The sequence below is a fragment of the Trichocoleus sp. DQ-A1 genome (assembly GCF_039961955.1).
In the GTDB taxonomy this organism is placed as follows: Bacteria; Cyanobacteriota; Cyanobacteriia; order Cyanobacteriales; family FACHB-T130; genus FACHB-T130.
The window spans coordinates 57,672-115,342 of record NZ_JAMPKE010000012.1; the positions used below are offsets into that span (position 1 = coordinate 57,672).

The window sequence follows — 57,671 nt, forward strand, 5'->3', positions numbered from 1 at the left end:
TTTTAGTAAAAACGGAATAAACTAGGCAAGCAATAATATTTTCTGAATAAAAAATTAACCAAGCCTTAATCAAAGCTTTGCCGAAGGTTGATGAACGCCAATTAAGCTGTTCAACGCATAAACGCGGAGAACACCATGTCTTTATCACGGCGGCAATTCTTCACCCTGGCAGGCGCGAGTGCTGCGGGTGCTGTATTAATGTCCCCTCTAGAAGCGCTCTATACCAAAGCAGCCAGGGGTCAATTAGTAAATGGGGGAGGTTATGGCCCACTGATTCCAGATCCCAATGGTTTATTGGATTTACCACGCGGATTTCAATATCGCGCTATCTCTCGGACTGGAGACATGATGAACGATGGCAATCCAGTACCGGGTGGTCACGATGGGATGGGTGCTTTTCCCGGTCCTAATAACACAACTATCTTAATTCGCAATCACGAGTTAAGCCCGAATTCTACCACGCAAGTTGTCGGACTCAAATACGATAATCTCTGTAAAGGTGGCACAACAACTCTAATTGTAGGGGCGAATCGCCAAATACAAAGTCATTTTGCTTCCCTAGCAGGAACCTACCGCAACTGTGCAGGTGGCACGACTCCTTGGGGTTCGTGGATTAGCTCTGAAGAAAATACATCAACTCCCGCTACAAACGATCCAGTTAATATTACGGGAAATGTCAACCAACGTCACGGTTATAACTTTGAAGTTCCGGCGAATGCAAAAACAACTGTGACTCCCGTGCCTTTGAAAGCAATGGGGCGTTTTAACCACGAAGCGGTTGCAATCGATCCAAAAACTGGAATTGTTTATGAAACTGAAGATAGAGGCAATGGTCTCTTCTATCGCTTCATTCCAAATCAACCGGGCAAACTTGTAGAAGGCGGTGTTTTGGAAGCTCTGAAAATTAAAGGAATGCCCCAAGCAATTACTAAAACTAACTTCCCGGTGCGTCAACCAATGCAAGTTGAATGGGTTCGCATCGACAATCCCGACCCGGATACAGATACTGTCCGCGTCGAAGGCTTTAGTAAGGGTGCAGCCCAATTTACACGTGGGGAAGGCATCTGGTACGGCAACGGTGAATTTTACTTTTGTTGCACAGATGGTGGCGCTGCCGGACTCGGTCAAGTTTGGCGCTACGTTCCTGGGAAAACAGCACAAGAAGGCGGCACTCTTGAACTTTTTGTTGAACCAAATGATGTAAATGTATTAGATAGTCCTGATAACATTGTTGTGGCTCCTTTTGGCGATTTGATCATCTGTGAAGATGGTGACGACGAGCAATTTGTAGTCGGCGTCACTCAAAAGGGCGAACTCTACCAATTTGCTCGGAATGCTATCAATGATAATGAGTTCGCTGGTGCTTGTTTTTCGCCCGATGGTCAGACCATGTTCGTGAATATCCAAACTCCTGGCATTACTTTTGCTATTTGGGGACCTTGGGCGAAAGGATAATAAGGGGTAATAGGTAATAGGTAATGGGTAATGGATAATGGGTGATTCTTGCAAAGATAGGAAATTTCGTATCTCTACAGTTACTCTTTCTGATTACCCATTATCTGCAAGGTAAACATTCGTGGTATAGGTTAAATACACATAGCCGCGCTCATTACAAGCGCTTGCATACAGTTCTTGCAAATCTGCCACCAGTTGCTCGTATGCCGATCCTTCTTTAGGGATGTACGATACACTATTTACCCTGCCAATTAGCCCCTCTAAATCTAACTGTTGCCAGTACTCAAAGGTATGGCAGTGGACATCAGGAAAATGCGGACTGGTTAGCAGTGGAGTAGCTGAAACCATCCGCTTTTCTGCTGGATGATTGTTTGATGCAATCTCAACTAAGCGGCTGTAATTTGCTGTGAATTGATCGTTTTGGTCGCGATCGTTCCATACTACCGCTAGTCGTCCCTTTGGCCTGAGAATGCGGCGAAATTCTAGCAATGTTGGTTCTGGATTAAACCAATGGAAAGATTGGAAGCAAGTCACTAAATCAACAGATGCGTTGGGTAAATTCGTGACTTCTGCTGTCCCATCGCGAAACTCTACCAAGGAATGCGGTGATGCAGCTTCTCTCATTGCGGCGTTTGGCTCGATAGCGATCGCATTCACTCCCCGTTGAGCTAACAAACGCGAGGAAATTCCCGTCCCTGCACCAATATCTGCGGCGACCAGTTGTGAAGGATTTCCTAATCCCTTCAGGATAATATCAATAGCGGCGTCTGGATAGTTCGGTCGATACTTGGCGTAATCCTCTGCTCGGTTGGAAAATCGGCTCAGTGGATTCATTGCGTGCAACGGCGTGTCTTTTGAGTTATTTTCTTTCACCAGCGTCACTCACTAATAAATTTTGACGATTTTCGGTATAAGGCTAGAAAAAAAGAATAAAAGTTTCTTTCTTTACCCTAGTTTATTTTTTTTCACGTAAAAGGTCTGATTGATAATAAAATTAGCATTTTTTTAGGAGTTTCAATTATAAAATAATGACTCTTTTACCTACACCTTTGTTGATTTTTCCCTAAATGTTTATTAGTGGAATGCAAACAAAGTTCTTTCTTCAAGATAAAGAGAAACTTTTTATCTTGAACTCTAGACTTTACTCAAGTTCTTATAATATTATAAATTTTGATAAGGAAGAACCATCCTTAAATATTTATTTAGGATATATTTCGATTATTCAAATAATAGCGCTAAGCCTAAGAATTTGTAGTAACTGCAATACGATTTCCTAAATTTCAGTTAAGAGCGATCGCGATAAACTCACGCGATCGCTCTTAACTGGTTTGGGAAATATCAGCGATCGCAAATGCAATAGCCGTTGAGATAAGCCCCAGGATGGGAGCCTGGGGCTTATATTTGCTTTAGACGATTAAAGCTCTCAGCGGGTTTTTTTTCCGGTTCGTCGCCGCAGCTTCTGTGCCAGCGACGAAGCTTCCCGTTCGGCTTTGTAGAGATCGATGGATCGAGCCGTCAGCACTAACGATCCATCAAGCTTTTGCCCGACGTAGGGGAGACTGGTTGCTTTATACTCGCAAATGTCAGCTTTACCCCGAAGGGATTTCAAGTCTGTATTAACTTGAGCTGAGATTGCCTTGAGTTCCTGTATTGCTGCCTCTAGCTCCGCTGAAAGCCGATTGACTTGGGTTGCTTGCGCCTCTAGGTGTTTTAACTTTTCATTCAGATGTTCCTGTAGCAGTTCCTGATAGGTTTTCACCCGTAGTGACGGAATTAACCTTCTGGAATCGCCTGTCTTTCGAGGTCGTCTTTCAGTATTGGCAATCGCTGGCGATGGAACGCGCTTGTGTTTGGCATCACCTTTTACGGGTTGGCGGTCTTCGCCACGTTTCATCTGGACTACTTTGAGGCTGGCTTGCAGTTTTGTCATGTCGATGGCTGGATGGCTACCTAACGACTTGGATGCGGACGCAATCAGTACAATTGTACTATAACGGGAGGCGATCGCTACTTACTCTGGTTTTTTTTTCAGTGGTAGAGCAATATAAGTGGGAGCGCAGTCTACCAAAACCTAAGGAGTGCATACAATGGTGCGAACCGCCTCAACCATGTTGGCGCTGGGCACTACAGCCCCAGATTTCCAGTTGCCGGATGTGGTATCTGGTCAAACCATTTCCCTTGCCACCTTTGCCGATAAGCAGGCATTGCTGGTCATGTTCATCTGCAAGCATTGCCCTTTTGTGAAACACATCCAGGGAGAACTGGTGCAGCTTGGCAAGGATTACGTCGGAGAAGAGATTGGAATTGTGGCAATTAGCGCCAACGATGCCAGCAACTATCCAGATGATGCCCCCAACTCACTCAAAGCAATGGCGAATGAGCTGGGATTCACCTTTCCGTTGTGCTACGACGAAACTCAAGAAACTGCTAAAGCTTATACCGCTGCTTGTACCCCAGACTTTTTCCTCTTTGATGCCAACCAAAGTTTGGTTTATCGCGGTCAATTAGATGACAGTCGCCCCGGTAACGATCGACCCGTCAACGGCAAGGATTTACGAGCCGCAATTGATGCAGTGTTAGCCGGTCAATCAATCCCCTCAGACCAGAAGCCTAGCATCGGCTGCAACATCAAGTGGAAGCCGGGGAATGAACCGACATATTTTCCTCATTAATCGCAGCAACAGGGACTTGTGGAAGGGTGCAGAATCAAGCTTGAAGGTTATAAAGATGATATGAAACCTTCCCGGCTCCCTCTTTCCAGCTGCCTCTTCCTGCTTGTCTTCATGAGCGGATGTCAAAATCAGAAACCAACGAATGCCGAGATGGAGGCGTGGAGAAATGAGGCAATGCAAAAAAACGCCGCAATGGTTGCCGCTCATACGAACAATCGACAGCGGCAACAGTGGAATCTAGAAATTCAGGGGAAAACGGCAGCGGGAAAATCCGTGCGGTTGACTATGCAAGAACTAGACGCGATCGCAACCACCCATATACGGACGCGATCGCCCCATAATACCAGCAACAACCCCGATCGGATTTTTGACTTTCGGGGTGTTGCTATCTCTAAACTGCTCGACAAGTTCGGCATCACTAATAGTAAGGAAGTAACGCTTGTCGCTTTCGATTCCTACCGTGCCACCGTCAGCATTGCAGACTTGCGTGCGTACCCGATTATCATTGCTTTAGAGCGCGATGGAATGCCCATTTCCCGCAGCGAAGGCGGCCCGCTTTCTCTGGTATTTCCTTACACCGAGTACCCGCAGCTTGAGCAAAAGTATCCCGACCGTTTTTGGGCATTTTACGTGACCAACCTGATTGTCGGTACCGAGCCAGTACAACTGCGCGTTGGCGAAACCCCGCTTGATGCCAAAACCATCAGCCAACTGCCACAAGTCACCATCGAAGAAGCTGTTGGCTACCCGATTGGGTGGCCTATTGGCAAAGTCAAGCTCACGGGCGTGCGCGTGCGGGACGTTCTTGCGGCTGCCGGTGTTACCCTGCCAGAAAACGGTATGGTTATCATTCGGGGAAAAGCGCCCGTCTCTCGCAATGCCCTGAATCCAATTCGTTTGGCAGCTAACGAGGTGCGAGACTGCGATATTTTGTTTGCCACGCACTGGGGTAACGAACGCAATCCGATTCCTGCCAAAATGGGTGGTCCGATAACGCTGGCTTTCCCCAGCAATTGTCAAGCGAGATCCGAGAATCAGCGCTGGCTCACTTTTGTGGAACAACTGGAGGTTAGTAAATAATGGCGAATGGTTAATCTGAGTTTTGAGTTTTGAGTTTTGAGTTTTGAGTTCCAAGAAAATTATTTTATTCAAAAGTTAAAACTTTTGAGAGTTTTGAGTTTCAAGAAGATTTTTTCGTTCAAAACTAAAAATTTAAAATTTCAAACTTTTTAGAAAATACCAAGTAACCATTACCAATTACCCCTGATGAAAGTTGCCGCGTTCCGTTCAATTCATACACGAATTATGACCGCCACGACACTCTTGATTGTGGCGATTGTTGGTTCTGTAGTGTGGCTGTGGGCAAAGAACGAGAGACAACTTTACCGCGAACAGAAACGGCGTGAAGTCCAGCAGCTAGCGATCGCCTTATCTAATACCTGGACTAACGAACTTGAAGACCAAAATTGGGGTCAGATTCGGCTCGGTTTCAATCTACTACTGAAGCGCAACCCAGATTTTGTTTACATTCTGATCTCCGATGTGCGATTGTCAAATCAAATCGTCGCCGCCAGCGAAAGCGAACTTCAGGAACAGTATGTTCCCGATATTGTGCCTGTGTGGGTAACGGACTCGGCGCTGGCAGTATATGACGATACCCGTGTTGTTGAGACATTCCTCCTACGCGACATTACTTTCAACCGCAAAGTGCGGGCACGCCAAGGTGAAACTGCCATCGAAGTTGCCGCCGCGATTCGCAACTCTTCGGGGCAAAAAATTGGGACGTTGCGGATTGGGATGTCACTGCGGCAGGTCAATCAAGCGGTCGCGATCGCTGTCGAAAAAGCGCTGTTTGTAGGTGTTTTTGCCCTCTCCTTGGGTCTTTTCGGTTCCTACCTGTTGGCAACAGAACTCAGTAGTCCTGTGCGGCGGTTGCAATTGAGTGCTGCCAAAATAGCCGCAGGCGATTTACACCATCGGGCTGAAATTTACCGCAAAGATGAAATCGGCGCTTTAGCGATCGCTTTCAATGATATGTCGGCGGCGCTACAAGGTTTATTTAGCCGACTACAAAAAACTATCGAGTCCTTTCATCGATTCGTCCCGGAGAAATTTCTCCTTGTAATTGCACCCGACGGCATCGAGAACATCCAAGTCGGCTTTGCCTCGACGCGCACGATTACCATCCTATTTGCCGATATTCGGGGCTACACGGCAATGTCAGAACAAATGACGCCTTTAGAAACCTTTTCATTTTTAAATGACTACCTCGCCTGCATGGGGCAAGTGATTGACAAGTCCGGCGGTTTCATAGACAAGTATATCGGCGACGCGATTATGGCGCTCTTCGATGATGAAGCGACGGACAACGCTCTGCACGCAGCGTTAGCAATGCGACAGCGACTTAAAATCTTGAATGAAGAGCGATCGCATCAAGGTTTGCCAACCATCGACATCGGTATTGGCATTCATCGAGGCGAGGTCGTCATGGGTACCGTTGGATTTAGCTCCCGTATCGAGTCTACAGTTGTTGGGGATGCCGTAAACGTAGCCGCTCGTGTCGAAAGCCTCACCAAAAACTACGACAGCACCATCCTCGTCACCAAGCCAATCGTCGAAGCGCTGCGCCACCCCGACACTTTCCCCCTGCGCTTAGTCGATAAGTTTGTTCGGGTGAAAGGCAAGGAAGAGCTAGTAGCGATTTACGAGCTTGATGCAGTGTAGGTTATTTACCGAGTCTATTTCCTCGATAAGCTCCTCTCTTCTCTTCCTCTGCGCTCTCTGCGTCCTCTGCGGTTCGTTTTTCCCAAATTAAAGAAGACTGTTATATATTCCAGGAAAGGCTGAAATTTTAAAAATTCTTAATGTCTCCGCTTCAAGGATTTTGAGGATTTTGACACGATAAGGCAGCGCTCAAGAATCTTCAACTAGACAAACTGATTAAGATTTTAAAAATGTATCAAATGCGCCAGTTTTTTTTACAGAATGGTGAATAATTTACTCATATAAATCTTACTAATTACTCAGTATTCTAGGAGAACCTCACCCCTTCTCTTGCGCCCCTCTGTATCTGAAGGAAAGCGACTGGGTGAAAATTTCAAATGATGCCTATTTAAACGGGTTTCCTTTCAGATGGATCCCTCCATAAGTTTTGCCTGTTAAAGCTTACAGCTATTTTGAATAATACCGAGAGAGAAAACGAAACCCTAGGAAATAGAGGTTACAAGCAGGTGTGGCTTGAAATTTAATCTTCAGTGCCCCAATAATATCCTGTTTGGCAAGTAATCATAAAGATAGACTTTTAAAATTAAAAATATTTCAAAAGAAAGGTTTCCTTGGCAATAGGCAGCTTCTGTAACAAAGTCTACCGTTTCAATTTTAAAGGTCGCCTAACTTAGCAGAAAAAGCAGTATTTAACAGCGAGAGCAATAGCTGTGCGGTTACACGTGCAATTGCGCCAGATACAGGTACGCAAGGAGGAACCGTGACAAACGTAACCACCCCTACAGAAGCAATAAAGGCAACCAAGCCTACGGAAAAACTAAATAAGATTGAAAAAGCCAAAGCTGCAAAACATCCCCTATTGCTGAAGCAAGAACTGGAGCATTTTGCACAAATTGGCTGGGAGGCGATGGACGAGTTTGAGCGGAACCAAGGGCTAAAGTGGTTGGGTTTTTTCCATCGCACGGTGACACCCGGCAAGTTCATGATGCGAATGCGGATACCCAACGGCATTTTGACCAGCACTCAGATGCGAGTATTGGCTGAAATCGTGCAACGCTACTGCACGGGTTCGGGATTTCAAAATCAGGGAAATGCCGACATTACCACCCGACAAAATTTCCAATTGCGAGGGATTCGGATTGAGGATATCCCAGAGATATTCAACCGTTTGTTAAAAGCCGGTCTGACTTGCATTCAATCGGGAATGGACAACGTTCGGAACATCACGGGTTCGCCAGTTGCAGGCATTGATGCGGCTGAATTAATTGATACGCGGGGGATCGTCCGCAGCCTTCAGGACATGATTACCAATAACGGTGAGGGCAATCCCGAACTCAGCAACCTACCCCGAAAATTTAACATTGCCGTTGCCGGGGGTCGGGATAACTCCGTTCATGCCGAAATCAACGACCTTGCCTTTATCCCCGCATACAAAAACCACACCATTGGATTTAACGTCATCGTCGGCGGCTACTTTGCGCCGAATCAGTATGTAGAAGCCATTCCTCTCGATGTTTGGATTCCTCCTGAAGAGGCTGTCTCTTTAAGTAAGGCAATGCTGGAGGTTTTCCGGGATAATGGTCCCCGCGAGAATCGGCTAAAGTCCCGGATTATGTACCTGATTGAGGGCTGGGGCGTTGAAAAGTTTCGGGCGGAAGTCGAAAAACAACTAGGGCATTCGCTGGAATTGGCGGCTGAAAAAGATGAAATTGACTGGGACAAGCGCGACCATATTGGCGTTTATCCTCAAAAGCAACCCGGACTGAACTACGTCGGTTTGCACGTCCCTGTCGGTCGCTTGTATGCCCATGAAATGTTTGAACTTGCGCGAATGGCGGAAGTTTATGGCGGCGGGGAGATTCGTCTGACTGTCGAACAAAATTTGATTATCCCCAATATCCCCGACACGCGCTTAAATCCCTTCTTAGAAGAACCACTGCTTCAAGAACGGTTGTCTATCGATCCAGCCATCTTGAACCGGGGGCTGGTTTCTTGCACAGGTAGCGAGTTCTGCGGCTTTGCGCTGATTGAAACGAAAAACCGGGCGCTTGCCTTGATTCAGGAACTGGAGGAAGAGTTAATTCAACCGCATCCGGTTCGCATTCACTGGACAGGTTGCCCAAATTCCTGCGGTCAACCGCAAGTTGCAGATATTGGCTTCATCGGTACGAAGACACGCAAAGATGGTCAAACCGTAGAGGCGGTGGATATTTGGATGGGTGGCAAGGTCGGGAAAGATGCACACCTGGGCAAAGAAATCATGAAAAAGGTTCCTTGCGAGGACCTCAAGTCAGTGGTGAAAGACTTGCTGATCGAACACTTTGGGGCAATTCCCAAGCAGCCACAAGAAAAGCTAGAAGCAGAGATTGCCGTTAGTCGTTAGTCATGCGTCATTAGTCACTTGCTAATTACGAATGACCCATGACCCCTGACTAATGACCCATGATCCATGACCCATGACCCATGACGAATGCCATGAGTGACTCAACAAAAACCCTCTGCCCTTACTGTGGCGTTGGCTGTGGCTTAGAAGTTTCGCCGCCAGCAGCTGCAAATCGGGAGACAAATCGAGATAGCCAAGGAAATCCGATCTGGAAAGTGCGGGGCGATCGCTCTCATCCCTCCAGTCAAGGTATGGTATGTGTCAAAGGAGCGACGGTTACAGAATCGATCGATCAAAACCGTCTCCTCTACCCGATGATGCGCGACTCTCTGGATGAACCCTTCCGTCGCGCTTCCTGGGAAGAAGCCTTAGATGCAATTGTCAGTCGCATGGGTTCCATCCTGAACTCCACTGGCCCAGATGCCCTATGTCTCTATGGTTCGGGTCAGTTCCTCACGGAAGACTACTACCTTGCCCAAAAGCTTTTTAAAGGAATATTAGGCACGAATAACTTTGATACTAACTCGCGCCTGTGTATGTCTTCCGCTACGGCAGCGTATTTTTACAGCCTGGGTTCGGATGGCCCGCCTTGTTGCTACGAAGATTTAGAACTCACCGACTGTGCGTTTATCATCGGTAGCAACACCGCAGAGTGTCACCCAATTATCTTCAATCGGCTGCGGAAACACCATAAACAGAACCATCACGTCAAAATGATTGTGGTCGATCCGCGTCGCACCACCACCGCCGAAGCCGCCGATTTGCATCTAGCCATTCGACCCGGTAGCGATATCGATTTACTCAATGGCATCGCTCATTTGCTTCTACGATGGGGCAAGATGAATGTGGATTTCATTGAGGATTGCACCGCAGGCTTTTCTACCTACGCTGAGGTGATTCAACACTATCCACCGGAAGTGGTCGCCGAACGCTGCGGCATTTCTGTGGATGACTTGATAACTGTTGCCAAAATGTGGGCTGATTCTAAGCGAGTCCTCTCCATGTGGACGATGGGTTTGAACCAATCTTCCGAAGGGACTGCCAAAGTATCCAGCTTGATCAACTTGCACCTGATGACGGGTCAAATTGGCAAACCCGGAAGCGGCCCTTTTTCTCTGACAGGTCAACCAAACGCGATGGGGGGGCGGGAAGTCGGGGGTTTAGCTCATTTGTTGCCCGGATATCGTTTAGTGAAGAATGACCAGCAGCGAACTGAAGTCGAGCAGTTTTGGAAGCTTCCCGCCGGAAAGATTTCGCCGGTTCCCGGTCGCAGCGCTTGGGAAATTATCACCGGACTAGAGACGGGAGAGGTAGAGTTTCTTTGGATTGCGGCGACGAACCCGGCGGTGAGTATGCCAGACTTGGAACGAACGAAAGCGGCGCTAAAGCGATCGCCTTTTACGGTCTATCAAGACGCCTACTATCCCACGGAAACTGCTGCCTTTGCTCACGTTCTACTCCCGGCGGCGCAGTGGGGCGAAAAAACTGGGACGATGACTAATTCGGAAAGAGTCGTCACTTTGTGTCCAGCTTTCCGCAAACCCCTAGGGGAGGCAAGGGCAGATTGGGAAATCTTTGCAGAAGTGGGTCGTCGCTTGGGATATCCCGAACAGTTTGCTTATACTCACTCATCAGAAATTTATGATGAATTTGTGCAGCTAACAAGCGATCGCCTCTGCGACCAAACCGGCATCAGTCACGAACGTCTGAAAAAAGAAGGCCCGATTCAATGGCCCGAACCGATTAAAAATGCAAAATTAAAAACTAAAAAGGAACCGGGAAAATCTTCCCTCGGCACCTCTAAAAGGCTTTACACCGACTTGCGCTTCTCGACACCGGATGGACGGGCGCGTTTTGTTGCTAAGCATTCGCGGGGACTCGCAGAACCCCCCGATTCAAACTTCCCCTTTGTCCTAACGACGGGCAGGCTGTATGGGCACTGGCACACGCAAACTCGTACCGGACGGATTGCAAAAATCTCCCAAATGCATCCGCAACCGTTCATTGAGATTCATCCCCGCGATGCTGCGAAGTTGGCGATTCAGGAGAATGACTGGGTGGAAGTGCGAAGTCGTCGCGGAACTTCTCGATTCCCAGCCAAAGTCACTCAGACCATTTCTCCCGGTACGGTTTTTGTCCCCATTCACTGGGGCGATCTTTGGGCGGATGATGCTGAAGCGAATAGCGTGACACAATCCGCATCCTGTCCCGACTCTCTGCAACCCGAACTAAAAGCTTGCGCCGTGCAACTGGTGCCGATTAATGCCCATCTAATCTCTGAGGAGTATGTGCTTCCAGAGACTCCCGAAACGGAGACTCAACCGAAAGCTTTGTCCTCACCGCTGCGTGTTTGAAGCGATCGCAAAAGCTTTGGTTTTCTATCCGCTTTCACGCCTAAATTTCTACCAAAAGTTTACTGTTCTGGGTTAACCCGAACGCTATCTGCTTTTTCTCCAAAAGCGCTCCACAAGCCTGCCTCTCCCAGCGCGATTGGTGTCTGGGATTGGAGTTTTGCAAACGTTGAACTATAAACAACCGGAATCAACCCGAAAATCATCGATACCACCGTAACCAAAAGCACCACCATCAATGGATTAGAGGGTTCTTCCTCCGCTATCAATACTTGGGGGCGTTCTTGCGTTTTCATTACTAAAACCTTTTGATTAATTTCTAAAAATTGTGCATATATTTAAATCTAGCAAAAATTCTGTAGCTGAATATACAAAAATCTTCTTTTACAAAAGTTTAAAATAGCCTGAACTCGATTTTCTCGGTAGTGATGAATTTCAGCGAATACTGCACCTATCAAAAGGAGGAAATCAGATTTAGCAAGTTTGCCGAACCCGCTGAGGGATGCAACCACCATCCGTGTCTAGAGAGGAGTCAATGTCAGGAAATGCTCACATAGGATTAATCTAATTTGGCTTGAGATTCTGAGCCTTCGACCAAATAACGCGATCGCATTCTGAAAATATAGAGACTTATCAATATTATTTAATTTTTTTAAGCCCTTACAATCTAATGGCTCCAAGACTATCTGCAAAACCTATTAATAAATGCTGACTTAGTAAGATGTGACAGATGTAAACAGATAGCTTCTAGAGGGCCTAACTAGAAAATAGCAGCAGAGAAATCGGTCTAAAAATCCAAGCTGAGGAAAGCAGCTTTAGTAAAAACTTCTCATAACTTCCCTTTGATCAAAGGGAAGTTATTTGCTTTAAAAAATCAAACGGTTATCGCTCAGGAAATACTCAAAAATAATCCCTCTATTACACATTTTGCATGAGTTGAATGCAAAATGTGCAATGGAGAAGAAAGAATACTTCACAATACAGATACAATACCTAACAAGATAGAGATTTCAAAAAAAATCTGTCTTTTGTAACAAATTCTACGAACTCAGATTATTCAGTTCATTACTCTAACAGAAGCGCTTATTGCTAAAAAAAACTAACGTTCGGCAGCTCGGCTCGATAAGGTGAGATTTTATGTTTGAAAACTTTCAAGCAAAAAATAGACCGAACCCCGTGGCAAGCGCCTAATTACGTAAATTTTTTACCTAGGATTTATATCCCCAATTGAATCTATAAAATTTACGCTAACCCAAGAACAGTTCCCGCTTTGATGCATACTTTACTTGAAAAGAAGAGGTTCTGAAATGTCCGGATTATGGTCATTTAGCGGTCGATACCGTATCTTACACCTGACCTGGTTTGCATTCTTTTTAACCTTTGTCGTTTGGTTCAACTTCGCCCCTTTTGCCACAGCGGTGAAAGCAGATTTAGGTTTAAATGAAGCCCAACTCAGAACTCTCGCTATTTGTAACGTTGCGCTCACCGTTCCGGCTCGAATTATTGTCGGCATGATTCTGGATCGCTACGGTCCTCGGATCACCTATTCATGCCTTTTAATTTATGCGGCGATTCCTTGCCTGATGTTTGCATTTGCACAGAATTTTTCCCAATTAGTATTAAGTCGCTTAGCGCTGAGCATCGTTGGGTGTGGATTTGTGATTGGCATTCGGATGGTGGCGGAATGGTTTCCCCCGAAAGAAATTGGCTTAGCAGAAGGCATTTATGGCGGCTGGGGCAACTTTGGCTCGGCAGGTGCAGCGTTTACCCTCCCGACAATTGCCACAGCAGCTGCCTTTTTAGGGGCAGGTCAAGTTAACTGGCGGTTTGCGATCGCGCTCACCGGAATTGTTACCGCTATCTACGGAATCGTTTACTACTTCAACGTTCAAGATACCCCTCCTGGTAAGGTTTACCAGCGTCCCCAAAGCAGCGCCGGAATAGAAGTGACTACCCAGAGAGACTTCTGGTTTCTGCTGGTATCGAACATTCCCTTAGTCGGCGTTTTGGGCGTCATTGCTTGGCGCTTAAATCAAGTCAAATTCCTTAACGTCACTCAACTATATATCACTTGGTTTTTGCTACTGTGCTTGTATGCATTCCAAGCTTATAACTGTTGGAAAGCAAATCACAGCTTGATGACTGGTAAAAAGCGCTACTCTGCTGAAGAGCGCTATCAATTTGGTCAAGTCGTTAATTTAGAAATCGCTTATCTTGCCTGTTTTGGCTCAGAGCTAGCTGTTGTTTCCATGCTCCCAACATTTTTTCAAAGAGGCTTTGGATTAACAGAGGCGTTAGCAGCAGGAGTTGCCGGAACTTATGCCTTTATGAACTTGGCGGCTCGTCCAGGAGGCGGCTTAATTTCTGACAAGATTGGCAGCCGGAAGTGGACGCTGGCGGCAACGCTTGCTGGCACGGGAATTGGGTATCTAGTGTTTAGCGGTTTGGGTACAAATATCCCCCTGTTCGGGGTAGTTATTGTGACCATGATTGCTTCCTTCTTTGTTATGGCAGCGGAAGGTGCGACCTTTGCAATCGTTCCTCTGATTAAGCGGCGCGTAACGGGTCAGATTGCTGGGAATGTAGGTGCTTATGGCAACGTCGGAGCGGTAATTTACCTCACTGTCTATAGCTTTTTACCTCAGGATGCTGCGGGCGATCGCATATTTTTCCAGATGCTAGGAATTGTTGGCTTAATTTCGGCTAGTCTTTGTGCGTTTCTTCTCAAAGAACCGGAAGGCTCTCATGAAGGTGAAAAAGTCGGAATAACATCCTCAAAAACTCCCGTTTTCTCGCACGAACGCGAACAAAATTAATTTTGGTAGAAGTCCTAATTGGGAATAGATGAGGTGTTAAAAGTTATACCAACTTAGGTTTAATAACTGCCTTTTTTTAAAACCAAGCGAGTAGGGGTGAGTTTCAATCTCACCCCAATATTTTTATGGCGTGTCGAGCGGGTTTAGAGATATGCTTGGCTACTCATGCTTCCTTACCAATTTAGATAGATTATTAATATTTTTTCTGGATAAAGTTGTTTTTAATACACCTAGACGGGTGATTTGGGATTAAGTTAACCTTGCTTTCCTACTCACACTGCTAGTGACTTTGAGGAGATTTTATGTCGTCTCCCGATCGAACAACTGCCAACAACGAGCATAACGTATATGCTGATACATTACCTAACGATTCCAACAGTGCAGGCGAACTAACTTATCAGCAAATTATTCTCTGTTCGGCAGTCATTGGAATTGCTGGAGGATTAGTTGCAACGGTTTATTATTACGCACTGGAATTAAGCCTGCATTTTGTTTGGCACACGCTACCAGAGGTGTTGAATCCTTACTTCCCTAGCGGATTTCCCGCCTGGAATTACGTGTGGATTGCTACCACAATTGGGGGATTTTTTGTCGGTCTCACACTGCACTTCATGGGACTTCCCGGTGAAGTTTCTCTAGTCGTTGATAAGGTACACGATCCAGGACGAATTTCTCTACGCCAAACTCCGGCAATGATTGTCGCTTCCCTGTTTTCGATTACAGCCGGTGGCAGTGCGGGACCTGAAGCCCCGCTAGTACAAATCAATGGCAGTTTTGGCGGCTGGCTGGGTCAAAAGCTCAATCTGAGCCTGACGACAACTCGCGTGCTGACTTTCTGCGGCATGAGTGCGGCACTGGGTGCCTTCTTTGGTGCGCCTCTTGGTGGCGCACTCTTCGCCCTAGAAATTCCCCATCGTCGGGGATTGGAATACTACGAAGCGCTCATTCCTGCCGTGCTTTCGGCAATTTTAAGCTTTTTTGTGTTTCGATTTAATACGGGGTTGACGATTGGGGGGATGTATCATTTTGTCGCACCTCCTAAGCTTTCCCTGGTGAATTTGGGTCAAGGCGCACTGCTGGGGGCGCTAGGGGCGCTGATTGCAATCATCTTTATTGTTCTGTTCCGGAGTATTGGGTACTTGACTCAATACATCGAACACCACACGATTGCGCTGGCTACTTTGGGAGGGTTCGCAATTGGGCTGATTGCTTTAGTGTTTCCTCAGACCCTATTTTTTGGTGAAAAGGAAATTCATACGATTGTCGAAACAGGTTCGACGTTTGGAGTGACGATGTTGCTCGCGATCGCGTTTGCGAAGATGCTAGCAGTTAGTTTCACTCTCCACTCCGGTTTCCGGGGAGGATTCATCTTTCCGCTGTTTTACATTGGTGCAGCAGTTGGCTTGGCGATTTCTCTGGCTTTTCCACAAATCCACCCGACAATCGGTATGATTTGCATGATGGCGGCAGTGAACGTGGCGGTGACAAAAACACCGATTAGTTCCACTGTAATTCTCAGCGTGCTTTCAGACACCGCAATGGTGCCGGTTCTGGTGATTGCCAGTTTTGTCAGTTTCCTGTTGACTACCCAAGTCTCCTTGATTCAAACGCAGCGATCGCGCACGCCGACCGGGTTGCAAAACCCCACCTCGCTGCCCCTATATACTGCTGCTAGTGACTTTCCACAAACCAGCCCTTGAATCCTGCCGATATTGAAAGCTTTTTACGATTGTGGTAATGCTCCTAGTAGTCGCAGTTTATGCCTTTAGGAGCTTTTTCTTTGAGAAGTTATTCATCAAAATTTTTGTTATTTTTAATGAATTAATTACCCAGAAAATGAATGAAGACTGACAAATCCACCAATAATTTTTTTCAGTTTGAAGCAGATTTTGTAGAGTCCTTGCGTTGCATTCCGATGCAGGTGCGGATGAAATTAGACACTTGCGGCGTCAAACTAAAATTGCCTCACTGGCACCAATTTAGTCAAGCGGAACGACAAACCCTGGTAGAGATGCCCTGTACCACAACAGATGAAGCTCAAGCCTACCGGAAATTACTGCACCAATTCGTTGTAGAACACACAGGCGTCTCTCCCAGCGACCTTCCGATAGAACCTCATCCAGATTGGATGGATGCTACAAAAATACCGGCTAACATTCAGGAAAAGGCAGCAGAATTTGGAGCAATACTGACACCCCAACAATGGGCAGAACTCACTCCCGCCCAACGCTTTGCTCTCATCAAACTCAGCCGCCCCAGTCACGAAAACCAAAACTTTTTACCCGCACTCCAAGAATTTCACTTAATCTGAGCTATCAAGAAATGTGAAAAAATTGCTACTTACCTTGCTGCGGCATAGTTATTAGGTTACAAACGATGCTGGCAGTGCTAGAGAAAGCGTTTGTGGTTTGTCCCATCACGCTCATTATTCATCTGCCGTCAACTTTACAGGACATCTTCAACATGCCTTTTACCGCTAGCGTTATTTCATGTCAGGAGTGGGGGGCCAGACCCCCCAAACAGTGGTCAGAGGAAACCACACCTAAATACGTGATCGTTCACCATACCGATACGCCCAATCCCCCCAGCCATATATCGAAAGGAACTGTGGATGGAGCGAAAAAATTTGCCAAAAGTGTTCAGAATACCCACATGGATGTTTTCGGCTGGTGGGATTCCGGTCATAATTTTTTGAATACAACGGACGGCGTTCTCCTAGAAGGAAGAAATGGCACTTTAGCAAAAATTAAACGAGGTTTGTGTATTCGCTCGTCTCATGCTGGCAGTGCTCTAGGCAATGAATCGCCGGGAATTGAAAATGAAGGCAGATTCATGACCCATCAGATGGGTGAAAAACAATGGAATAGTTTAGTCGATTTATGCGTTTCAATTTGCAGTTCCTGCAAAATTTCTCCTGATAATATCAAAGGGCATCGAGATTTTTCTGCCACTGATTGCCCTGGTGATTGGTTATACGCTCAACTACCCCGTTTGCGTCAAGCCGTTCGTCAAAAGTTGAGTGCAATCGGTGTTCCGACAGACGATGGTTCCTTAAGAGTTGGATCGCGAGGAGAAAAAGTCAAACAATTGCAGCAGTTTTTGAAGGACAAAGGTTTTAATCCTGGTCCCATTGATGGTAGTTTTGGTACGGGCACAGAAACGGCTGTGATTGCTTTTCAGAAATCCCAAGGGTTAAAGGCGGATGGAGTTGTGGGAACAACTACCTGGAATGCGCTCACCAACCCCACGCAAGTGCCTCCAGTTAATCTGGTGAATATGTGCAAATACTACCAAGGCTTGCCTCATCAAGATGATGCGCTGGAGTGGCTTCAGACGCAGATTCCGAAAGCAACCCTCGATGAGTTTGGGAAAAGATGGCGTAAAACAACTTAAAAATCGGGTAGAAAAGCCAGGAGTTAGGAAAACAAACGATTCAAAATCTTCTCTTCCTCCTAGCTTTTGTCAGCTTCGACAGCAATCCTTGCAGCAGTTGTCAAATTCTCTGTTCTCGTGGATCTTGCCGTGCGTCCTGGAGCAGCTTGTTTCTTCACAACTCAAAGAGGATTGCAATCGCAGTCCTCTTTCATTCATAAAATCTTGGATCTCTCTTCTTACCCTTTCTTTGCACTCTATAGCGCTAACGCGCATGACTTCGCTAGTGCGTCTTCGCGGTTGCTAAAAAAATTTACAACTTAAAGAGGACTGCTTATTCAAGAGTCAGGATTTGATAACATTTAAGGGATAAGTTGACGAACGGCTTACCGCTAGCTTCATCTGTTATTGCCTCTGGCTTGGTTGCTTGAGAATGACTTTTGGCTTGGCATAAGCGGATGAAAAGTCGATGCCCCCCTAATGAAGATTAAACGCGCTCGAAAACATAATCCCGAAAAAATTTGGTCGAAAGAATGGGATGACCTACTTCGGGGTGCCGCCGGTGGGTTTTTATTTGGAATTCCGCTACTGTACACGATGGAAGTCTGGTGGATTGGGTCGTTCACGGAACCGCCGGTGATGCTAGCTGCGATCGCTGCCACGTTTATCGTCGTTTTCTTGCTCAATCGCACCGAAGGCTTTCGCAAATATAAGGATATTCGACCGGGTGAAGCCGTAATGGATACCATTGAAGCGATCGCTATCGGCGTCGTCTGCGCGACAAGTATCCTAATTTTATTGCGCGAAATCACCTTCGATACCTCTTTGGGTGAAGCATTAGGAAAAATAATCTTCGAGAGTGTACCGTTTGCTTTGGGTGTGGCGCTAGCGCGTTCTTTTTTAAGTGGCGATCGCTATCAATCTCCTAACAGCGATGAAAATCCCCCACAACCAGACAAAACCCGTCTCAATGCGACCTTGGCAGATATTGGGGGTACTTTGATTGGTGCCACGATTATTGCCTTTAACATTGCGCCTACTGACGAAATTCCCATGCTAGTCGCTGCTTCTTCCCCTCCGTGGCTGATTGCGATTATTGTTGCCTCGCTGTTAATTTCTTATGGGATTGTCTTTCAGGCTGGCTTTACTAATCAACAACAACGGAAACAACAGCAAGGACTTTTTCAACGTCCCTTAAGCGAAACTGTTTGCTCCTATTTAGTGTCGCTTCTGGCAGCCACATTTATGTTGTGGTTCTTCCACCAGCTGAGCTTTGACGATCCGTGGCAAATGTGGTTGAGCTATACATTGTTACTAGGACTCCCAGCCACTGTAGGTGGCGCAGCAGGAAGGTTGCTAGCATGAGCCAAACGAATCAAGATAGCGATTCATCCCAACAGCAACGACCGCCGCGATCGCTTGCAGAATGGGTTTCCTTTGCGATCGCGACATCTATTGTGGCGCTACTCGTAGGACTGGTGCTGTATGACTGGGCAACCCAGAAAAATGAACCCCCGACTCTATCAGTCACCGCGAAGGAAAGAGAACTTCGTCAAACTCAAGAGCAATTCTACATCCCTTTTGAAGTGACGAATACTGGTGGAGAAACTGCTGAATCAGTCCAGATTATTGCCGAGTTGCGGGTTAATGGGAAAGTTGAAGAAACTGGCGAACAACAAATTGACTTTCTCTCCGGAGGCGAAAAGGAAGAAGGCGCATTTATCTTTAGCCGCAATCCCCGCGATGGCGAGTTAGTCGTGCGAGTCTCTAGCTACAAGTTACCTTAAGTTTTTTGATAACTGCTCATTTCCCGGTTCGCTGTAATTATTGGAAACGATGCAATGGTTAATAACAAGCTTGTCGCAGCGAATACTCAATTTGCCTTTAAATTATTTAGGGAACTTACAAAGCAGGAGCCTGACAAAAACATTTTTGTTTCTCCAGCAAGCATAGCGATCGCGCTCTCAATGACCTACAACGGCAGTGTGGGGCAGACACAAGCGGCAATGGCGATCGCGCTGGAATTGCAAGAAATGAGCTTGCAACAAGTCAACGAAGCTAACTTACAGTTGAAACAATCGCTAGAAAATCTGGATAACGAGGTGGAGTTAGCGATCGCTAATTCGCTTTGGGCGAATCAGAATGTGGAATTTAAACGGGATTTTTTGAAGCGAACCCAAGAGTTCTACGGTGCAAAAGTAACCAACCTGGACTTTAGCAGTTCCGCTGCTTTGGCAACTATTAACAACTGGGTAAGCGAAAACACCCACGGCAAAATCGAGACAATTCTCCAAAAGCTTGATCCTCAAACCGTTTTAATCCTAATTAACGCTATCTATTTTAAAGGTATTTGGGCAAGCCCTTTCGATAAAGAAAATACACACGATAGAGCCTTTACATTACTTGATGGGACGCAGAAACAGTACCCGATGATGTCTCAGCACAGAACCTACCGCTACTACCAAGGTAAGAACTTTCAGGCGGTTAATTTACCCTACGGTAGTGAACAGGTGAGTATGTACATCTTCCTTCCAGATCAAGACTCAAACTTGCAAGCATTCCACAAAAATCTGAACGCTGAAAACTGGAATCAATGGATTTACCAATTCTGGCGAGAGGAAGGAACACTTGTTTTACCCCGCTTTCAGCTAGAGTATGAAGTAGCACTCAATGATGCCCTGATTGCCTTGGGGATGGGAATGGCTTTTGAAGGAGGTTTCCAGCAGATGTCTGCCCAAGACATTGCCATTGCCAGCGTCATCCATAAAACCTTTCTCGAAGTCAACGAAGAAGGAACCGAAGCCGCCGCCGCAACTGGTATAGAAGCCTCATTCGGTCCCCCCGACCCTCCCTTTAGCATGGTGGTTGACCGCCCGTTTTTCTGCGCGATTCGGGATGATGATACTGGAAGTTTGCTGTTTATGGGTTCTATTATGGAGCCACAGACTGCAACATCCAAGCAATCAAACAGGAGTTAGGAAAATGGCGGAAAAAAAAATCTTGATGCTCGTCGGTGACTTTGTTGAAGACTACGAAGTAATGGTGCCTTTCCAGGCATTACAAATGGTTGGGCATACTGTCCATGCAATTTGTCCCGATAAGAAAGCTGGAGATAAGGTGCGAACCGCAGTCCATGACTTTGAAGGCGACCAAACTTATAGTGAAAAACCCGGTCACAACTTCACCTTAAATGCCACCTTTGATGAAGTGGAAGCGACAGAATACGACGCCTTAGTCGTTCCTGGTGGACGTGCGCCAGAATATATCCGTTTGAACCAGAAAGTATTAGAAATCACGCGCCACTTCGCCGAAGCAAATAAACCGATTGCCGCAATTTGTCACGGGTTGCAAGTTTTGGTGGCAGCGGGAGTGCTAGAAGGCAGAAGTTGCACCGCTTACCCCGCTTGCGGCCCGGATGTTAACCGGGCAGGTGGGCTTTACGTGCATATTCCACCAGACGAGGCAATGGTTGACGGTAACTTAGTAACGGCACCTGCATGGCCTGCTCATCCTAACTGGTTGGCAGAATTCTTGAAACTTTTGGGAACGAAAATCGAGCATCAAGAAATGGTTGCGGTTTAACGGTCTCAATCCTATCGGAGTTAGATAATTTACTTGTCTTAGCGCTACCTACACTTGCGATTCGGTCTTAGCTCCCCTTTTAAGGCTACGGTGTACGCACATCTTTGGTTAAGGGGCAAAAAGTTGATTGATCCCCTAAATCCCCCTTTTTAAGGGGAACTTTGACTTAATTCGCCACCTTTTTTAAGGGGGGTTGGGGGATCAAAACGGGACTTGCAAGTTAAAGAAGTCTTGTGCGTATACGGTAGCTTTAAAAGAGGGTTTGGGGGCTTTCTTTGCATGTAACATCACTAATCGAGAAGTATTGGATTAGCAACCCAGTTCCTCAATCACAACCGTCTCTTTTTTTCTGTTTTTAAAAAACTACTGGCTCGACTGTTCTCTTGTCTGGGTATCCAGCTTATCTACTCGATTACGCAAACGCTCCAACTCTAATCGATAGGTTTCTAATTGGCTTCTTGGAACCGTTAACCCTTCTTGATTAACTCGATTTCCAGCAGGATTATCAATGAGTTGTTCAACTTGATTTAAGCAGGCATTTAAACCGGCAGCAAATTCATACCGAGTTACAGGCCGATTGCCTTGAAAAGTTCCATCGCCATTTCCACTGAGACACCCATAACGCTCTGTTGGAGGTGGCATTCGAGAATTTGGATTATTGGGAATCGCTTCCTGTGCAACTGCACTGTTTGCTAACAGCAAGGCCATTCCCAAAACGGCTGGACTATATAAAAGTAGAGTCTTAAAAAATTTAGACATTTTAATTCTTTCCACTTAACTTGCGAAAAGGTAACTTGACTTCTGCTGAAAAAGAAACTTTTATATCTTATTGTAATGAAAATCAACTAGCTATGTGTTGATTGCTGCTGGGAAAAGTATCAGAGTTTACTTACTTCTAATTACAGATACCAGGTTCCGCCTTCAGACGTTATCCCAGTAATAGGTAAAGCGCTAGATATAAAAATTTATACTGTCTCAGGAGAACGCTGAATGAATTTACCAGGAACCTCCGTCTCTGTTTGGCTCGACACTACAGAAGGGACAAAATACCCGCAATTGACCAGTGATATTACCGTAGATGTTGCCATTGTAGGCGGCGGCATTACTGGCTTAACCGCTGCGTTGCTATTGAAACGCGCTGGATTAAGGGTTGCAGTAATCGAGGGATCGCAAATTGGCAGTGGTGTCACCGGCTATACGACTGCCCACCTCACCGAAGCTGCTGACGAACGCTACCAAGACCTGATTTCCTCCTTGGGCGACACGGATGCGAAGCTGGTAGCAGAATCCAGTCGTGCGGCGATTGAACGCATTGCTAAGTTTGTGGCAGAAGAGAAGATTGATTGTGATTTTCAGCGAGTGCCGGGATATCTTTACACTGAAAAATCCCAGGATGTGTCTGAAATTGAGTCAGAGGCGGAAGCGGTTAGCAAGTTAGTGATTCCGGCTGCTTTGACCAAGGATGTGCCACTGCCATTTCCGATAGAAGCGGCGGTGATGTTCCCCAATCAAGCGCAGTTTAACCCGATTCCCTATCTCCAAGGGCTTGCGAAGGCGATTGACGGTGGTGGCAGTTTTATTTTTGAGCAGTCATCTTTTGTCGATATCACCGGAGACAAGCCGAGTCGAGTTTCTACCGAACAGGGGACGGTAACGGCACTAGATGTGATTATTGCTACTCATACGCCGATTCATAATTTGAACAGCCTCCCAGACTTGTATGTAATGACCACGAAAATTGCCCCATATCGCTCTTACGTTATCGGGGTGAGATTGCGATCGCCATTACCGCCAGGACTGTTTTGGGATACCGAGGAGCCGTATCACTATACACGCAGCTACAAAGACCTGCTGATTATTGGCGGTGAAGACCACAAGACGGGTGAGGATGTGGATAATGAGGCGTGTTTCGAGCGCTTGGAAGTGTATGCGCGATCGCTCTATGATGTCGCCTCTATCGATTATCGCTGGTCAGCTCAATTGTACGAGCCGGTCGATGGTCTACCCTATATCGGGAAAACCGCAGCGAATTCTAATATCTACGTTGCTACCGGCTATTCTGGCAACGGCATGACCTTCGGCACCGTTGGCGGGATGCTAACAAGCGACTTGATTCTGGGACGGACGAATCCCTGGAGCGACCTTTACGACCCCAATCGCGCGAATATCCTAGCCAGCGCCCAGCGGTTTGTGACGGAGAATCTGGGCGTCGCCAAGCACTTTGTAGCGGATCGGCTTTTTAAATCAGAGGGCAACGAACCCTCGGACGTAGCACCAGGCGAAGGCAAAATTCTTGACATCAACGGGAAGAAATATGCCGTCTACCGCGACGAGACAGATTATCTCTGTTCGCTTTCTCCGGTGTGTACTCATGCTGGATGCATTGTTGACTGGAATAACGCCGAAAAAACTTGGGATTGCCCTTGCCACGGTGGACGTTTCAGCCCTACGGGTGAGGTACTCAATGGCCCACCGATTACGGATCTCGATCAAAAAGAATTGCCCAGTCAATTTACAACAAAAAGTTAACTACATTCACTTTTCTTTTCCCTCTCCAGATTGATTAAGTCAATCTGGAGGGTTGCTAGCGTGTTGGGTGAATAGAAACAAGAAATCTTCTCTGGATTTCATTTTTTTAGACACAGTTTAAGGACACACTAATGCCAGCAGAACAACAGCTACAACCACCCCAACATCAAGACCATCGACCGGGTACCGAATCAGAAATGACGCCTAGCCCCAAGGCAGACGATAGTAAATATCAAGGTAGTAACAAATTACGCGATAAAGTGGCGTTGATTACTGGCGGTGATAGCGGCATTGGTCGCGCAGTTTCTATCTTTTTTGCCAAAGAAGGCGCTGACGTGGCAATCATGTATCTGAACGAACACGATGATGCCCAAGAAACGAAACGGCTGGTAGAAGAACAAGGGCGCAAATGTATTACGATTCCTGGCGACATTGGTGACGAAAAATTCTGTCAGCAGGCTGTAGAAAATACGGTTGCGGAGCTTGGGAAACTCGATATTCTTGTTAACAACGCTGCCGAACAGCATCCTCAAGAAAGCATCGAAGACATCACTGCCGAACAGCTTGAGCGCACGTTCCGGACTAACATTTTCTCAATGTTTTTCTTGACGAAAGCTGCACTCAAGCACCTCAAAGAAGGCAGCGCGATTATCAACACCACTTCGGTGACAGCTTATAAAGGGAATCAGCAGCTGCTCGATTATTCGTCTACTAAAGGGGCCATTGTTGCCTTTACGCGATCGCTCTCAAAATCTCTGGTGGAAAAGGGAATTCGCGTGAATGGCGTCGCCCCAGGTCCCATCTGGACGCCGCTCATTCCCTCAACTTTCCCAGAGGAAAAAGTTGCCTCTTTTGGTAAACAAGTGCCGATGCAACGGGCTGGACAGCCAGAAGAAGTTGCACCTAGCTACGTCTTTTTGGCATCAGACGACTCTTCTTATATGTCCGGTCAGATTTTGCATCCCAACGGTGGCGATGTTGTCAATGCTTAACGCTGAGATGACTACCGATTTTTCTTGAAAGAATAGAAACCCGTTTTCTGGTTAGAGAACGGGTTTTTTGATAGATGTTAGAAGTTAGCGATGGGATGCATCCTAGGGTATACGCCTATACGTTGAAAGGTGGGTCTTGTGCGTACAAAAGCTGCTCCCCGTAGGCTGAAGAATTTTTAGTTGAGTCTGCGTAGGCAGGCTTTGTTTATGTACACCTACCCTTCTAGTGCGGGGGCGTGTACTTACCTAGTGAAACAAAAAAACTCCCACCACGTAAGTAGTGGGAGTGCAAACGTCAGTTAAGTTTAGAGAGGTATGGCTTTAGAGGTTGAGTGTGCTTCCGATTACTTCGTCGAAGCTGCCATTTCTTGCTGAATTTTGCTCTTGGCAGCTTTGAATTCGCTAGACATTTGCTCTTTTTGTTCGGTGCTGCAATTGTTGTCAATGGCTGCAAACATCGTGCTTTCTTCTTGACGAATATGATCGCCAACCGCATCCATCAACTGCTTAATTTTTGATTTGAATTCGTCTTTGGAAGAAGCAGGGTTGATCGCTTTAATTTCATCCAACATCCGCTTCATCTCGGCTTGCTCATCGTACAGCTCTTGAGTATTGTCGTCCCCGTAGAAAGAGCGAACTCTGGGATAAACGATTTCTTCTTCGGCTTGAGCGTGTGCCAATAAATCTTTGTAGAGCTGCCCAAAATACTCTTGGAGTTTTTGAGGATCGTCAGTAGCCCCAATTTCTGTAAAGATGGTGTTGGTCTTATTGTGATCCAGGCGGATGAGCGTCTGGATGTTCATATCTTGCTTATCGGTGTTTTGGGTGACGGCACTACCAAACACACCAGACAAGGCTGCAACAGCGTCTTGAACTCGTGCCCACAGTCCCTGATCTGCGTCTTTTCCAGTCAGTTCGCGGACACCCACGAGTTCTAGCAGTCCTTTGAGTTGTTCCTGGTGAGCGCGGTTCTCAAAGTTAACAGCATTTAAAGGTCCAATCGCCAGTTCAATATCAGCACCCACGACTTGAGCAGCTTTGTGAACTACGATACCGCTCATCGCCTGAGCGTGCTTCAGGAGTTCGTGTTGAACTAATTTCTGGTAGAGAGACAGCTTATCACCAGACATTAATTCTTGGGTCTTCTGAACAAATTCCTGAACTGTCTCGTGGGGTTCAGAGGGAACGCCGTACTGAACAATTACCGTTTCTAGAACGCCCAGGTTTTTCTGGTCGTCCTGGAGCATATTCTGCAAGCGATCGCGCACATCTTGATCGGGAGTGGAACCGAGCAGTGTTTGCTCGTTAGAGATGATTAAATTTTGCGTCGCTTTCATGTCTGCCAATTTTTGAGCGATCGCAATGCGCTTTGTATCGTCCAGTGTTGATACCATTTTTGTTCCTTCTTTGAAATATTATGATTTTTGAATCTTTATGAATAATCTCACAATCTCTTAAGGTAATTCATCTTTCCCGCGACTGAATCCAAAAGTATGGTTTATAGAGGAGATAAATACTTTTAACTTATAGATTTTTATTTGGAATTCAAATTATTAAAACTTCTACTTTTGATAGTTTGCAAAATTAGGGTTCTTGAGTATATTGGTTAATTCATCTAAACAAGTTTAAAGAATATATCGCTGTAAATGATTTGTGAACGTGAGTTCTTCGGCCTCTCTAAAAAGCTGGAGAGCTGAACCAATGGTATCTCATACCTAAAAGATGATAAATATACTTTATTCCTTCAATAGAAAACGTAAAGTTACGCGCTCAAGAAAAATTAACTCGTCAATAAAATAAATCTAGGAGGATAGCTTATAGACCCTCCTAGATTTAATTGCTTTCTTCCAGCGATGGCAGTTAGCGATCGCACTTATTAACTATAGGGAAACTACGTTCCAAACCTCCCTACAGAGTTAATTCTGTTCGCGCGCACTACTACTTGCTAGAAGCTGCCATCTGGTCTTGTAGCTTGCTCTTAACAGATTTGAACTCGGTTGCCATTTGTTGTTGCTGCTCGCTGCTGAAATTATCGCGCAGCTTAGCGAACATCTCGTTCTCTTCTTGATTAATGTGATGGTTGGTAGCGTCGCTTAGCTGACGAACTTTCGCTTTGAACTCAGAAGAAGAAGGACTCATCGCCTTAATTTCATCCAGCATCCGAGCTTGCTCAGCTTGCTCGTTATACAGATCCTGCGTGTCCTGATAATAGGAGCGCACTGCTGGATAAACAACTTGCTCTTCGGCTTTAGCGTGAGCCATCAAGTCTTTGTAAAGCTGACCGAAGTATTCTTGGATCTTTTGAGCGTCGTTGGAATTCTCAATTTCCATAAACAAGGTCTTCGCCTTGCTGTGATCCATGCGAAGAATTTCACCGATAGTCATATCAGAACGGTCGGAGGTTTGGGTGACAGCACTACCAAATACCCCTGATAATGCGGCAACGGCGTCTTGAACCCGTCCCCACAGTCCTTGATCGGCTTCTTGTCCGGTTAGTTCGCGAACACCCAGAATTTCCAGAATACCTTTCAGTTGCTCTTGGTGAGCGCGGTTCTCAAAGTTAACGGTATTCAAGGGAGTAATGGCAGCTTCAACATCAGCACCAACTACTTGAGCAGCTTTGTGAATCAGTAGACCCGTCATGGTTTGCTTATGCTTAAGCAATTCATGCTGAGATACTTTTTCAAACAAAGTCAGTTCAGAACTTTCCATTAGTTTCTGAGCTTCACCAATTATCTTGGTTGTGGATTCCTTGGGTTCGGCTTTGACACCGTACTGAATAATTACAGTATCGAGAACACCGAGGTTTTTCTGATCGTCATCAAGCATATCTTGTATGCGCTTGCGAAGATCATCATCGGCGAGCGCAGAGATGAACTTTTGCTCGTTAGCAATTAGCAAGTTTTGCAGCGCTTTCATATCTGCCAACTTCATGCCAATCGCTATGCGCTTGGTATCATCTAGTGTCGTTACCATTCTTTTGTTCTCCACTCAATAATCATAGGATCGGAATCTATCTCGAAGATAGTCATCTCTGTCGAGTAGATTCATCTCTCTTTTGAGAGATCCCCCTTATTTATCCTTTTTATAACGTCCAATTTTTATTAGCTCTATCCAAAGATAGAAAAGATTCAAAACCTTAGGACTTTTCTTTTTTTTGGTTGGATTAGTATATTCTTGTTTTGGTTATTCGGCATCTATCGTAAATCATATTTGAAAAGTTAAAATAGCCTGAACTTTGATGACGGAGATTTGACAAGCTAGTTATTATAAAAACAGTTTTGTGCCACTATCTTAAGAATGAAATATTGAGTTTAAATTTGTGTATAGCCGATCACTTTGTCACCATTCCACCATCAGGCAGATACACTTCTTAATACGGGTCGCTAGATTGACTCAATAACAGACTCAATTAAGACAAGGGCAGGAGACAGGGCGTGACGACGAATAAGGATGCTTCTCTGGGGCAGCAGGCACTTAACAAAGCAGCGGAAATAGGATTATCTAGCCAACTCGATGAAGTAGAAGAATTAGCGGTAGATATCCAGAGCGATCCACTGAAAATGGTTCAGGGACAGGTGGATTCAGTCACCGTTGAAGGTGAAGGTTTGGTGATGAACAAAGACCTCCGGATGGAGGAAATGAAAATGGAAATGCGTGGCATCTCCATCAATCCCCTCAGCGCTGCTTTTGGCAAAATTGAATTAACCAAACCTACTGATGCAACGACCCATGTTGTGTTGACGGAAGCAGACATCAACCGGGCATTCAACTCGGAATTTGTCGGTAGTAAGCTGCAAAGTATGCAGGTATCAGTCAATGGACAACCGATGACTATTGACACTAAAAAGGTAGATTTTCGCCTACCTGGTGAGAACAAAATTGCATTGAGTGCCGACGTGCTGCTACGCGAATCTGGAGAAACCACGCAAATTGCCTTTACAGCAGTGCCCCGAGTTGGTGCAAATGGGCAGAAGGTCAATCTGGAAGACGTTGAGTATACCGAAGGCAAGGAACTCTCCCCGGAACTGACGGCGGCGCTATTAGAAAAATCGAGCGAACTATTGAACCTGAGCAACTTCGATTTGCAAGGAATGTCGCTTCGCATCAAACAATTAAATCTAGAATCGGGAAAAATGACGCTTTTGGCGGAAGCGCGCGTGGAGCAAATTCCTTCAGGCTAGTGATGAACTGTTTGCGGTTCGCTGTTTGCCGTTAATCGAGGGGGTTAAGATCGGCAACCCAAAGCTAATAGCCAACAGCGATCGCTTGCTTTCACTCGTCTAACTCCTAGAATCCATAGAGAAGAACATGACACAAACTCCCAATATCCCGCCGCTGATTGAAAGTGATGAGACCGATTATCAAGATAGCGGGGTGACGAGCACAGTCGCGATCGCAGGACATCCCCTGCATCCACTGATCGTCACCTTTCCCATTGCTTTTTTGACCACGCCAGCAGCAGCGGATCTCGCCTACTGGTGGACAAAAGATCTCTTCTGGGCACAAGCCTCCTTTTGGCTAATCGGCATTGGCTTGGCAAGCGGGGTGCTTGCAGCCCTAAGCGGCATGATGGACTTTCTGAGAATTGAACGAGTTCGCAAGCGCAGTGCTGGCTGGGCACACATGGTACTGAATGTCGCCGCCCTAGGGCTGACAATTGCCAACTTTGCACTCCGTTGGGGCAATACCTCAGGAGCCATATTGCCTACAGGGCTTACAATCTCAATTATTGTGGCAACCCTTCTCGGTTTGTCGGGTTGGTACGGAGCCGAGCTAGTCTATCGGCATAAAGTTGCTGTGATCGGCTACGGGGATTCAAATAGATAGAAAAAATAAGCAGGCGACATCCACGTCGCCTGCCAATTAATTTAAAAATTTCCTCTACACTTGTTTAGCATCGCTAAAAGGTAGAAGCCGCAAAAGCTAAATTTTTCTGCGTTATATCAATCCTGGCCCTTGATGACGCTTGTCACCTTCCATCGTCAGCTTCCCTTCTTCATCGTCCTGTAATTCTGAGACAGTTTCAGCGCGTTCGGCAGCCTCGGCTTCTTCTTTGGCTTTTAAGTCTCCAGGTTCGTTCACATACATTTCGGGTTCGATGGCATAGTTATTTAAAAGACCCTCTTTGTCTACCGTGTAGCCATCTGTAGTATCGATACTTCCATCATTTGTTTGATCGTTAGTAGGGGATTTTTCCTCATCATCTTTTCCGGGAGTTGTTTTAAATGCATTCCCCTCTCTTTCTCTACGTGCTGCGGTTTCAGCAGGTACAATCCCCCGATCGTAGTTATCTTCACCAACTCGTTGACTGCTGTCTACGTTATCTGTTTGATTATTCATGACTATTATTCTCCCAACAATATTCAGCTTTAGAAACTAAGAATATAATTTTTGGTATACCTTTATACTCTACCTTGAGTATTAGATCGTCTAAGTATAAAAAATTTATATAAGATTGCGTAATCAATAACGACTAGGATATAAATTAATCTCCTACTTAAGAAGGAAATATTGAACTCTTCTGTGTGCTATGAAGCTCAGTTGGATGCAGAAGCCTGCTCGTTGGCGCGGCTTTAGTCTAAATGTATAGAACCCATTTGAGATCTATTCCTGAAACTAAAAGCCTTGCAGCTAGCTGGTTTTATCCCGGTTCTTGCAAAAAATAGTCGAGTTTAAGCAAGCTCTATCATTGATCGCAAAGTAACGGCTTACTTCAAAGCCTTGCACCCCAGCAAAAGATGTCAAATGGGTTCTATAGAATACAGAACTGAGAACTGCTTGGAAGTGTAGCCAATGCTTCGAGACGCCAAATATATCAAGCGGATTATCCTCTCGCTGCTGATTATTGTGCCCCTGGGATTGCTCTCCAAGAGATACACTGGGTTCGGTCGCGGCTGGGTCAACGATTTCTCAGGTGATATCTTATACGAAATATTTTGGTGTTTGTTCGGGTTTTTCCTGTTTCCGAGTCGCAAAGCAATCAACCAAATTCCAATTTGGGTATTCGGTATCACCTGTACGATCGAATTTCTGCAACTGTGGCACCAGCCTGTTTTAGACTCGATTCGCTCGACTTTTCTGGGCAAACTGTTGCTTGGAACCACCTTTTCTTGGTGGGATTTCCCCCATTATCTGCTCGGTTGCATCATCGGGTGGCTATGGTTACAGCAAATTGTTAGAGGTTACAAAGATAAAACCCCGATTCGCTCGGATAAATAGATAGGATGATTAGATGAGGGAGAATTTTCAGTAGTTTTTAGCCTGTGTTTGATGGCTAATCAGATGTAACTGAATTAACCCGAACCGGATGCCCTAACCTTGATTTAACTTTTGATCTTTCTCGCCAGCTTTTCAGCATCAAGCTGTTTTCTTTCAGCATCAAGCTTAGGGTGATTAGCTGTTCGGATAGTAATATCAGCTCTTGGCTCGTGGCGATTAGCTCCTGACTTACGCAGATAAGCTCAGACGATCTGCTGAGCAGATAGTCTGTTCTGGTTGTTATATTTTGCTGGGTTATCTCAGAATCTTGCTGTTTAGATTCTGCCAAATCTAAAGGATATGGGGGAACTTCAAAACAAGTTGATTTTTGCCACTTCCTGTTGCTCAGTTTGTGTTTTGTCATGCTCTGAATCCAGTTAACGGAGATGTTAGCAGGTATTGTAAAAGACAAAATTTGAACTTACTAGTAGATTTTAAAGGTGAAAGCGATCGCGTAGCACCTGCGTAGCAGGTGCTACGCGATCGCTCGAATTTTTGGACGGGTTGTAGTATCTACTTATCTATATATTAGTTGCTTGGATTGTACGAGCAGCTTTTTCCTTGTGGCGATTAGCGCTTCACTTGTAGCGATTAGCGCTTCACTTGTAGCGATTAGATCCTGACTTTCGCCGATCAGCCTAGATGATTTGCTGAGCAGATAATCTGTTTTAGTTATTATATTTGGCTGATATATTTCAGAATCTTGCTGTCCAGATTCAGCTAAATATAAATCATCTTGATGAATTTTACAGCAAGATAGTTTTTGCCACTTCCTATTGCTAACGTTATATTTTGTCATGTTAGGAATCCAGTTGATGAAGATGCTGGTGTGGTGTTGTAAAAGAGTGAAGTTGGTTCAGTGGATGCCAAAAATCGATCGCTCGTGTGGCAACCGCTACGCGGTTGCCACACGAGCATTTAAAATTTAGAATATCGTCGTACTATCTACTCATCTAGCAATTTTAGATCAATTTTTCTGGATGAATTTTTTTCGTCAAAACTTATTGACAATGGATTAAATTCGTAGATTTAGCTTTGCCCTTTCAAATAAAAGATATTAGAGACTAATCCAACTAAACTTCTATCTCCAGGCAGAAGTTAACACGAACGATATTTGTATATTACACTACACGAAAACCTGTGTTGAGCGATCGCTATGGTTATGAAATTTATCGTTAACTCGCATGATAGCTACAACCAGATTACCATCACCCCAGCCAGATGAAGAAGCAAGTAAAGGTTAAACCCAATTCAAAAAACTAAAGCATTGAGGAGGCTGAGGACGGTAGCCTCACGGTTCATTTAAAATCGCCACCTGTAGATGGTAAGGCAAATGAAGAGTTAATTCAAATACTCTCTAAAAAATTTAACATATCAAAATCAAGAATTTTTATCAAATCGGGTTTATCGTCAAGAAATAAGCTAGTCGAAATAGACGACGGTTGAACCTAACTAGAAAATCTAGCAATCTTATTGAAGTTGTGAGCCAGCCCTTCAGATACCTGACTGCTCTAAAAAAAGTCGGGTACCTGACCTTCCCGAACCATTCAGTAAGATTCTATAGCAGTTGCTCGGTAAAGGTGTTGTTCTGACTGCACGCGATCGCTATTTTCATTTTCCGTTTAAACTCATCCCCGTTAGCTTTAAATGGACAAAAGATTAATTTTAGAAACTATCTATTGGTAGATTTCAAAAGCTCAAAGTCAAAATCTAAAATTCAAAAGGGAATAACTCAACCTGGTACACTTGAACGAAGAGGTCAACTCAGCATGCCACACGTCTTACTGATCGATGATGAAGAGGCATTACGTGCCAGTCTCAGCTACGCCTTAATTAAAGAAGGCTATCAGGTGACAACCGCAGGGGATGGGCAGACTGCACTCAAGTTGTTCCACAAGCAAGTGCCGGACGTGATTATTTTGGACTTGATGCTACCGGGCATTGATGGGATGGAACTCTGCTGGCGCATCCGAGCATTTTCTAATATCCCGATTTTGATGCTGACAGCTAAAGACCAAGATATTGACAAAGTTTGGGGATTAGAAGCGGGTGCAGATGACTATATCACCAAACCCTTCAACACTCGCGAACTTCTCGCACGCATAAAAGCTGTTCTCCGGGGTCGCGCTGTGGGTCAACAGTCTCTACAGGGAGATTAAAAAAATTGAAGTTGCACCTTTGAAAAATTCAAGGAGCTGGTTAGCAATTCATATCAGATGGAATTCAATTTACCGGAAACTGTTAGTTACCTATTTAGCACTCACCGCATTAGGAACTTCTATTCTGGCAAGCTATATTCTGTTCTCTTTCCATGCCTATTTCATGAGGACGAGACAGGCTGATTTAGATTCCTGGACAACAGCCCTCAGCGAGAGCGTCGCTGACGCTTTAGAGGAAAATAATCTTGAGCGGGTAAGAGTGCTAGTGCAACGCTACGGTTCACCGGAAGCAGTCACCCTGCGCGTCTTTGCACCTGATGGTCGCCTGCTATTCACCTCCGCCCCCCAGCTAGATCGGCAAGTCCCTAACTGGTTAGCTGTTGTTGGCGTGAGAGAAGCGCTACAAAATCAGCCGACGCAAGGGGTAGCAAAAGGGATTCTATCCAACGATGACCGAGTGTATGCAGTGCGACCGATATTTCGGAAGGGTCGTCTGCTCGGTGCGCTGCGGATGTCGATCACTTTAGAACAGTTTCAGCGTCAGTTTCGCCGCGTCATTTTCACCGTTCTTGGAACGCTCTTCTTGACGCTCTTGCTTTGTGCGCTGATTAGCGAAAGCCTTGCCCGTAATATTGCCAGACCGATTCAGGCGATGTGCCACTTTGCAATTGAGGTGGGTGGGGGTCATTTAGGTGAGAAGCTGAACATTCATCAAGATGATGAAGTGGGTCAATTAGCCAGTGAATTGAATCGCATGAGCGAACGGCTGGCTTCCTTAGATAAAGAGCGGCGGGCATTCCTCGCAAATGTGTCCCACGAACTGCGGACTCCTGTTAGCAACGTCTATGTCACCCTAGAAGCACTCGCCAATGGAGCGGCTGAGGAGCCGGAGTTACGCGATCGCTTCATCCAGACTGCACAGGATGAAACCCTGCGCCTGTCCAGGCTAATTAAGGATCTGCTGGATTTAGGACGACTCGAAGCTGGCGTAACGCCACTAGAACAGCAACCGCTAAAGCTGCGAGACTTAATCGAACGGGCGGTGCGAGCAATGGAGTCCCGCATGATAGCCAAGGAAGTTGGCATCAGCGTGGAGGTTGCGGATGTTCAAATCCAAGGCGATCCAGAACGACTATTGCAAGCTTTTCTAAATATATTGGACAACGCGATTAAGTTCTCAGTACCAGAGTCTAAAGTGTCTGTCTCAAGCAATACAGAGGGTGCCCAGGTTTCAGTAAAAATTCGCGATCGGGGAACCGGAATCACAGAGAGCGATTTGCCCCGCATTTTTGAACAATTTTATACAGCAGATCCCTCGCGCAAAGGCAGCGGAACGGGTTTGGGGTTAGCGATCGCGCGACGGATTGTGGAAGCACACGGCGGCACGATTACGGCTACTAGCACTCCAGGTCAAGGCGCAACTTTCAGTATTCGCCTTCCCCTCGACACCGCCGCAGAGAAACGAAAGAGTTAAGATCCTGTCCGGCTTATCCCTTTATTTATAGTCGGCTTATCGTCGGTTGGAAATTGGGGCGTTGTTCTGTTGGACAAGGGCAACCTGATGCAGGAGGACACCTCATTCTGCTCCCCCTACAAATTGCACTGTCGTGGCGAGGGAGTCTCCTAGACTGGGACTTCCTCCGGAAACTCGATCCGCTTGACCAGCCGTATTGATTCAATGACGTTGAGCGTTATAGCCGATCGCGGGAATTGATAAAAAGCAGGTTGAATAGGCGTCGCGAGGCATAGCCAGCATCTTAAAAGGTGCTTCCCTCCAGCGCGAGTTTCCAAATCTGGCAGCTTCAATTCAAAAAATCTATCTATAAATACGAAAAGTCTATCGATAAACCGGGGATTACATCTTGTCTTCGGTGTTTGACTATGGCATTCTGTTAAAACAGTCGTATTCCGACCGATAAACCGGAGATTAAACTAGCTACTGCTCCAACATGATTTGCGTGAAACAAGTGGGGCAGTAGATTCAATGCGGGAATGGAGTCGTATGCATATCAAACTATTGTCTTTAAAGAGTGTTCTTTTTTCTCTGCTAGTTGTTTCCTTAACCTTTACCAGCGCTTGTAGTAACACTTCTGCAAATACTTCAGCAAATACTTCAGGTAGTTCCTCTGGCAAAAAGGTGATTCGGATTGCGATCGGTACCCAAGACCAAACCATTAACACCGTGACAGGTGGTGCAGTCATCCGAGAAGAAAAGCTACTGGAAAAGTATCTGCCAAAAACAGGAAAATACCAAAATGTTGAGTACAAAATTGAGTGGTCTAGCTCTACATCAGCTCCACCAATTACCAACAAAATGTTGGCGAATCAAATTGATATCGGCAACATGGCGGACTTTCCGGCAACAATTAACCTGACGACATTTCAGAAGAAAGGCAATGGCGTCAAGACTGTTTTGATCTCATCTCTTGCCTACAGCCCGATTGGAGCCGGAAATGCGGTTGTTGTCCCCACCGATACACCTTACAAAAAACTAGCAGACTTGAAGGGGAAAACCATTTCAGTTCCCTTCGGAACCTCGGCGCATGGGATGCTGCTGCGGGCGCTGAAGAATGAAGGCATTGATGCACAGAAAGACGTGACGTTAGTGAGTCAATCACCAGAAGTAGGTGGTAGCAGCCTGAGGAGCCGTCAGATCGATGCTCATGCAGATTTTGTGCCCTATGGTGAGTTGTTTCCCTTTAGAGGCTTTGCTCGCAAGATTTACGATGGTGCACAAACGGCAACTCCTACCTTTCATGGAGTTGTGGTGCGCTCGGACTTTGCGAAAGAAAATCCCGAAATTGTGGTGGCTTATCTAAGGGCAATGTTGGAGGCGAATCAGCGTTTCCGGGAACAACCAGAAGCCCTTAGTGCGAAGTTAGAGAAATGGACAGGGGTTGAGAAAGAAATCTTTTATATGTTCCTCGGTCCATCGGGTATTCAAAAGCTCGATCCGAGAATTCAACCATACCAAATTACTGCGCTCAAAAATAGCGTAACGACGTTGAAGCAGATTGGAAAATTAGATGCCAGCGTGAACCCAGATGATGTTGTAAGTTGGACGGACGATAGTTACCTGAAACAAGCGCTCAAAGAGAGCAACATTAGCGAACAGGATGTGGCTAAGTCGGCGGATAATTTGATTCGTGGCAATGATGCACTCACTCAAGAATCGATTCAAGATCCAAAACTAGCAGCTCAGATTTGGGTAGAAGGAGAAGATAAAGTTCTCAGTTTTACCTCAATCAAGAATATGCTGACAAAGCTGCAACAGCTCAAGTCTGAGGGCAAGACAGCGGCTGTAGCCTTCGTACACGATCGCGACAAAGGTTGGAAGTTATTCGCTCAAAATTCGTTCTATGTTCGGAATGGCGACCAGGTATCTGCGTTCTTACTAGAAAAAGATGCACAAGCATTTGCTGGTAAAGCTGGAGCAAAGGTTGCAAGCTTCCAGGAGTTGCAACAGCTTTATGCTAAAAATACGCAGTCAAAGGATTTAGCGGTTGCGCGATGAATGAAGGGGAGCGATCGCAACGATAGAACTATATTGATTCAAATGAGAGGTTTGTAATGGCTGTATCTCCAAAATCGGCACGAAAGACAAAAGGAGAGAAGTACAGTGTACTGAGTAGCAAATTTTTGAAGCAGCGCTCCTTGTCAAAATTAGCGCTTATAATTCTGGCACTGCTCAAAAGCCGCAATTTAAAGCGAGCAATTTCCATTGTTTTATTCTTTGGAATCTGGCAGCTTTTGTGCGTCACTCAGTTCAATTTCTTCATCAATTTCACCTTTTTACCCTCTCCAGTTGAAGTTTGGAATGCAACGGTTGAATTCTTTTCTGGCAATGCCGCTGTGCATATTACTGCCAGTCTTCAACGAGTTTTGCTGGGATTTGGAATTGCGGCTATTCTGGGCGTTAGCTTGGGCATTTTGATTGGCTGGTTTCGGCAGATTGAAGATTTAGTTTTTATTCCATTGGAGTTGCTCAGACCAATTCCCGCCGTCGCCTGGATACCGCTGGCAATTCTCATGTTTCCCAATGCAGAGTCAGGAATGGTGTACATCACATTTTTAGGCGCATTCTTCCCAATTTTGATTAGTACAATTCGGGGAGTAGAAAGTACGGATATAGTGCTGCTGCGAGTAGGACAGTGTTTGGGAGCTAAACAGTGGCACATTTTTAAAGATATTGTGGTGCCAGGAGCGATGCCCAACATTGCCAGCGGTTTGGTTATTGGTATGGGAAATGCCTGGTTTTGTTTGGTAACAGCTGAAATTTTGGCGGGTCGGTTTGGAGTGGGTTATCTAACTTGGGAGTCTTATGTTACATCGAATTATCCACCAATCGTGATGGGAATGCTGCTGATTGGTTTGATGGGTTTGATAAGCACGCTGATTGTCGATCTCTTAACGAAGTTGCTGATGCCTTGGCGAGTAATGAAAAAGCAGGGTGTGTAGTTCCCTGAAAATGAATATTCAAGTTGCCTATTTTTGGAGGTTTAGAGGCTGTGGCAACCCTAGCAAAAAAGCAGGTTAGCGCCTTGGCGAAAGGGTCAGTTGAAGTTAAAGATTTATCCGTTGCCTTTAAGCGACGAGACCAGTACGGGCCTTTGCTGGTTCTAGAATCAACAAACTTCAAAATTAATCCTGGTGAATTTGTCTGTTTGTTGGGACCATCGGGCTGCGGCAAGTCAACGATTCTAAACTTGATTGCTGGTTTTCTGAAGCCAACAAGGGGACAGGTATTAGTGGATGAGCAACCAGTTGAAAGACCGGGAGCCGATCGAGGATTTGTCTTTCAGCAATACTCGCTCCTACCCTGGAAGACCACCTTTGAGAACGTGGAATTTGGTTTAAAAATTCAGGGTATTTCCAGAGTAGAACGGACTGAATTGGTAAATAATTACCTAGACCGAGTCGGCTTGTATAAGCATCGTCATTCTTATCCTCATCAGCTATCAGGAGGAATGCAACAACGTGCAAGCATTGTGCGGGCACTTGTAAATTCACCCTCAGTATTGTTGATGGATGAACCGTTTGCAGCCTTGGATGCTCAGACTCGGCACATGATGCAGGAGTTGCTGCTGAACATTTGGAGCGATTTGAAATCCACGGTTATTTTTGTCACCCACGATATTGAAGAAGCCATCTTTTTGAGCGATCGCATTCTGGTTATGGGCGTTCGTCCAGGGCATATCAAAGAAATAGTTGTGGTGAATCTCGCTCGACCCCGCCATATAGATACGATGCTTTCACCGGATTTTGTGAATCTCAATCGGCAAGTCTTTGAATTGATTCGCGAAGAAACTCTCAAGAGTATGGAGTTGGGTTGATTAAAGCCAACCATATTTGTACTGCTCGTACAGCCCAAGTGTGTTGCTTTCGATAGCGGCTTGCCGTGTCCTTTGTTGTCCCTTTTACTAACTGCTTAAGTTCTGAGATTGATGGAGAAATTCGGTTTGAATCCAGCGATCGAGGTTAATTGTCTCTAGTCCTTCATTTCCGGGAACTAGACGCAGTTGGGCAATGTGTTGAGTAATCCAGTCGGGACGAATCATCATCTCGCAGAAAAAACGCCCAGGTTGATTCTGGTGATAGACATTGCTGAGAATTTGGGAGACGATTTCGGCATCCAGGTTTGTCCACTGGCTGATCAGAGAAAGCGCTGAGGGCGTAATGGTATACCAATATTGGGCAGCGCTTAAGGCTTTTAGGTAAGCGATTACAACTTCTGGATACTGTTCTGCTAACTCTGCACTCACCACTACACCATGAAAAGCCGGTAACACATTCAAATTGTCACCTGGCAAATAACGAAACTTGCCTTGACGATAGGCAATATCGTGAAAGGGAGCAAAATGAGCATACCCATCTGCCTGAATTGAATAACCAAAGGGCTGTGTAATGTTGGAGTTCTCTAGGGAAGCAAGCCTAACCTCGTTAAGTAAGTTTGCAGAATTGAGCGATCGCATCACCATCCCATGTGCAGAAGAACTGAAAGGAACCGCAATCACGCCTCCTCGCAAGTCTTCAATACTTTGCAGTTTGGACTTATTGGGAACAATTACGGCATTACAGGAACCATCGGGATTCGTCGAAACAAAGCTCACTAGTCGCGTCTGTCGAGTTTCACTACTGGAATTATTTTGCTGGATAGCACTCAGTAACAAGGGATAATCCCCTAAAACGCCAATATCTAGTTGTCCGGAGTGTAACCCCTGAATGATGGGTGCTCCTGTAGAAAAATCGCACCAGTGAATGCGGTATTGGGTAGAACTGTATCGCCCTTCTTTGGGTAAGAAGTGTTCTAGCAAGCCTAAGCGCTGAATCACTAAGCCCGCCGTTACTGTTGGAATCGTGCTGTTTTGAATCCCGATCGCTAAATCAATTGTCTCAGGATGTTGCAGGGAGTTGGAACGAATGATTAGGTTAGGCGATCGCAAACGCACTGGGGTTGCATGAGGACGAACAGAGGCTGGCTGTTGCTCTTGACGGTTCTCAACCAGAGCAACGAACTTTTGCATCGGGCTGGAGTTGCGCGATCGCCGATTTTGTGATGATGAGTCTGCGATCGCAGATTGGCTTAATCGTTTGGGTAACACTAGGAAAACATTACCGGATAAGGCAAATTCTTGCAGGGGAATTGCAACGAGCATTCCCGATTCACATTCAGCTTTAAATTCAAAGTTAGACGCAAATCCTAAATAATTCCCCTGCATCATGTAGGTTCGCATCAAACTCAGAGTATCAACAGTTTCAACTTGAGCAAAATCCGAAAAGTTTATCCCTAATTCAGTTAGCCGAGATTCAAAGACTAAACGACTAGGAGAGCCAGTATTTAGCATCACCCATCGCTCTTTTTGCAGCTCTTTCAAACTCAACCAGGTTTGATTCGCTACAGGATGATTTGCCGAAACAACTAAAGAATAGTGAATGGGAGCAATTGGGGTTGCTGATATTTCCGAGAACTCTGCAAAACTAATATCTGAAATTCCTATATCAATCTGACTGCTGGTAATGGCTCGATAGAGAAATTCAGCCGAGTCAAATACTACACACTGAGTCTGAATCCCAGGATACTGCTGACGGTACTGGAAGAGAATTTCAGGTAGCCATCCATTAGCGATCGCGGCTGTGCAGCCGATTTTGAGATTGCCAAATTTGCCTTTTTTGATTTCTTCGACTTTGGCAAACAATTGATTTTCAACCTCAATCAGTCTTGGCCCTTCCTCCAATAAAAACTGTCCCACCTCGGTTAGCTGAATCTTACGACCAAGACGATAAAACAGGTCAGTTCCTAGTTCAGTTTCCAAGGATTTTATTTTGGCGCTGACCGCAGGCTGAGTCAGATTTAGAGCATCAGCGGCTTCAGTAAAACTGAGGTGCCTAGCTACCTCCAGAAATACTTTAACTTGATAAACCTCCACGTTCTCTAACCCCCCAAATTGAAATTTTTATTTTACAGCTTAATGAATGAATAAAGCTAATTTATAAGATCATAAAAAACACGAATGAATAGATGGTATTTTTGGTTACAAAAAAGCTTGTGACTTTTAATTCTCTTCTCTAATATAAAAAAAGGTAAAAAAGCAGACTTAGTGAATTTATTCGTACAAAGTTATAAAAGTTTTTGCTAACTGAAGAGGAGTCAAGAGTGGATACTCAATGGATGAAGACCGATGTTCTTGTCATCGGTGGTGGTACTGCGGGAACGATGGCAGCCATCAAAGCAAAACAGGCAAATCCTGACGGAGAAGTGCTGATTTTAGAAAAAGCGAATATCCGTCGCAGTGGAGCGATCGCAATGGGTATGGATGGGGTCAATACAGCCGTCATTCCTGGTAATTCTACCCCAGAGCAATATGTTCGCGAAATTACGATTTCCAACGATGGCATCCTCAATCAAAAAGCCGTCTACCAAACTGGGAAACTGGGCTTTGAGGTCATTCAAGAACTAGAAAGTTGGGGCGTTAAATTCCAAAAAGATGCCCAAGGAGACTATGACTTAAAGCAAGTGCATCGCGTGGGGAAATATGTCCTCCCGATGCCCGAAGGAAAAGACCTCAAACAGATTTTGACCCGACAAGTTAAGCGCCACAAAGCCAAAGTCACAAATCGGGTGATGGCAACTCGCGTTCTAGTTAAAGACGGACGCGCCATAGGTGCAGTCGGGTTTGATGTGCGAAACGGCGATTTTGTGGTGATTCAAGCAAAAGCCGTCGTGTTGTGTACGGGAGCCTGCGGACGCTTAGGTTTACCCGCCTCCGGCTATCTCTACGGCACCTACGAAAACCCCACCAATGCGGGTGACGGCTACTCAATGGCGTATCACGCAGGCGCAGAACTCACCAATATTGAGTGTTTTCAAATTAACCCTCTGATGAAGGATTACAACGGTCCGGCGTGCGCCTATGTCGCCAGTCCGTTTGGCGCTTACACCGCCAATGCTGAAGGACACCGCTTTATCAGTTGCGACTACTGGAGCGGTCAGATGATGCTAGAAATCTGGAAGGAGTTGAACTCTGGTAAAGGCCCAGTTCAACTGAAGATGACTCACTTAGATGAAGACACCATTTCAGAAATTGAGTCTATTTTATGGGCGAATGAACGACCCAGCCGAGGCAGATTCCATGAAGGAAGAGGCGAAAACTACCGCACGAATGGCGTAGAGATGAATATCTCGGAAATCGGTCTGTGTAGCGGTCACAGCGCTTCTGGGGTCTGGGTGAATGAGAAAGCGGAGACGACGGTTCCGGGGTTATATGCAGCCGGAGATATGGCAAGCGTTCCCCACAACTACATGATTGGGGCGTTTGTCTTTGGTCGGTTGGCAGGTACGAATGCGGTGGATTATATCGAAGGGTTAGAGCATCTTGAACCCGATGCTGACGTTTTAGAGGCGGAAAGACAACGGATTTATGCCCCGTTGAACAACCCGAATGGCGTGCCGCATACGCAGGTGGAGTACAAATTACGGCGGTTGGTCAATGACTACCTACAGCCTCCCAAAGTAGACCACAAGATGGAAATTGGGCTGAGGAACTTTGTGCGCTATCACGAAACCCTAGAAATAATGGGTGCAAGCGACCCCCATGAACTGATGCGCTGCATGGAGGTTCACTTTATTCGCGATTGTGCTGAGATGGCAGCACGCGCCTCGCTGTATCGTCGGGAAAGCCGTTGGGGACTCTACCATTACCGCGTGGATTATCCCGATAAGAACAATGAAGAATGGTTCTGCCACGTCAATCTCAAGAAAGACGAATCAGGCGAGATGACTTTGTTCAAGCGTCCGGTTGAGCCTTATGTGGTGGACGTTGACATTGAACGAGAAGTTTATGATGTGGCGGTGCGTTAAGTTTGTTGGTTTTTAACAATTAGAGAGAGAGTTATGGCTTTAACAACGCAACGAGTTGACGTACCTGTAATCGTTGATGAATCGAAATGCTTAGAAAAGTGTACCGCTTGCATTGAAGTGTGTCCCCTCGATGTGTTAGCGAAGAACCCAGAAACGGGCAAAGCCTATATGAAATACGACGAGTGCTGGTTTTGCTTGCCTTGTGAAAAGGAGTGTCCCACCAACGCGATTACGGTTCAAATTCCCTTTTTGTTGCGATAGAGGAATAATGATGTCTGCTGATACTGAATTGAACCAAGGGTTGGAAATGCTGCGATCGCCCGACGCTAGCGATCGCCTAGTTGCCGTCAAAATGCTGCAACATTTGGGCGATGAGGATGCTCTGGAACCCTTGATTACAGCCCTGCAAGATGAGAGCATAGCTGTGCAAAAGCTTGCAGTGACGGCACTGTGGGAGTTAGCCAACCCCAAGGCAGTTCCGGCTTTAGTAGAATGTCTGGCTTCAAGCGATGAGGAGATTCGGGAAGAAGCGCTATCCGCATTGGGCGAATTAGTTTCCCCCGATCACCTGTTGCTGCTGCTAGATGCCCTGCATCGAGATGACGCAAATATGCAACTGAATGTGTTAATTCTGTTGCGGAAGATTCACGATGCTCAGTCTTTGCCCTACGTGCTGCCGTTCTTTGAGTCGGAAAATGCTCAGTTACGGGAAGCGGCAGTGACAACGCTACGCTATCTCAATCAAGTGGAACGCTGCCAACCTGCGATCGCCTTGATGTCTGACCCCGATGAGAATGTGCGGCGTTCAGCTGCCCTGACGTTAGGACATTTAGCAGATGCAGAAGTGGTTCCCAGTCTGTGTCAAGCACTCACTACCGATACCGATTGGCAAGTGCGACGCAATGCGGCAAAATCGTTGGCACTCCACGCCGATGTTGCGGCAGTTCCGGCTTTAGAAACGGCTTTGGCAGATGAGCATTGGCAGGTGCGGAAGTTTACACTTCAGGCTTTGCAAAAAACACCAACTGACCAAACCCTACCTGCGTTAGTGAAAGCGTTGGCAGATGAATACTCGGATGTGCGTCGAGATGCAGCGATCGCACTCGGTATCCTGAAGAACCCAACTGCCCTCAATGCACTCCAGCAATCCCTGGACGATCCAGACAAAGACGTGTGTATTTACGCACAACGAGCGATTCAGACGATCCAGGAGTCTACGCCAGAGACATCCAATGCCTAGCCATCAATCTCCCTTCAGCCAAACTCATTCAATAGAGGAAATTGCCACTCCTCCCGATCCGGTGACTGAATCTCGGCAACGAGAAGTTATCCAGTATCTCAAACAGGTGATTGAACCCATCCTCAAAAACGACATTGTTAGCTTAGGGATGGTGCGGAATCTGCGAGTTGTGGATGACTATATTTATCTACGCCTGTATGTGGGGAAACATCAGCATCACCTACAAGCCGAAATTCAATCGGCACTTTCACTCCTTACTTGGTGCAAGAAAATCTATATCCAACTGTGTACCATTCCTGGTGTCAGAACGACGTTGGCAATTTCCAGTGGCAAGGGGGGTGTAGGCAAGTCCACAACATCGGTTAATTTAGCCGCCGCTTTGAGTTTACAGGGGGCGAAGGTGGGTTTACTCGATGCTGATGTCTATGGCCCCAACGTCCCCCAAATGTTGGGACTGGGACAAGCAGATGTCAAGGTGATTGATACACCCAACGGTCAAAAGTTTATACCCCTAGAAGCTCACGGTATCAAAGTCATGTCCGTAGGACTGCTGGCAGAACCCGATCATCCCCTCGCTTGGCGCGGCCCCGTCCTGCACAAAATCGTGACTCAGTTTATTCAGGAGGTGGAATGGGGAGAATTGGATTACCTGCTGATTGATTTGCCTCCTGGTACAGGCGATGCTCAAATTACGATTGTGCAAGAAAGTCCGATTTGTGGAGTAATCCTAGTCACGACTCCCCAACAAGTCGCGGTTGCGGATGTGCGCCGCAGCGTCCATATGTTTCGTCGTGTCGGCATTCCCGTGCTTGGCATTATCGAAAATATGAGCTATTTAATCTGTGGTCATTGTGGCGATCGCACTCCGATTTTTGGGAGTGGTGGAGGGCAGCAGCTATCGACAGAACTCCATGCCCCTTTACTGGGGCAGGTTCCGATTGACCCTAGTATTTGTATGGGTGGGGATACAGGAACGCCCTTGACTCTAGCTCATCCAGGTTCCACAGTCGGGCAGGTATTTGTACAAATGGCTGGGGCGATCGAGATGACTTTTGGCCCTTGTGAAGTGCTGACTTGATAATTGATTAGGGCATTGCACAATCGAAGCATACAATGTCCACATTGTCAAGCAAAGCAAACCGTCAAGAACGAACGACGCAACCCTCAACAGAGCGATTGATGATGCAGTTGCGATCGCCAATTTTGCGAAACTTCCACGAAACGCTGACGACCCCGAAAAAGTTGAAGAACACGGCTTAAAACTCTATCGTTCTTCCATCATTATTCTCAGATGAAAAAATGTAACCCTTCCCACACAAGCATTTTAGTTTTACGCAATGATTATATCTAAAGTATTAGAAAATAAATCTAGAAACCCAATCTCAGTCTGGGTTAAAAAATTGCCTTCAATTTTTGTTTTTAGAGAGTGACAAAACAGGGAGAGCGGCGAGTAAGCTTAAGCTTAACTCAGTGCCATTCGAGTTAAGCTTGTGTTTCGTTTCTTAATTTTGATTTCTCTTGCCGAAGTAGAATTGCAAACAGCCAATCAATGTACATCCATCCTTCAGGTTTAAATGAACGGAATAATGTACATTGACCTAATAACTATTCTCTAGTTACCAAGAGCATCCTTGATGCTATCAACAGCCTTTTCAACAAGACCTTTTGTGTTGTCTACTGCTTCCTTAGTCCGAGCCGCATCTTCATCTGCTCTTTTCTCAATTCGCGCTGCATCTCTGTTGGCTTTACGCTCAATGAGATTCCCATGCCCATCCGTTCCTTCCTCGACTCGGTCGGCATTCTTATTGGCAGTTGCTTTTACCTTGTCTTTGACATCGTCAATGAAATTCTTGCTTCGGTTCAAATCTTCATTGGCTTTTCCTTTAACCTGGTCGCTCGTATCTACAGATGCGATTAGGTTTGCACTAGGAGCAGCCATTGCTGCGCTGGTCGAGAAAAAGGCACCCTGCCAAACAAACGCGATCGCTGACACGCAAAACAGCGTTGTAGCCAGCCAACGTCCTACAGTTGAAAGCCCTTTCGTAAAATAATTTGGTTGCATAGAACACAATCTCATTAGGTTTAGCAATCCTATATTTACTTCATTTGGCTTATCAGCTAAACCGCTCTCTAGACAGATGTTCCTTTATCACAAATTATCCAAAAAATTCACTCTTCCGATAGATTGAACAAATAACATCCAGCCTGCATACGTTTAAACTTAATAGAGTAACAACCTAATAATTCTATTTTTATTAGACTACAATACCCATACTGGTTAACTGACAAAACTCAAGAGATCGAACGACAATAGTTTACTGTAAAGTTTTATTACAAGTGGTGTTAATTCTGTTTTTTCAAGGCAACTGCATCCGGCAGGATTAGCTTATCCGTGTGCTTGAATTTATTTCAGTTGTGAGAAGAAGTACTGCCTTCTGCGGGTGGCATCGGCTTAGATGCTAATTCAGCAGTGCTATCATTTGCGGATGTAGTCGTTTCCGTGTCTTTTTTAGCTTGCCACAAAAGTGTTTTTATCTTCTGTAAATGTTCAAATGGTAAAACGGTACCCTTAGTAATCTTTAGTTTAGTAGTCCCGCTAGGACTTTCGGAGTGCTTTCGCACTTCCTCCACCAGCTCTTTAAAAATCTCAATCGCCTCGTCAACTTTAGGATTTACTCCTTGAATTTGATTCAAATGTTTGCTGACTTCCTCGAAGTCGCTGGGGTCTAAAGTAGCGTCTCTGGTAAACTTTAGCTCAGTCAATCCTCTGGGACTTTCTGAATGCTTTCTCACTTCTTGTACTAGCTTGTCAAAATCTTTAATCGCTTCATCGATTGGTTGCTGCGGTTTAATACTTCTTGCACTGACCTCGTTTATCCCAGTTTGAAGTACCGCGACTAATAACCGATCCTGTAGAGCGCGAAAGATCAAAGTACCTGCGGAACCAGCAACTGCGGAGGTTGCTAACAGGATAAAAGCCGTTTCTGGTCGGACAATCGCGATAGCTGGAGGTGCAGCAAGGGCACCAATGAGTAACCGTGCCACTACCCCTAAATCAATCACATTCGTAGAATGAGCATAGGCAAACTTTACTGCTAAATCATCATCGGTCGGCTTATGAGGTAACTCAATATTTCCCTGGAGATTGAGCAGTTCGTAGACTAACCCACCCAGGCTTCCAGCAGCGAGGATTACCCCAAGCATCATCCAAAATTTGCAGTCAGCTAAATTAGGAGTTTCTAAAATTTCTTTTACATTTATTTCCCAGCTGTTGGGTTTAATTTGATTAGAATTTGGAATAGGGCTGGATGTAAGAGGTAGAGTTGGATTTGGTGAAACGCTTTGACTGTAGGCTGCTGTAGCCGTCAGGCTCGTAGTTAGAAAAAAACCAGAAATAAGAATGTTTATGCGCTTCATTTTTTAGTTATTTGCTTCTACTTTGATATGGTTATAGTTAAAAAACTGCTATAGCAATCGTATTTGAATTGAGATATGCCAGCAGGTCAGAATCCCTCACCTCTTGCACGGATGGTTGAAACCGCACCTACACAAACGAAACCTGCCTACGCAAGTTACAAGACTAAATCTTGTCTATTGTTTTAGAAATTACGAGAGCAGTAGTATAAGCTGATTTTTGAGTTTCTGATCCACTAATGGGAGCTGGCTGAAGGTCTACAAACTTAATATTATAGTTGCTGTCAAAGTTTTGAACTGCTAATGCTGGATTTCCGCCACCAGTGGTCAAAACAAAATCTCCTGTATTTTGACTGTCTTTCCAAATATTTACCACGATTTTTGCTCGTCCCGCCCAAAAACACTGGACATTAATAGGACAGCGTGAATCTTCTGTGACGTCAGTAAATTTCACCCAAATATTTTCATCAGGTAAAATAGCGGTTTCGTTTAAATTTATCTGAAACTCACGATTTACTTGAGTAATAATTAACTTCCCGTTTTGTTGAGCGAGTAATTGGGAAGCAGGTGAAGTAATCGGTTCGGTGGCTAGGTGAGCATCTTTTTGTGCTAAAGATAAGGATTGAATACTGAAAACAATTGCACAAGCCAAGACGAGAAGGAATAATCTAATTTTGGGATTCTGCAATTTCATGATTGTTGTTCCTTTTCATCTTTTTTAAGAAAATAAAATATTTCGTCTTATTCGGAGTCAAAAAATTAGTGGCTCGCAGTGAAATAGGTGGATGAACTAGATGCGATCGCGTATTTCCTCCTATCCATTAATCTAGCTCAATATTAAGGATAGTATGCCTTAAAGATATAAGCGATCGCATCACAATAAAGCCTCTGTTGCCCATCGAAATCTAGCTGCTCATATATGACAAGATTGGGAAAGTAGTACACAACAGGTATTTTACTTTCAAGCGCTTGTCTTTCATAGTTTGAATCAGGCTGAGTGCAGAGGAATGATGCCTTGGTCGAAAATGCGGTTATCGGTGCCGATACCGCTAATGATTATTCTGTCTGCATATACATTAAGTGCCGCAAAACTCAATTGACTAGTAGAATGCGCCGTCCATTCTGAACGTTCCACCGGGCGGAGTCCTGCCCCTGCCCCACAGATGAGGTAGGTAGTACCATTGATGGGCTGAGTGCGCTCATAATGGTGGTCGTGACCGTTGATGTAAAGTTGCACTCCGTACTTTTTAAATAGTGGCGTCAAGGTTTGTATAAAGGGTTGATTAACCCCGTATGCACCCGATGAATAAATCTGGTGATGACCAACAACTACTTTCCAAGGGGCATTACTGCGAGTGAGTTCTTTTTCTAACCATTTTAGTTGAGTTTCCCAGTCAGCATTCTCATTAGTATCTAAAGCAAAAAATTGTACGGGGTTGCGGCGGAATGTGTAGTAGCGTCGTCCCTGCATATTAAAGCCTGGATAGCGCACTTGGGGTTCTCCGTTATCGGTGCGGATGTCGTGATTGCCAAGAACCGCCTGAAATTTTACTCCGCGCCGCAATAAAGCTTGATAGGGGCGCTCAAAGACATCGACAATTTTCTCGATTTCACCGTTGTTGTAAATATTGTCACCCGCAAGAATTGCTAAATCAAAGGGCTTTAGCGCGTGGTAACGAGCCATTGACGCTGCTACAGCGTACTGGCTTGCCGAACCAGTGCCGGTGTCAGCGACGGAGACAAAGCGCAGGAGAGGGGATTGTGATGAACTAACCGTTGTCGATTTGAAGCCTAAGTTGGAGGAAGGGGAGGTTTTGGAAGTCTCTCCTGGGTTGATATCTTGACTCTGAGCGATTTGGCTGCGGAATTTTCTGACCAAAAAAGCTAAGCCGAAGCCACTGAGGCTACTTAAAATTAGAAAGTCACGGCGTTTAAGGGGCATGGATTACTTGATTAAGAGTTACGTAAGTTGGGCGCAAGTCGATTAAAGCAGAATAGCAAAGTGGTAGATTAGGGCTGTGAAGGCAGCATTCGGTAAAAATTTACCGTAATTGCACCTATTTGCACTGCCCTCAGGGGAAATTCGATGCCAGAAGATCAACCGAAACAGCCAACTTCTTCAGCTAAACCGGCACCCCAAACGCCGACGCCCACGGGGGCAAAAAGCCAATCGGGAAAAGCCCTCCAGCAAATTTGGGCTAGATTCCAACCCGTTCTGAAAGTGCAAAGCCTTAAAACTCTGCGTGGCACAATTCAGCTACTGGAAGGGGTTGTCGAAAAACTGGAGGCAGAACCTACCGAACAGTTACCCTCAAGGACTCCTTCTCCTCCGGAAAAGGTGGTATTTCAACCTACTGAGGGGGTGACAGAGCTGACGCCAGAAGTAACGCCAGAAGTGACGCCAGAAGCACCAGCATTGGCTACAGAGACGTCAGCCCTAGAAACCTCTGCGGACACGCCAGCACCAAAGACACCCCCTGCTGAGGTGGTGCCTTTGCCACCGACGCCGAGTCCTCTAGAGAGGTTCCGTCAGAGTTGGATGCGCTTTGTGATGTTGTGGAATGCGACGCTGGCGAGAATCCGCTCAATTCTGCCGGAATCAATCAGTCAAAAGCTGTCGAATACGGCTTTGTCGAGCGCGATCGCAGGCGTTCTTCTCGTAGTACTCTGGACAACAGCTGCCCTGGTACCTGGGAAGCCTCCGACTGACGTGGCGAATCTTCCGACTTCACAAATTACCACTCCACCAGAATTAAAAGCGCCTGAAGCACCGGAACCCGTGGAAACGGTGACGCCGCCTCCCCCAGTGCTGACTCCAGAGCAAAACCTGATTGCCTCTATCCAAAATCGAGTCACTGAAATTACCAGCCAATATGAAAATGGGCTGATTCAGTCGATTGAAGCTAACTTTCCAGGCAGCTTGCTAATCGTGAAGGTAGGAGATGCTTGGTACAATCTCTCTGTCTCTAAGCAAGACAAATTAGCTGCTGAAATGCTGCAACGTGCTAGAGAACTCGACTTCAGCAAGCTACAAATCGCCGATTCTCAAGGCGACGTACTAGCGCGTAGTCCAGTCGTGGGAAACACGATGGTGATTGTGAAGCGGCGTCAACTGGCAGCGGCTTAGTTGTTGCGCGGGTGCCGCCAAATCTACCTAAAATACTTTTTCTGGTTATACCTTCGAGGCATCGAGGGTATTTTTGTTTTTGCACTTAACTACCGATTTCCCGCACGCACCGATTGGGGCGGATTGTTAAAGTTCAAACTTTGGGTTGGCAGCATCCAGGTAATCAGCAATCCCTGAAATGCACCTACTGCAACCAACGCCCATAAAAAGCCGGTTTTCCTGATAACTCGTGGTAAAGCGTGCATAAAAATTACCTTAGGTAGCGCCCTGGCACATTCACAATTTTTTAGACCACCAAAATAACTAAAGCAGTCTTTGTATGCCTCTACCTAAAGAAGTATATCCCAATAATTACCTACGTGCTGAGACTAAATCTAGAAAGAAACTGCTATTTCACGAGAAATACTGATAATTAAGTAGCCAAAGTTTTAATTATTACAATCATTTTTAGCTAAAAATTATGATTTTTGTGAACTTGGGAAAGCAGCACAGTACATCTTTACGTTGTAATCTATACCTGTAATTGCGGTACCGACGACAACAGCATAAGCTCCTAATTCCAAGGCGTGTTTAGCTTGCTGCGGTGAGGCAATGCCACCTTCACAAATTGCTGGAACGCTTAGCTGTTCGACTATTTGGGAGAGAAGATCGAAGCCGGGAGGAGCAAAATTTTTCGTTTGGGCAGTATAGCCATAGAGCGTGGTACCGACAATGTCTGCACCAGCCGCCGCCGCCGCGATCGCGCTCTCTATCGTATCCACATCAGCCATCACCGGCTTGCCTAATTCATCGTGAATCCGGGTAATGAGTGTTTCTATTGTTTCCGCGCCTGGGCGATCGCGTAAAGTAGCGTCAATGGCAATAATGTCCGCACCGGCTTGAGCGATCGCTTCCGCGTGTTCAAACTGCGGCGTAATATAGACTTCGTACCCCGGTATCTGTTGTTTCCACAGCCCGATAATCGGTGATTTTACTCGTTCCCGGACTGCCTTCACATGAGCGGGTGTATCAATTCTGACACCGACGGCTCCGTTGAGAATCGCCGCTTGCGCGATCGCCGCGATCGCCGATGGCTCATGTAGAGGCGAGTCAACCGGAGCCTGACAAGATACAATCAGACCTTGACTCAGCGCGTTTAATCCTTGTGATTGGTTCATGGTTTATCGTCAAATGCCATGAACATTGAACACCGAACCATGAGCTTTGAGCAATCTACTTTCAGCTGAGTATGAGAAAGTCATACCTTGGCAAGAGCGAATCTCAAGAGCCAATCTAAAATCTAAAATCGCTATTATGCATCGTCTAGCCGCTACTCCTGGGGGATGGAATCCTGACGCTGAAGGCGTCATTTTTATCGAGCAAACCCCTGCCCCCATCGTCCTTCTCACCGCAGCGGACACCGATATTCAAACTCTCGCCGCAGCCGTATCTAAATTACCAGAGGGATTTCCAGCCCTACGAGTCGTCAATCTCTTGCAGTTGCAGCAACAGCTCAGTATTGATACTTATGCAGAGGAAGTGCTAGAGCAGGCACAGGTAATTATTCTACGGTTACTCGGAGGACGTTCTTACTGGTCTTACGGGTTAGAAGTGGTACGCGAGACAGTGCAGCGGACGGGTGCAGCATTGATTGTCTTACCAGGAGACGATCGCCCAGATCCTGATTTAATCAGTCATTCTACTGTTTCTCTATCAGTTGTTAACCAGTTGTGGCGCTACCTAATCGAAGGCGGCGGGGAAAATTTCGCTAACGCCCTAAAATTTATTGCCGATGTTTGTCTAGAAGGTAGTTACAATCCACTCCCACCCCAAGCAGTTCCTCGCGTGGGGCTTTATCAATGGGAAATGGGGGAGGAAGACAATCAGAAAAACCTAACTTCCCAGCCCCCTTCCCTACGAGGGCAGGGGGAGAAGAATGACGCCTCTCTCCTTGCTGGAGAGGGGTTGAAGGAGAAATTAAAGCCAAAAGTTGGGATTCTGTTCTATCGCGCTCATTATTTAGCTGGAAATACAGCAGTAATTGATGCTCTTTGCCAAGCATTAGCCGCCCGAAAATTAGAACCCGTCCCCGTTTTTGTCTCTTCCCTGCGAGATCCGGATGTGCAGGAAGAAGTGTTGCAACAACTCCAACCTAAAGAAGCAGAACCCATACAGGTTTTGCTGAGTACCACCAGCTTTGCGATTAGCTCATTGCCAAGGGCGAATGGTCAAAAATTAGCGATTAGCGATGAGCCATTAGCACTCAGCACCTTAGATGTACCCGTGTTACAGGTAATCCTCAGCGGTGGCACGGTGGAACAGTGGGAATCTGGATTTCAGGGGCTATCGCCACGGGATATGGCGATGAATGTAGCGCTACCAGAAGTGGATGGGCGGATTATTAGTCGTGCGGTTTCCTTTAAGGCGGTGGAAACCCGGAATCCTCAGTTGGAAACGGATGTGGTGGTTTATGAGCCGGTACGCGATCGCATTGAGTTTGTCGCTGACTTAGCCTCTAATTGGGTAAAACTACGCCAAACGCCACCTTCTGAAAGGCGAATTGCCTTGATTTTGGCTAATTATCCCAACCGAGATGGGCGTCTTGCCAATGGTGTTGGGTTGGATACCCCAGCAAGTTGTGTGGAAATCCTCAAGGCGTTGCAGTTAGCTGGGTATCAGGTTGAAGATATCCCGGCAACGGGAGATGAATTGATTGGGCGTTTAACGGCTGGGGTGACGAACGATCCAGAGGGGCGATTCCGCCCAGTCGGTCAATTTGTCTGCGGGGAAGAGTATCAGGAGTATTTTGCGACGTTGCCTGGGGGAGTGCAGAAGGGAATATGCGATCGCTGGAATTCGGTTTTGGAGATGAACCGCACTAGCGTTAGCGAAGCCATGCGCGTTAGCGCTTTAGATGCTAAGAACGCGAAGGAAGAGAGGGAAGAGAGATTTATTGAGCTAACTGGTTCTGTTTCTAAATTTCCGATTCCTGGTATTTATCTGGGTAATGTTTTTGTGGGGATTCAACCGGCGCGGGGTTACGATTTTGACCCAAGTTTGAATTATCACGCTCCGGATTTAGAACCGCCTCATCATTATCTCGCTTTCTACTATTGGGTACGAGAACATTTTGGGGCTGATGCAATTGTCCATGTGGGGAAACATGGGAATTTGGAATGGTTGCCAGGTAAAAGTGTGGCACTCTCTGAAAATTGTTATCCAGAGGTTGCTTTCGGCGCTTTGCCTCATCTTTATCCTTTCATTGTCAATGACCCTGGTGAAGGTTCGCAAGCCAAGCGTCGCGCCCAAGCGGTAATTATTGACCATTTAACACCGCCGATGACTCGCGCTGAACTTTATGGTTCTTTGCAACAATTGGAAGGTTTAATTGACGAGTATTATGAAGCCCAGAGTTTAGATCCGTCGCGCTTGCCAGTGATACGCGATCGCATCACTCAGCTAATCCTCGAAGAAAACCTCCATCAGGATTTAGGGTTAGAAACTTCAATCGAAAATTCGATCCCCCCTGCCCCCCTTAAAAAGGGGGGTGAGGAAATTCAAAATCTCCTTACTCGCGCTGATGGGTATCTGTGCGAATTAAAAGAGGCTCAAATTCGAGATGGTTTGCACATTTTTGGGCAATGTCCGCAGGGGCGACAACTCAGGGATTTAATAGTAGCGATCGCTCGTCATCCCGGTACTCATCGTATCGGCTTAACTCGCGCGATCGCTCAAGATTGGGGTTTGGATTTCGATCCCTTGACAGCAGATCCCGCTCAACCTCTCCCTAGCAGCGCGGAACCCCCCCTTACCCCTCCCGTTCACAGGGGGGGTAACGAGCCTACAATTGCAGCCTATCGAACTGTCGGTGACGCAGTTGAGGCATTAGAACAACAAGCAGCGAACTTGGTGGAACATCTGCTCACCGCCCCCTCCGTTTCCACCCCCTCTTGCCCCCCCCTTGCTAATGGAGAGGCTTGGGGTGGAGTAAATCTAGGTGATGCCACCTCTCTATTCACCCCCTCTTGCCCCCTCCCCGTTAACGGGGAGGGCTGGGGTGGGGTAGACGGTGATGCCACGCAAAGAGAATTGCAGTGGATACGCAACTCCCTGCTGCCTTCCCTGCAACAAACCACCCAAGAAATCGCCAACCTATTGCACGGCTTAGATGGGCGCTTTGTCCCCAGTGGTGCCTCTGGCGCACCGACACGAGGACGCCCAGATGTTCTGCCTACGGGTCGCAATTTTTACTCAGTTGATATTCGGGCAATTCCTACAGAAACCGCTTGGCTGGTCGGACGTAAAGCAGCAGAAGCCTTAATTGAACGATATACCCAAGAAAACGGCGAGTATCCTAAAACACTCGGATTGTCCGTATGGGGAACCTCCACCATGCGGACTGGCGGCGATGATTTGGCAGAAGCGTTGGCATTATTGGGAGTGCAACCCGTGTGGGATAGCCCGTCGCGGCGGGTGGTGGATTTTGAAATTTTGCCACTTTCGGTCTTAAATCGTCCCCGCGTCGATGTCACGCTGAGAATCTCTGGCTTCTTCCGCGACGCTTTTCCGAACTTAATCGATCTATTCGATCAAGCGGTGGCAGCAGTCGCAGCGTTGGATGAACCACCAGAACAAAACCCCTTAGCCGCGCAAGTTAAACAAGAAACCGAGTTATGGAGATCGGCGGGGTTAAATCAGGAACAAGCAGAAATGCGATCGCGCTATCGCATCTTTGGTTCTAAACCTGGTGCCTACGGTGCGGGATTGCAAGGCTTAATCGAAGCCCAAAACTGGACAGATGACCAAGATTTAGCCCGTGCCTACATCAACTGGAGTAGTTACGCCTACACTAGCACCGCAGAATCCTCTCCCTCCTTGTCAAAAGGAGTTGCGGGAGATGTTTCTTCTCCTCCCCTGAACAAAAGAGGTTTAGGGGGAATCGCCGCTCCAGAAGCCTTTGAGCAGCGTCTACGCCAGATGCAAATCGTATTGCACAATCAAGATAACCGGGAACACGATTTATTAGATTCAGATGATTACTATCAATTTCAAGGCGGTTTAACAGCAGCAGTTCGGGCGATGAGTGGCAAAAATCCCCAAACTTATTTTGGGGATAATTCCCTTCCTGAAAACCCAAAAGTGCGGCAACTGCGAGAAGAAATTGCGCGAGTATATCGTTCTCGTGTCGTGAATCCAAAATGGATTGCTGGAGTCATGCACCACGGTTACAAAGGTGCATTTGAAATGGCAGCAACCGTGGATTATCTCTTTGCTTATGATGCCACAGCAAATTGTGTGGAAGATTTCATGTATCAAGGAGTTGCAGAAGCGTACTTATTCGACCAATCTGTGCAGGATTTCATCCAGCAGAAGAATCCTTGGGCATTGCGAGATATGGCAGAACGGTTGCTAGAAGCGAATCAGCGGGGATTGTGGCAAAACGTCGATCGAGAGATGGTGGATAAGTTAAGAAGCTTAGTTCACCAAGCCGAAGCCGTCATCGAATCTACCACTGCTCTCTAAGCTAGGAGATAACAACCGCTGCACAGCTGAAGAGTTTGTGCGATCGCACTCATCTTTGTTGCTTGGTTAAAACTACTGTTTGAGTTGCCTAATCCGTCATGAGCAAGACGAAAATATAAGTTTTGTGCGATCGCTTCCGTATCCATCCTAAGCCATCATCGCATCGCTTCCGCTGAAAGTCTAAAGCTACAGGAACAGTTAGCAACGGATACACAACTTGAATGTTTGGCTATCTTTGAGAAAGATTTTTCGAGTATTTTGGTAATCTCCTCAGCCGCTTGAGGTCGCCAGAAAAAGTACCCTTGCATCTGTTCGCATTGGAGATTTTGCAAGAAATCTTTTTGCGCTTCTGTTTCCACGCCTTCCGCAACCAGTCTCAGATTGAGTACCTTTCCTAACGCTGCGATCGCTGTAATGATGGCTGCATCATTGGGGTCGCTTGTCAAGTCTCGAACAAAGGATTTGTCAATTTTTAAGGTATGGAAGGGAAACTTTTTCAAATAAGTCAGAGAAGAATATCCCGTCCCAAAATCATCTAGAGAAATGTAAACTCCTAGCCGATGCAACTCACTCAAAGTTTTTCGGGTAAATTCTACATTTTGCATCGTGATTGTTTCAGTAATTTCTAACTCCAGAAATTGCGCTTCGAGTCCAGTTTCTTCCAGAACTCGCGTCACCATTTTGACTAAATCGGGTTCCTGAAACTGTCGGGCAGAAAGGTTAACCGCCACTTGTAAGTCGGCAATTCCTGCATCGTGCCAAGCTTTATTTTGAGCGCAGGCAGTCTTTAACACCCATTCCCCAATTGGTACGATGAGTCCGGTTTCTTCCGCTAGGGGAATAAATATTCCTGGAGAAACTAGCCCAAATTTTGGATGCTGCCAGCGCAACAGGGCTTCAACGTGGGTGATTTCTCCAGTCGTTGTATTGACTTGAGGTTGGTAGTAAACGACAAATTCTCCCCGTTCTAGAGCATGGTGCAAATCGTTTTCGAGTACCAATAACTCAGAATTCTGAGAATTCATTGCTGGATTATAAAATTGATAGTTATTCCGACCTTGTTCTTTGGCACGATACAAGGCAGCATCGGCGTTTCTCAAAAGCGTTTCAGCATCTGTGCCATCACTGGGATAAAGTGCAATCCCAATACTGCTACTGATATGCAGGGAGTGCCCTTCTAAATAAAATTCTGGCTTTAAAGCTTCCAAGATTTTCTGGGCAATCTTAGCAGCGTCCTCTTTACAACGAATTTGGGGGATAAGTAGGGTAAATTCATCCCCTCCCCAACGAGCAACGGTGTCATCCTCCCCCATACAGCCGATCATTCGTTCAGTCACGCTTTGCAACAAGCGATCGCCAAAAGCGTGCCCCAATGTATCGTTAATCGTCTTAAAACGATCCAAATCCAAAAACATTACGGCAAGCGTACTTTGGCTTTGACGTGCATACGCCAAGGACACGGACAGCCGCTCATTGAATAGCATCCGGTTCGGCAAGCCAGTCAGCAGGTCGTGCAACGCTTGATAGCGGATGGTTTCTTCTGCCTGTTGGCGCTCGGTGACATCGCGGAAGCTCCACACTCTACCGACGACTTTTCCCCCAATCCGTTGAGGCTGGGAATAGCGCTCGAAGATTCTTCTATCTTTAAATTCAAGGAGGTCGTAGCTTTCTGCGTCTGGTTCGCTATAGAGTTCCTGAATTTTGGTGATAAAGGTTTCCGGGTTTTTTAGCTGC

At 46.0% G+C, this 57,671-nt stretch carries 49 protein-coding genes (1 of these 49 only partly in view); 32 read left to right on the forward strand and 17 right to left on the reverse strand.

Annotation, left to right across the window (positions count from 1 at the left end):
• Nucleotides 1–135 precede the first annotated feature (135 nt).
• Entirely contained in the window at nt 136–1,455 is a 1,320-nt protein-coding gene (locus NDI33_RS13880; protein WP_190415864.1) for an alkaline phosphatase PhoX, read from the forward strand.
• Nucleotides 1,456–1,548: 93 nt separating this feature from the next.
• Here NDI33_RS13880 and NDI33_RS13885 read toward each other — a convergent pair whose 3' ends face one another.
• Nucleotides 1,549–2,289, reverse strand: a complete 741-nt coding sequence (locus NDI33_RS13885) for a class I SAM-dependent methyltransferase (protein WP_190678988.1) — start codon at nt 2,287–2,289, stop codon at nt 1,549–1,551.
• A gap of 589 nt (nt 2,290–2,878) precedes the next feature.
• Nucleotides 2,879–3,385, reverse strand: coding sequence for a hypothetical protein (locus NDI33_RS13890; RefSeq protein ID WP_190434516.1), 507 nt, complete (start codon nt 3,383–3,385; stop codon nt 2,879–2,881).
• 157 nt (nt 3,386–3,542) lie between these two features.
• Between NDI33_RS13890 and NDI33_RS13895 the strand changes: the two genes are divergently transcribed.
• The 5 genes from NDI33_RS13895 to NDI33_RS13915 all read left to right on the forward strand — a co-directional run bounded on the left by NDI33_RS13895 (nt 3,543) and on the right by NDI33_RS13915 (nt 11,588).
• On the forward strand, nt 3,543–4,127 hold the full coding sequence (locus NDI33_RS13895; RefSeq protein WP_190429335.1) for a thioredoxin family protein: 585 nt from the start codon (nt 3,543–3,545) through the stop codon (nt 4,125–4,127).
• Between the two features lie 111 nt (nt 4,128–4,238).
• Nucleotides 4,239–5,207 carry a molybdopterin-dependent oxidoreductase gene (locus NDI33_RS13900; RefSeq protein ID WP_242033282.1) on the forward strand — a complete coding sequence of 323 codons (969 nt, stop codon included), beginning with the start codon at nt 4,239–4,241 and terminating at the stop codon, nt 5,205–5,207.
• A 225-nt stretch (nt 5,208–5,432) separates the two neighbouring features.
• Nucleotides 5,433–6,851, forward strand: a complete 1,419-nt coding sequence (locus tag NDI33_RS13905; RefSeq protein WP_199292181.1) for an adenylate/guanylate cyclase domain-containing protein — start codon at nt 5,433–5,435, stop codon at nt 6,849–6,851.
• A gap of 760 nt (nt 6,852–7,611) precedes the next feature.
• A complete protein-coding gene (locus NDI33_RS13910) occupies nt 7,612–9,234 on the forward strand; it encodes a ferredoxin--nitrite reductase (RefSeq protein ID WP_347275950.1) in 1,623 nt (540 codons plus the stop codon).
• 92 nt (nt 9,235–9,326) lie between these two features.
• Nucleotides 9,327–11,588, forward strand: coding sequence for a nitrate reductase (locus NDI33_RS13915; RefSeq protein ID WP_190678992.1), 2,262 nt, complete (start codon nt 9,327–9,329; stop codon nt 11,586–11,588).
• Nucleotides 11,589–11,647: 59 nt separating this feature from the next.
• Here NDI33_RS13915 and NDI33_RS13920 read toward each other — a convergent pair whose 3' ends face one another.
• Nucleotides 11,648–11,881 (reverse strand): hypothetical protein, encoded by a 234-nt coding sequence (locus tag NDI33_RS13920; RefSeq protein ID WP_190415875.1) that lies wholly within the window; start codon nt 11,879–11,881, stop codon nt 11,648–11,650.
• 1,011 nt (nt 11,882–12,892) lie between these two features.
• On the opposite strand from NDI33_RS13920, the gene NDI33_RS13925 reads away from it, so the two are divergent.
• The 8 genes from NDI33_RS13925 to NDI33_RS13960 all read left to right on the forward strand — a co-directional run bounded on the left by NDI33_RS13925 (nt 12,893) and on the right by NDI33_RS13960 (nt 21,355).
• Complete coding sequence (locus NDI33_RS13925; protein ID WP_190678887.1) at nt 12,893–14,401, forward strand: NarK family nitrate/nitrite MFS transporter; 1,509 nt, start codon at nt 12,893–12,895, stop codon at nt 14,399–14,401.
• A 302-nt stretch (nt 14,402–14,703) separates the two neighbouring features.
• Nucleotides 14,704–16,101, forward strand: a complete 1,398-nt coding sequence (locus NDI33_RS13930; RefSeq protein WP_190678889.1) for a chloride channel protein — start codon at nt 14,704–14,706, stop codon at nt 16,099–16,101.
• Nucleotides 16,102–16,241: 140 nt separating this feature from the next.
• A complete protein-coding gene (locus NDI33_RS13935; RefSeq protein WP_190415882.1) occupies nt 16,242–16,712 on the forward strand; it encodes a nitrate reductase associated protein in 471 nt (156 codons plus the stop codon).
• 65 nt (nt 16,713–16,777) lie between these two features.
• Nucleotides 16,778–17,794 carry a peptidoglycan-binding protein gene (locus NDI33_RS13940; RefSeq protein ID WP_242033283.1) on the forward strand — a complete coding sequence of 339 codons (1,017 nt, stop codon included), beginning with the start codon at nt 16,778–16,780 and terminating at the stop codon, nt 17,792–17,794.
• A gap of 459 nt (nt 17,795–18,253) precedes the next feature.
• Nucleotides 18,254–19,138, forward strand: coding sequence for a TIGR02587 family membrane protein (locus tag NDI33_RS13945; RefSeq protein WP_190678891.1), 885 nt, complete (start codon nt 18,254–18,256; stop codon nt 19,136–19,138).
• On the forward strand, nt 19,135–19,560 hold the full coding sequence (locus tag NDI33_RS13950; protein WP_190440019.1) for a TIGR02588 family protein: 426 nt from the start codon (nt 19,135–19,137) through the stop codon (nt 19,558–19,560). The genes NDI33_RS13945 and NDI33_RS13950 overlap by 4 nt, the downstream gene beginning before the upstream one ends.
• A 54-nt stretch (nt 19,561–19,614) precedes the next feature.
• The gene (locus tag NDI33_RS13955) at nt 19,615–20,751 is read left to right on the forward strand and encodes a serpin family protein (RefSeq protein WP_190678893.1); all 1,137 of its coding nucleotides are present in this window, start codon (nt 19,615–19,617) and stop codon (nt 20,749–20,751) included.
• Nucleotides 20,752–20,755: 4 nt separating this feature from the next.
• Nucleotides 20,756–21,355: a DJ-1/PfpI family protein gene (locus NDI33_RS13960; protein ID WP_190678895.1), complete on the forward strand. Its 600-nt coding sequence runs from the start codon at nt 20,756–20,758 to the stop codon at nt 21,353–21,355.
• A 363-nt stretch (nt 21,356–21,718) separates the two neighbouring features.
• On the opposite strand, the gene NDI33_RS13965 is transcribed toward NDI33_RS13960, so the two are convergent.
• Nucleotides 21,719–22,114 (reverse strand): S-layer homology domain-containing protein, encoded by a 396-nt coding sequence (locus NDI33_RS13965; RefSeq protein WP_190678896.1) that lies wholly within the window; start codon nt 22,112–22,114, stop codon nt 21,719–21,721.
• Nucleotides 22,115–22,345: 231 nt separating this feature from the next.
• On the opposite strand from NDI33_RS13965, the gene NDI33_RS13970 reads away from it, so the two are divergent.
• Both NDI33_RS13970 and NDI33_RS13975 read left to right on the forward strand, forming a co-directional pair.
• The gene (locus NDI33_RS13970; RefSeq protein WP_190678897.1) at nt 22,346–23,884 is read left to right on the forward strand and encodes an FAD-dependent oxidoreductase; all 1,539 of its coding nucleotides are present in this window, start codon (nt 22,346–22,348) and stop codon (nt 23,882–23,884) included.
• A 131-nt stretch (nt 23,885–24,015) separates the two neighbouring features.
• On the forward strand, nt 24,016–24,876 hold the full coding sequence (locus NDI33_RS13975) for an SDR family oxidoreductase (RefSeq protein ID WP_190429986.1): 861 nt from the start codon (nt 24,016–24,018) through the stop codon (nt 24,874–24,876).
• A 344-nt stretch (nt 24,877–25,220) separates the two neighbouring features.
• Here NDI33_RS13975 and NDI33_RS13980 read toward each other — a convergent pair whose 3' ends face one another.
• Both NDI33_RS13980 and NDI33_RS13985 read right to left on the reverse strand, forming a co-directional pair.
• Nucleotides 25,221–26,270 (reverse strand): hemerythrin domain-containing protein, encoded by a 1,050-nt coding sequence (locus NDI33_RS13980; protein ID WP_190678903.1) that lies wholly within the window; start codon nt 26,268–26,270, stop codon nt 25,221–25,223.
• 544 nt (nt 26,271–26,814) lie between these two features.
• The gene (locus tag NDI33_RS13985; RefSeq protein ID WP_190415051.1) at nt 26,815–27,852 is read right to left on the reverse strand and encodes a hemerythrin domain-containing protein; all 1,038 of its coding nucleotides are present in this window, start codon (nt 27,850–27,852) and stop codon (nt 26,815–26,817) included.
• Between the two features lie 461 nt (nt 27,853–28,313).
• Here NDI33_RS13985 and NDI33_RS13990 point away from each other — a divergent pair, with 461 nt between their 5' ends.
• Nucleotides 28,314–29,060: a DUF2993 domain-containing protein gene (locus NDI33_RS13990; protein WP_339380440.1), complete on the forward strand. Its 747-nt coding sequence runs from the start codon at nt 28,314–28,316 to the stop codon at nt 29,058–29,060.
• 127 nt (nt 29,061–29,187) lie between these two features.
• A complete protein-coding gene (locus tag NDI33_RS13995; protein WP_190415052.1) occupies nt 29,188–29,706 on the forward strand; it encodes a DUF2231 domain-containing protein in 519 nt (172 codons plus the stop codon).
• A gap of 111 nt (nt 29,707–29,817) precedes the next feature.
• On the opposite strand, the gene NDI33_RS14000 is transcribed toward NDI33_RS13995, so the two are convergent.
• Nucleotides 29,818–30,219: a hypothetical protein gene (locus NDI33_RS14000; protein WP_190415053.1), complete on the reverse strand. Its 402-nt coding sequence runs from the start codon at nt 30,217–30,219 to the stop codon at nt 29,818–29,820.
• A 453-nt stretch (nt 30,220–30,672) separates the two neighbouring features.
• On the opposite strand from NDI33_RS14000, the gene NDI33_RS14005 reads away from it, so the two are divergent.
• On the forward strand, nt 30,673–31,098 hold the full coding sequence (locus NDI33_RS14005) for a DUF2809 domain-containing protein (protein ID WP_190415054.1): 426 nt from the start codon (nt 30,673–30,675) through the stop codon (nt 31,096–31,098).
• Nucleotides 31,099–31,153: 55 nt separating this feature from the next.
• Here the strand turns inward: NDI33_RS14005 and NDI33_RS14010 are convergent, their stop codons facing one another.
• Complete coding sequence (locus NDI33_RS14010; protein ID WP_190678905.1) at nt 31,154–31,501, reverse strand: hypothetical protein; 348 nt, start codon at nt 31,499–31,501, stop codon at nt 31,154–31,156.
• Nucleotides 31,502–31,654: 153 nt separating this feature from the next.
• Nucleotides 31,655–31,936, reverse strand: coding sequence for a hypothetical protein (locus NDI33_RS14015; RefSeq protein ID WP_190524384.1), 282 nt, complete (start codon nt 31,934–31,936; stop codon nt 31,655–31,657).
• A 467-nt stretch (nt 31,937–32,403) separates the two neighbouring features.
• Between NDI33_RS14015 and NDI33_RS14020 the strand changes: the two genes are divergently transcribed.
• The 6 genes from NDI33_RS14020 (at nt 32,404) to NDI33_RS14045 (ending at nt 38,629) form a co-directional block, all read left to right on the forward strand.
• Nucleotides 32,404–32,583: a DUF167 domain-containing protein gene (locus NDI33_RS14020; RefSeq protein WP_339380796.1), complete on the forward strand. Its 180-nt coding sequence runs from the start codon at nt 32,404–32,406 to the stop codon at nt 32,581–32,583.
• A gap of 323 nt (nt 32,584–32,906) precedes the next feature.
• Nucleotides 32,907–33,296: a response regulator gene (locus NDI33_RS14025; protein ID WP_190415056.1), complete on the forward strand. Its 390-nt coding sequence runs from the start codon at nt 32,907–32,909 to the stop codon at nt 33,294–33,296.
• 19 nt (nt 33,297–33,315) lie between these two features.
• The gene (locus NDI33_RS14030; protein ID WP_199302614.1) at nt 33,316–34,770 is read left to right on the forward strand and encodes a HAMP domain-containing sensor histidine kinase; all 1,455 of its coding nucleotides are present in this window, start codon (nt 33,316–33,318) and stop codon (nt 34,768–34,770) included.
• 528 nt (nt 34,771–35,298) lie between these two features.
• Nucleotides 35,299–36,810 carry an ABC transporter substrate-binding protein gene (locus tag NDI33_RS14035; protein ID WP_190678907.1) on the forward strand — a complete coding sequence of 504 codons (1,512 nt, stop codon included), beginning with the start codon at nt 35,299–35,301 and terminating at the stop codon, nt 36,808–36,810.
• A gap of 56 nt (nt 36,811–36,866) precedes the next feature.
• Nucleotides 36,867–37,754 (forward strand): ABC transporter permease, encoded by an 888-nt coding sequence (locus NDI33_RS14040; protein ID WP_190678908.1) that lies wholly within the window; start codon nt 36,867–36,869, stop codon nt 37,752–37,754.
• 50 nt (nt 37,755–37,804) lie between these two features.
• Nucleotides 37,805–38,629 (forward strand): ATP-binding cassette domain-containing protein, encoded by an 825-nt coding sequence (locus tag NDI33_RS14045; RefSeq protein ID WP_190678910.1) that lies wholly within the window; start codon nt 37,805–37,807, stop codon nt 38,627–38,629.
• Between the two features lie 87 nt (nt 38,630–38,716).
• Here NDI33_RS14045 and NDI33_RS14050 read toward each other — a convergent pair whose 3' ends face one another.
• Nucleotides 38,717–40,723 carry a LysR substrate-binding domain-containing protein gene (locus tag NDI33_RS14050; RefSeq protein ID WP_190678913.1) on the reverse strand — a complete coding sequence of 669 codons (2,007 nt, stop codon included), beginning with the start codon at nt 40,721–40,723 and terminating at the stop codon, nt 38,717–38,719.
• Between the two features lie 227 nt (nt 40,724–40,950).
• Between NDI33_RS14050 and NDI33_RS14055 the strand changes: the two genes are divergently transcribed.
• From NDI33_RS14055 to NDI33_RS14075, 5 genes are read left to right on the forward strand one after another with little or no spacing between them, the layout of a single operon-like run.
• Nucleotides 40,951–42,654, forward strand: coding sequence for a fumarate reductase/succinate dehydrogenase flavoprotein subunit (locus NDI33_RS14055; RefSeq protein ID WP_199302615.1), 1,704 nt, complete (start codon nt 40,951–40,953; stop codon nt 42,652–42,654).
• A 33-nt stretch (nt 42,655–42,687) separates the two neighbouring features.
• Nucleotides 42,688–42,915 (forward strand): ferredoxin family protein, encoded by a 228-nt coding sequence (locus tag NDI33_RS14060; protein WP_009630490.1) that lies wholly within the window; start codon nt 42,688–42,690, stop codon nt 42,913–42,915.
• Between the two features lie 10 nt (nt 42,916–42,925).
• On the forward strand, nt 42,926–43,894 hold the full coding sequence (locus NDI33_RS14065; RefSeq protein ID WP_190678997.1) for a HEAT repeat domain-containing protein: 969 nt from the start codon (nt 42,926–42,928) through the stop codon (nt 43,892–43,894).
• Nucleotides 43,887–44,972: a P-loop NTPase gene (locus NDI33_RS14070; RefSeq protein WP_190678915.1), complete on the forward strand. Its 1,086-nt coding sequence runs from the start codon at nt 43,887–43,889 to the stop codon at nt 44,970–44,972. Before NDI33_RS14065 ends, NDI33_RS14070 begins: the two co-directional genes overlap by 8 nt.
• 35 nt (nt 44,973–45,007) lie before the next feature.
• The gene (locus tag NDI33_RS14075) at nt 45,008–45,154 is read left to right on the forward strand and encodes a hypothetical protein (RefSeq protein ID WP_190678917.1); all 147 of its coding nucleotides are present in this window, start codon (nt 45,008–45,010) and stop codon (nt 45,152–45,154) included.
• A gap of 352 nt (nt 45,155–45,506) precedes the next feature.
• Here NDI33_RS14075 and NDI33_RS14080 read toward each other — a convergent pair whose 3' ends face one another.
• The 4 genes from NDI33_RS14080 to NDI33_RS14095 all read right to left on the reverse strand — a co-directional run bounded on the left by NDI33_RS14080 (nt 45,507) and on the right by NDI33_RS14095 (nt 49,250).
• The gene (locus NDI33_RS14080) at nt 45,507–45,956 is read right to left on the reverse strand and encodes a hypothetical protein (RefSeq protein WP_190415064.1); all 450 of its coding nucleotides are present in this window, start codon (nt 45,954–45,956) and stop codon (nt 45,507–45,509) included.
• A gap of 347 nt (nt 45,957–46,303) precedes the next feature.
• Entirely contained in the window at nt 46,304–47,101 is a 798-nt protein-coding gene (locus NDI33_RS14085; RefSeq protein WP_190678919.1) for a hypothetical protein, read from the reverse strand.
• Nucleotides 47,102–47,474: 373 nt separating this feature from the next.
• Nucleotides 47,475–48,002 (reverse strand): hypothetical protein, encoded by a 528-nt coding sequence (locus tag NDI33_RS14090; protein WP_190678921.1) that lies wholly within the window; start codon nt 48,000–48,002, stop codon nt 47,475–47,477.
• Between the two features lie 294 nt (nt 48,003–48,296).
• Nucleotides 48,297–49,250 carry a metallophosphoesterase gene (locus NDI33_RS14095; RefSeq protein WP_190678923.1) on the reverse strand — a complete coding sequence of 318 codons (954 nt, stop codon included), beginning with the start codon at nt 49,248–49,250 and terminating at the stop codon, nt 48,297–48,299.
• Between the two features lie 144 nt (nt 49,251–49,394).
• Between NDI33_RS14095 and NDI33_RS14100 the strand changes: the two genes are divergently transcribed.
• The gene (locus NDI33_RS14100; RefSeq protein WP_190678925.1) at nt 49,395–50,435 is read left to right on the forward strand and encodes a hypothetical protein; all 1,041 of its coding nucleotides are present in this window, start codon (nt 49,395–49,397) and stop codon (nt 50,433–50,435) included.
• A gap of 89 nt (nt 50,436–50,524) precedes the next feature.
• Here NDI33_RS14100 and NDI33_RS14105 read toward each other — a convergent pair whose 3' ends face one another.
• Complete coding sequence (locus NDI33_RS14105) at nt 50,525–50,680, reverse strand: hypothetical protein (RefSeq protein ID WP_190415069.1); 156 nt, start codon at nt 50,678–50,680, stop codon at nt 50,525–50,527.
• 213 nt (nt 50,681–50,893) lie between these two features.
• Nucleotides 50,894–51,592, reverse strand: coding sequence for an N-acetylmannosamine-6-phosphate 2-epimerase (locus NDI33_RS14110; RefSeq protein WP_190678927.1), 699 nt, complete (start codon nt 51,590–51,592; stop codon nt 50,894–50,896).
• A gap of 136 nt (nt 51,593–51,728) precedes the next feature.
• Here NDI33_RS14110 and cobN point away from each other — a divergent pair, with 136 nt between their 5' ends.
• Nucleotides 51,729–55,937: a cobaltochelatase subunit CobN gene (gene cobN, locus NDI33_RS14115; RefSeq protein WP_190678929.1), complete on the forward strand. Its 4,209-nt coding sequence runs from the start codon at nt 51,729–51,731 to the stop codon at nt 55,935–55,937.
• Nucleotides 55,938–56,092: 155 nt separating this feature from the next.
• Here cobN and NDI33_RS14120 read toward each other — a convergent pair whose 3' ends face one another.
• A protein-coding gene (locus NDI33_RS14120) for an EAL domain-containing protein (RefSeq protein WP_190678932.1) crosses the window boundary here: on the reverse strand, nt 56,093–57,671 show its end. Its footprint extends 2,879 nt past the window's final position; the window shows 1,579 of its 4,458 coding nt (coding positions 2,880–4,458); its start codon lies off the right edge, out of view — the gene reads right to left on this strand; the stop codon is at nt 56,093–56,095.

Coding starts and splice junctions, on each gene's coding strand:
- NDI33_RS13880 (WP_190415864.1), top strand. CDS start 136: ATGTCTTTATCACGGCGGCAATTCTTCACCCTGGCAGGCGCGAGTGCT.
- NDI33_RS13885 (WP_190678988.1), bottom strand. CDS start 2,289: ATGAATCCACTGAGCCGATTTTCCAACCGAGCAGAGGATTACGCCAAG.
- NDI33_RS13890 (WP_190434516.1), bottom strand. CDS start 3,385: ATGACAAAACTGCAAGCCAGCCTCAAAGTAGTCCAGATGAAACGTGGC.
- NDI33_RS13895 (WP_190429335.1), top strand. CDS start 3,543: ATGGTGCGAACCGCCTCAACCATGTTGGCGCTGGGCACTACAGCCCCA.
- NDI33_RS13900 (WP_242033282.1), top strand. CDS start 4,239: ATGAGCGGATGTCAAAATCAGAAACCAACGAATGCCGAGATGGAGGCG.
- NDI33_RS13905 (WP_199292181.1), top strand. CDS start 5,433: ATGACCGCCACGACACTCTTGATTGTGGCGATTGTTGGTTCTGTAGTG.
- NDI33_RS13915 (WP_190678992.1), top strand. CDS start 9,327: ATGAGTGACTCAACAAAAACCCTCTGCCCTTACTGTGGCGTTGGCTGT.
- NDI33_RS13920 (WP_190415875.1), bottom strand. CDS start 11,881: ATGAAAACGCAAGAACGCCCCCAAGTATTGATAGCGGAGGAAGAACCC.
- NDI33_RS13925 (WP_190678887.1), top strand. CDS start 12,893: ATGTCCGGATTATGGTCATTTAGCGGTCGATACCGTATCTTACACCTG.
- NDI33_RS13930 (WP_190678889.1), top strand. CDS start 14,704: ATGTCGTCTCCCGATCGAACAACTGCCAACAACGAGCATAACGTATAT.
- NDI33_RS13935 (WP_190415882.1), top strand. CDS start 16,242: ATGAAGACTGACAAATCCACCAATAATTTTTTTCAGTTTGAAGCAGAT.
- NDI33_RS13940 (WP_242033283.1), top strand. CDS start 16,778: ATGCTGGCAGTGCTAGAGAAAGCGTTTGTGGTTTGTCCCATCACGCTC.
- NDI33_RS13945 (WP_190678891.1), top strand. CDS start 18,254: ATGAAGATTAAACGCGCTCGAAAACATAATCCCGAAAAAATTTGGTCG.
- NDI33_RS13950 (WP_190440019.1), top strand. CDS start 19,135: ATGAGCCAAACGAATCAAGATAGCGATTCATCCCAACAGCAACGACCG.
- NDI33_RS13955 (WP_190678893.1), top strand. CDS start 19,615: ATGGTTAATAACAAGCTTGTCGCAGCGAATACTCAATTTGCCTTTAAA.
- NDI33_RS13960 (WP_190678895.1), top strand. CDS start 20,756: ATGGCGGAAAAAAAAATCTTGATGCTCGTCGGTGACTTTGTTGAAGAC.
- NDI33_RS13965 (WP_190678896.1), bottom strand. CDS start 22,114: ATGTCTAAATTTTTTAAGACTCTACTTTTATATAGTCCAGCCGTTTTG.
- NDI33_RS13970 (WP_190678897.1), top strand. CDS start 22,346: ATGAATTTACCAGGAACCTCCGTCTCTGTTTGGCTCGACACTACAGAA.
- NDI33_RS13975 (WP_190429986.1), top strand. CDS start 24,016: ATGCCAGCAGAACAACAGCTACAACCACCCCAACATCAAGACCATCGA.
- NDI33_RS13980 (WP_190678903.1), bottom strand. CDS start 26,270: ATGGTATCAACACTGGACGATACAAAGCGCATTGCGATCGCTCAAAAA.
- NDI33_RS13985 (WP_190415051.1), bottom strand. CDS start 27,852: ATGGTAACGACACTAGATGATACCAAGCGCATAGCGATTGGCATGAAG.
- NDI33_RS13995 (WP_190415052.1), top strand. CDS start 29,188: ATGACACAAACTCCCAATATCCCGCCGCTGATTGAAAGTGATGAGACC.
- NDI33_RS14000 (WP_190415053.1), bottom strand. CDS start 30,219: ATGAATAATCAAACAGATAACGTAGACAGCAGTCAACGAGTTGGTGAA.
- NDI33_RS14005 (WP_190415054.1), top strand. CDS start 30,673: ATGCTTCGAGACGCCAAATATATCAAGCGGATTATCCTCTCGCTGCTG.
- NDI33_RS14010 (WP_190678905.1), bottom strand. CDS start 31,501: ATGACAAAACACAAACTGAGCAACAGGAAGTGGCAAAAATCAACTTGT.
- NDI33_RS14015 (WP_190524384.1), bottom strand. CDS start 31,936: ATGACAAAATATAACGTTAGCAATAGGAAGTGGCAAAAACTATCTTGC.
- NDI33_RS14025 (WP_190415056.1), top strand. CDS start 32,907: ATGCCACACGTCTTACTGATCGATGATGAAGAGGCATTACGTGCCAGT.
- NDI33_RS14035 (WP_190678907.1), top strand. CDS start 35,299: ATGCATATCAAACTATTGTCTTTAAAGAGTGTTCTTTTTTCTCTGCTA.
- NDI33_RS14040 (WP_190678908.1), top strand. CDS start 36,867: ATGGCTGTATCTCCAAAATCGGCACGAAAGACAAAAGGAGAGAAGTAC.
- NDI33_RS14060 (WP_009630490.1), top strand. CDS start 42,688: ATGGCTTTAACAACGCAACGAGTTGACGTACCTGTAATCGTTGATGAA.
- NDI33_RS14065 (WP_190678997.1), top strand. CDS start 42,926: ATGTCTGCTGATACTGAATTGAACCAAGGGTTGGAAATGCTGCGATCG.
- NDI33_RS14070 (WP_190678915.1), top strand. CDS start 43,887: ATGCCTAGCCATCAATCTCCCTTCAGCCAAACTCATTCAATAGAGGAA.
- NDI33_RS14075 (WP_190678917.1), top strand. CDS start 45,008: ATGTCCACATTGTCAAGCAAAGCAAACCGTCAAGAACGAACGACGCAA.
- NDI33_RS14080 (WP_190415064.1), bottom strand. CDS start 45,956: ATGCAACCAAATTATTTTACGAAAGGGCTTTCAACTGTAGGACGTTGG.
- NDI33_RS14085 (WP_190678919.1), bottom strand. CDS start 47,101: ATGATGCTTGGGGTAATCCTCGCTGCTGGAAGCCTGGGTGGGTTAGTC.
- NDI33_RS14090 (WP_190678921.1), bottom strand. CDS start 48,002: ATGAAATTGCAGAATCCCAAAATTAGATTATTCCTTCTCGTCTTGGCT.
- NDI33_RS14095 (WP_190678923.1), bottom strand. CDS start 49,250: ATGCCCCTTAAACGCCGTGACTTTCTAATTTTAAGTAGCCTCAGTGGC.
- NDI33_RS14100 (WP_190678925.1), top strand. CDS start 49,395: ATGCCAGAAGATCAACCGAAACAGCCAACTTCTTCAGCTAAACCGGCA.
- NDI33_RS14105 (WP_190415069.1), bottom strand. CDS start 50,680: ATGCACGCTTTACCACGAGTTATCAGGAAAACCGGCTTTTTATGGGCG.
- NDI33_RS14110 (WP_190678927.1), bottom strand. CDS start 51,592: ATGAACCAATCACAAGGATTAAACGCGCTGAGTCAAGGTCTGATTGTA.
- cobN (WP_190678929.1), top strand. CDS start 51,729: ATGCATCGTCTAGCCGCTACTCCTGGGGGATGGAATCCTGACGCTGAA.